Here is a 46,929-nt window from a genome sequence, read left to right as displayed (position 1 = left end):
GTGCCCGCTATTTGTCTGCTGCGCTGCGCTTATCAGGCCTACAAACTCGATACGTGTCCGCTATTTGCCTGATGCGCTGCGCTTATCAGGCCTACAAACTCGATACGTGCCCGCTATTTGCCTGATGCGCTGCGCTTATCAGGCCTACAAACTCGATACGTGCCCGCTATTTGTCTGCTGCGCTACGCTTATCAGGCCTACAGCACTCGCTGATACCTTCGTAGGTCGGATAAGGCGCTTGCGCCGCCATCCGGCAAACAGGCATAAAAAAACCCCGCCGAAGCAGGGTTTTGTCATTCTCAAATATACGATTAGTGACGCGCGCGAACAATCTGGTATTTGCGTGTCAGATATTCGACCGGGACGCTCCAGATGTGTACCAGACGCGAGAATGGGAACAACAGGAACAGCGTCATACCCAGCACCAGGTGCATACGGAAAATGAACGCAACACCATCCAGATATTGAGACGCTCCGCCCTGGAAGGTCACCACTGTCTGCGCCCAGTTCACCAGCTTCATCATCTCACTACCGTCCATATGCTGGGCGGAGAACGGAATGGTCAGCAGGCCCAGCGCACACTGGATCACCAGCAGTGAGAGGATCAGAATATCCGCTCCGGTGGTGGTGGCCCGCACGCGTGGGCTGAACAGACGACGTTTAAGCAGCAGTACGCCACCAATCAGACACATCAGGCCACTGGCACCGCCCGCAAACATTGCCATCTTTTGTTTCACTTCAAGCGGTAGCCAGGCTTCATACATCCAGTGCGGCGTCAACATGCCAAGGAAGTGCCCTGCAAAGATACCCAGGATCCCGATGTGAAACAGGTTTGACGCCAGATTCATCCCTTTGCGATCCAGCATCTGACTGGAAGCCGCACGCCATGTATATTGCCCATAGTCATAACGCAGCCAGCTGCCGATCAGAAAGACAGAACCCGCGATGTACGGATAGATGTCAAAGAAGAACGTATTCAGGAAGTGCATTATTGCTGTCCTCCGGTGGTGATATTCAGATACTGCGGCGCAACGGCCCCGGCAAAACGACGCTGGTGAGCGGAGATTTCCGACTCGCCACACCCCTGATCGGCGAAGAATTTCACCTGCTCTTCTTCCCAGACCGCATCCAGCGCTTGTGGAGTATCGTCACGGGCTTCATCCGCAATTTTTTCAGCCACTTTATCGCTGTCGATAACGGTATTCGCCAGTTTTAACAGCAGATCGAACAGCACCGCATAACGGCTTTCACGCTGTTGCAAACGAGCGCTGAGCAGCGCCAGAATCGGCGCAATATCCTGTAAGCCACCTAGCGCTTCGCTTTTCGGCAGTTGCGCAAGGTATTCCAGATACAGCGGCAGATGATCGGGAAGTTCGCGGCTGTCGAGCTGCAAACCGTGCTGCTCATACTGTGCCATCAGGTCAACCATAGCCTGACCGCGATCGCGGGATTCACCGTGAACATGTTCAAACAGCAGCAGCGATGTCGCGCGGCCACGGTCAAACAGTTCGCTGTAGGCGGCCTGCACATCCAGCATGTCCTGCGCGGTTAGATCGCGCAGGAAAACGCCCAGAGCCTGGGCATCCTCTTTATCCAGGTTCTCAGATGACGCGAGTGCATCGAAAAGTTCCTGCTGATTCTGCCACAAGGCAGCATCCGGGTACTCGAGCAGACGCGAAACAATGACGAGTTCAATCATTGGTGCGGCTCCGTTTTGCTGGTCACATCGACAGCGTCGATGCGGCGGCTGTTGAACAGATTGAATTTAGTATCAGAACCGTGGCAACCGTCGCCGAAGGTAAAGCCACAACCGCTTTTCTCCGGGAACGCGTCACGCGCCAGTTCACGATGGCTGCTCGGTACCACGAAACGATCTTCGTAGTTCGCGATTGCCAGGTAACGATACATTTCCTGTGCCTGTGCTTCGCTTAAGCCCACCTCTTCCAGTGCACGGGTATCAACTTTGCCGTCAACAGTTTCCGCACGTTTGTAGTGACGCATGGCCAGCATACGTTTCAGCGCCAACAGTACAGGTTGGGTGTCACCTGCGGTCAGCAGGTTCGCCAGGTACTGAACCGGAATACGCAGGCTGTCAACATCCGGCAGAATACCGTTGCTGCCCAGCTCGCCCGCATCAGCAGCTGACTGAATCGGTGACAATGGCGGCACGTACCAGACCATCGGCAGTGTGCGGTATTCCGGATGCAGCGGCAGCGCCAGCTTCCAGTCCATCGCCATTTTGTAAACCGGAGACTGCTGTGCGGCATCAATGACGCTCAGCGGAATACCATCTTTCAGCGCCTGTTCAATAACAGCCGGATCGTTCGGATCGAGGAACACGTCCAGTTGACGCTGGTACAGATCTTTCTCGTGCTCGGTGCTTGCTGCACTTTCGATCGCATCTGCGTCATACAGCAGTACGCCGAGGTAACGGATACGACCTACACAGGTTTCGGAGCAAACGGTCGGCTGACCGGCTTCGATACGCGGGTAGCAGAAGATGCACTTCTCAGATTTCCCGCTCTTCCAGTTGAAGTAGATCTTCTTGTACGGGCAGCCGGTGATACACATACGCCAGCCGCGGCACTTGTCCTGGTCGATCAGCACGATGCCATCTTCTTCACGCTTGTAGATAGCGCCGCTCGGACAGGTCGCCACACACGCCGGATTAAGGCAGTGCTCACACAGACGCGGCAGGTACATCATGAAGGTGTTTTCGAACTGACCGTACATCGCCTTCTGCATGTTTTCGAAGTTCTGGTCTTTGGCGCGTTTTTCAAACTCACCGCCCAGAATTTCTTCCCAGTTCGGACCGCTGGTGATTTTATCCATTCGCTGACCGGTGATCAGCGAGCGTGGACGAGCAATTGGCTGTGCTTTGCTGTCTGCCGGGGCGTTATGCAACGTCTGGTAGTCAAAATCAAACGGCTCGTAGTAATCATCCATGCCCGGCAGATGCGGGTTAGCAAAGATTTTACCCAACAGCAGCGCTTTGTTACCCATGCGCGGCTGCAGTTTGCCGTTGATTTTACGGATCCAACCGCCCTTCCATTTTTCCTGGTTTTCCCAGTCGTTCGGGAAGCCAACGCCAGGCTTACTTTCGACGTTGTTGAACCAGGCGTACTCCATACCTTCACGGCTGGTCCAGACGTTTTTACAGGTCACTGAACAGGTGTGGCAGCCGATGCACTTATCGAGATTCAGCACCATGCCGACTTGTGAACGAATTTTCATTTTACGCTCTCCTGTACCTGGTCATTGCCTTCGCCATCCAACCAGTTAATGTTCTTCATCTTACGTACAACTACGAACTCATCACGGTTTGAACCGACGGTACCGTAGTAGTTAAAGCCGTAGGCCAGCTGCGCATAGCCGCCGATCATATGGGTCGGTTTCGGCGTAATACGGGTCACCGAGTTGTGGATCCCACCACGCTGTTGGGTGATTTCTGAACCCGGCAGGTTAACGATACGTTCCTGCGCGTGGTACATCATGGTCATCCCGGCCGGTACACGCTGGCTGACAACTGCACGTGCCGTCAGCGCACCGTTGCTGTTGAAGACTTCGATCCAGTCGTTATCTTCGATTCCCAGATCCTTCGCATCGACTTCGCTCATCCACACAATCGGGCCACCGCGTGACAGCGTCAGCATCAGCAAGTTGTCGCTGTAAGTGGAGTGGATACCCCATTTCTGGTGCGGCGTCAGGAAGTTGAGCGCTTTTTCCGGGTTACCGTTTGATTTCTCGCCGATCACCGCTTTCACCGAACGGGTGTCGATTGGCGGACGGTAAACCAGCAGGCTTTCACCAAAGTCACGCATCCACTGATGATCCTGATACAACTGCTGGCGACCAGACAGCGTACGCCATGGGATCAGCTCGTGAACGTTGGTATAGCCGGCGTTATAAGACACGTGTTCATCTTCCAGTCCTGACCAGGTCGGGCTGGAGATAATTTTGCGCGGCTGCGCCTGAATATCGCGGAAGCGAATTTTTTCGTCTTCTTTATTCAGCGCCAGATGCGTATGGTCACGACCGGTAAATTCACTCAGCGCAGCCCAGGCTTTAACGGCTACCTGACCGTTAGTTTCCGGCGCCAGCGTCAGGATCATCTCGGCTGCATCAATTGCGGTATCCAGCATCGGCTGGCCTTTTGCCGGACCTTCAGCCTTGGTGTAATTGAGCTTACGCAGCAGATCCATTTCGCTCTGGGTATTCCAGGCAATCCCTTTACCGCCATTACCGATTTTTTCCATCAGCGGGCCGATGGAGGTGAAACGCTCGTAGGTTGCTGGATAATCACGCTCAACGGTCATGATATGCGGCGCGGTAACACCAGGAATCAGGTCACATTCACCTTTTTTCCAGTCCTTCACGTCTAATGGCTGCGCCAGTTCGGCAGCGGAGTCGTGCTGAATTGGCAGCGTAACGACATCGGTTTCTTTACCGAGGTGGCCCACGCAAACTTCAGAGAACTTTTTGGCGATAGCTTTATAGATTTCCCAGTCGCTCTTCGATTCCCAGGCCGGGTCAACGGCTGCAGACAGGGGATGAATAAACGGATGCATATCCGAGGTATTCATATCGTCTTTTTCATACCAGGTTGCGGTCGGCAGCACGATATCGGAATACAGACAAGTACTCGACAGGCGGAAGTCCAGCGTAACGACCAGATCCAGTTTGCCGTCCAGTCCGTTATCCTGCCATTCCACTTCTTCCGGCTTCACGCCGCTCTGCTGGCCGAGATCTTTGCCCTGAATACCATGTTCAGTACCCAGCAGATACTTCAGCATGTACTCGTGGCCTTTACCGGAAGAACCGAGCAGGTTAGAACGCCAGATAAACAGATTACGCGGATGGTTTTTACCGTTTTCCGGCTGCTCTGCCGCAAAGCGAATTGAACCTTCTTTCAGGGATTTAACGGTGTAATCCACCGGCGTCATGCCTGCTTTCTGCGCTTCTTCGGCGATACGCAGCGGGTTAGTCCCTAACTGCGGCGCAGATGGCAACCAGCCCATACGTTCAGCGCGAACGTTAAAGTCAATCAAATGACCGCTGTAGCGGGATTTGTCTGCCATCGGAGACAGCAGTTCCTGCGCAGTAACCGTCTCATAGCGCCATTGGCTGGAGTGGTTATAGAAGTAGGAGGTGCTGTTCATATGACGAGGCGGACGCTGCCAGTCAAGCGCAAACGCCAGCGGCTGCCAGCCGGTTTGCGGGCGCAGTTTTTCCTGGCCGACATAGTGGGCCCAACCGCCGCCGCTCTGGCCGATACAGCCGCAGAACACCAGCATATTGATCAGGCCACGATAGTTCATATCGAGGTGATACCAGTGGTTCAGACCCGCACCGACGATAATCATCGAACGACCGTGCGTTTTATCGGCGTTATCCGCAAATTCGCGAGCGATGCGTACGATCTGAGAACGTGATACGCCAGTGATTTTTTCTGCCCAGGCCGGTGTGTACGCTTTCACGTCATCGTAGCTGGTTGCGCAGTTTTCATCGTTCAGACCACGTTCCAGGCCGTAGTTGGCCATAGTCAGATCGTAAACGGTGGTCACCAGCGCGGTAGAGCCATCGGCGAGTTGCAGGCGTTTAACCGGCAATTTATGCAGCAGAATGTTTTCCAGTTCTACTTTGCTGAAGTGCTCGGTGCCTTCGCCGCCAAAGTACGGGAAGCCCACTTCGGCGATATCATCCTGGCTACCCAGCAGGCTGAGCTGCAGTTCGGTTTCATCACCAGACGTGCCGTCGCGCTGCTCGAGGTTCCATTTGCCTTTTTCACCCCAACGGAAGCCAATTGAACCGTTTGGCGCAACCATATCGCCGTTGCTGTTGATAGCGACGGTTTTCCATTCCGGATTATTTTCCTGGCCCAGGGAGTCAACCAGATCCGCTGCACGCAGCATACGACCAGCAGCATAGTAGCCGTCGCGCTCTTCGAGCATCACCAGCATTGGCATGTCGGTATAACGACGAACGTAGTCGGTGAAGTACTGGCTCGGGTTATCGAGGTGGAACTCGCGCAGCATGACGTGGCCCATCGCCATTGCCATTGCCGCATCGGTTCCCTGCTTCGGTGCCAGCCACAGGTCGCAGAGTTTGGCGATTTCTGCGTAGTCCGGGGTAATTGCTACCGTTTTGGTCCCTTTGTAGCGAACTTCGGTAAAGAAGTGTGCATCCGGAGTACGGGTCTGCGGGACGTTAGAGCCCCATGCAAGAATATAGCTGGAGTTATACCAGTCAGCAGATTCCGGTACGTCAGTCTGCTCGCCCCAGGTCTGTGGGGAAGCCGGCGGCAGGTCACAGTACCAGTCGTAGAAGCTCAGGCAGGTACCGCCAATCAGCGACATATAGCGTGCGCCGGAAGCATAAGAAACCATCGACATCGCTGGGATCGGAGAGAAGCCTGCAACGCGGTCAGGGCCATAGGTTTTGATGGTGTAAACGTTAGATGCAGCAATCAGTTCATTCACTTCCTGCCAGGAAGAACGAACAAACCCACCACGACCGCGCGCTTGTTTGAAGCTTTTTGCTTTGTCGGCGTCTTCGATGATGGATGCCCATGCGTCTACCGGATCGCTGTGCAGTCTTTTTGCTTCACGCCACATCTTCATCAGACGTTTGCGCATCAGCGGGTATTTCAGACGGTTAGCGCTGTAGAGATACCAGGAATAGCTTGCACCACGTGGGCAGCCGCGAGGCTCGTGGTTAGGCATATCTGGACGCGTGCGTGGGTAGTCAGTTTGCTGGGTCTCCCAGGTCACCAGACCATTTTTCACATAGATTTTCCAGCTGCATGAGCCCGTGCAGTTTACCCCGTGGGTTGAACGCACGATTTTGTCATGCTGCCAACGCTGGCGGTATCCGTCCTCCCAGTCCCTGTTGGTATTGAGAAGCTGGCCATGCCCATCGGCAAAGGTTTCGCCCTTCTGTTTGAAGTAGCGAAACCGGTCCAGGAATTTACTCATCGGTTTTCTCCTGTAGGAGCCTGACGGCTCTCTGATAAATCGACATTGCTTGATTGAGAGCGAAGGTAACGCTCTGAAAGGGCGTGAGAATTGATAACGATCAAGGCATGCAGGGATGAAAACAGAGGGTCGATTTTCACATACCCCCTTAGTAGGATATTAATAAAACAGTCAACATATTGAATTTAAATGATTTTATTAAAATCACTTATCATACAAATGTTAAATTCTATATAAGTGGGTATTAAGGGGTATCCCCCCTGCCAGGCATATTACCAGCACCGTTTTCGCAGACTTTCGTCATGAGCTCACATATAAGTATGTTGTAACTAATTTAGAACAAAAAAAAAGCGCGGTCTAACACCGCGCAATGGATAATCAACTGCTACTACTTTTTTACTTTTTAGAATGACGTCCGTACACCGCCCAAGTGATGACCACACAAGCGACATAGAAGATCAGAAATACTTTCATCGCATCGACCGGAGAACCGGTTAACGCCAGAGACGTACCAAATGCTTTCGGGATAAAGAAGCCGCCAATCGCACCAATGGCTGAGATAAAGCCCAACGCTGCCGCAGTGTCTGTTGCTGCTTCGCGCATTGCTTTCTCTTCTGAACCGCCTTCAGCTTTCACTCTGTCCATCGTCAGCTTGCGGAAGATAACGGAGATCATCTGGAAGGTTGAACCACTCCCCAGACCAGCCGTCAGGAACAATGCCAGGAACACCGCGAAGAAGGCGATAAAGTTGCCGCCAACGCCGTTTGATGGCAGCGTCAGGAACAGTAAGGCACTGAAAATTGCCATCAGCACGAAGTTCACCAGCGTTACACGGGTTCCGCCCAGACGGTCAGAGATTGCGCCGCCCGCTGAACGAGCCAGCGCGCCAATCAACGGTCCAAAGAAGGCGTAATGCAAGATCTGTACCTCAGGAAACTGCGTTTTTGACAACATGGCAAAACCGGCAGAGAAACCGATGAATGAACCGAAGGTTGCCAGATACAGCAGGCTCATAATCCACAGATGCCCACGTTTCAGCACCGGCAATTGCTCTTTCAGCGACGCTTTTGAGGTTGCCAGTTCATTCATACCAAACCATGCAGCCAGCGTTAACACCGCAAGGAACGGTACCCAAATCCATGCGGCGTTTGCCAGATACAGCTGTGTTCCATCCGGTTGTTCAACCCCGTGGCTACCAAATGCGGCAAAGATTGACAGTGAAACCACCAGCGGCGCAACCAACTGCATCACGCTGACGCCCATGTTGCCCAGGCCACCGTTCAGACCCAGCGCACCACCCTGTTTCTGTTTTGGAAAGAAGAAACTGATGTTTGCCATGCTGGACGCAAAGTTCGCACCGGCGAAACCGCACAACAGAGAGATAATAATAAAGGTACTAAACGGCGTGGAAGTATCCTGCACCGCAAAACCTAACCATACGCAAGGAATGATCAGGATACCGGTGCTAAACGCTGTCCAGCGACGTCCACCAAACAGGGGAACCATAAAGGAGTACGGAACACGCAGCAGCGCGCCGGACACAGAAGGTAATGCCGTCAGCATGAACAGCTGTTCAGTGGTGAAATCAAATCCGACTTTCGGTAAGTTCACCGCCACGGCGCTAAATAACATCCACACGCAAAACGCCAGCAGCAAGCAAGGGACGGAAATCCACAGGTTACGGCTGGCGATTCGTTGACCACGCTGCTGCCAGAAGGCGGGATCTTCCGGCCGCCATTCGGTAATTACAGCTCCAGATGCCCTTTCCGGGGCAGATGAGTGACTCATAGACACCTCTGATACTTGTTTCGATGCCTGCAACATTAGGGTTTACAGCTGGAGGTAAGTTGATATAAATCAAAGGAAAAGGTGTCATTATTCATGCCTAAAATTTATCATTACCCTAAATGAGTACATAACTTCGGTAAAAAAGATGTGGTTTTTCACGCTTCTGTCGCCCCCTACTCCCCCTCGCCCAGGATCTCTCCCTCCACTGGCAATTAAGAGGTAGCCCGTTTGAGGTATGGGTATACTCCAGTGTATCGCCGAGAATAACGCCACTGCCTGCAGCAGAATCGTCATTCAATAAGGTTTTCTGTTCGACGAAAACCCGAAGGAACAAGTCACCATGTTTAAACGTTGTCTCTCCCCGCTTACGCTGGTCAACCAGGTGGCGCTGATTGTTTTATTGTCCACAGCCATCGGCGTGGCGGGTATGGCTGTCTCCGGCTGGCTGGTTCAGGGCGTTCAGGGTAGCGCCCATGCAATCAACAAAGCGGGATCGCTGCGCATGCAGAGTTATCGCCTGCTGGCAGCCGTACCGCTGGACGCTAGCGATCAACCGCTTCTGGATGAAATGGAGAAAACGGCGTTTAGCCCGGAGTTGACGCGTGCCGCAAAGCGAGACGGACAACAGGCGCAGTTAAAAGCACTACAGGATTACTGGCACACTGAACTGGCGCCGGGGCTTGCGCATGCGCAAACGCCTGATGCGGTAGCGCAGGATGTGACACGCTTTGTAGGCGGTCTGGATAAGCTGGTTACCGCCTTTGACCATACCACTGAATTACGCATTGAACGCGTCGTCCTGCTGCATCGCCTGATGGCCATATTTATGGCATTGCTGTTGGTTTTCACCATTATCTGGCTGCGCGTGCGCCTGTTAGAGCCGTGGAAACAGCTGCTGGCGATGGCGCGAGCCGTCAGCCAACGTGATTTTACCCAACGCGCGCGTATCAGCGGGCGTAATGAGATGGCCGCTCTGGGCTCGGCACTGAATAATATGTCGGAAGAACTGGCCGAAAGTTACGCCGTGCTGGAACAGCGGGTACAGGAGAAAACGGCGGGTCTGGAGCACAAAAATCAGATCCTTTCTTTTCTGTGGCAAGCCAACCGCCGCCTGCACTCTCAGGTGCCGTTGTGCGAACGCCTCTCTCCGGTACTGAATGGTCTGCAAAATTTGACCTTGCTGCATGATATTGAACTCCGGGTTTACGACCTGGAAGATGAAGACAATCATCAGGAATTTACCTGTCAGTCCAATGCCAGCTGTGATGAGAAAGGATGCCATCTGTGTCCTCGCGGAACGCTGCCCGCGATTGACGGCGGGATTACATTGAAATGGCGGCTGACCGATGCACATACCCAGTATGGTATCCTGCTCGCTACTTTGCCGAACGGACGCCATCTCAGTCACGATCAGCAGCAGTTGGTTGATACCCTGGTTGAGCAACTGACCGCAACGCTCGCGCTCGACAGACATCAGGAGCGTCAACAGCAGTTGATCGTGATGGAAGAGCGTGCCACCATTGCACGCGAACTTCATGATTCTATTGCACAATCGCTCTCTTGTATGAAGATGCAGGTTAGCTGTTTGCAGATGCAGGGCGATGCGCTTTCAGATAACTGTCGCGAGTTGCTCAGCCAGATTCGTAACGAGCTGAATGCTTCGTGGGCACAACTGCGTGAACTGTTAACCACCTTCCGTTTACAGCTCACAGAACCTGGATTACGGCCGGCGCTGGAAGCCAGCTGTCAGGAGTACAGCGCCCGTTTTGGATTTACGGTTAAGCTGGATTATCAGCTACCGCCACGCCTGGTCCCTTCGCATCAGGCGATTCACCTGCTACAAATTGCGCGCGAAGCCCTGAGTAATGCACTTAAACACTCTCAGGCCAATGAAGTGGTCGTGACGGTGGTGCAAAATGGCAAGCAGGTCAAACTAACAGTGCAAGATAACGGCTGCGGCGTACCGGAAAACGCCGAACGCAGTAACCACTACGGCATGATTATAATGCGCGACCGTGCGCAGAGCTTGCGCGGCGATTGCCGCGTACGCCGTCGCGAGACGGGCGGTACTGAAGTTGCTGTCACTTTTATTCCCGAAACAAACTTCACAGAAGTCCAAGGAGATACCCATGAGTAATCTGGAACCGGCAACCATCCTGTTGATCGACGATCATCCGATGCTGCGAACCGGTGTAAAACAGCTTGTCAGCATGGCGCCCGATATTACCGTTGTCGGCGAAGCCAGCAATGGTGAGCAGGGTATCGAGCTGGCTGAATCCCTTGATCCCGATCTGATCCTGCTTGATCTCAACATGCCCGGCATGAACGGCCTGGAAACTCTCGATAAGCTGCGTGAAAAGTCACTGTCGGGCCGTATCGTTGTGTTTAGCGTATCCAATCATGAAGAAGACGTAGTTACCGCACTGAAACGCGGCGCTGACGGTTATCTGCTGAAAGATATGGAGCCTGAAGATTTACTCAAAGCCTTACAGCAGTCAGCGGCCGGTGAAATGGTGCTGAGTGAAGCCTTAACACCGGTTCTGGCCGCCAGCCTGCGTGCTAATCGTGCAACGTCGGACCGTGATGTCACCCAACTGACACCGCGTGAGCGCGACATTCTCAAGCTCATTGCCCAGGGGCTGCCGAACAAGATGATCGCCCGTCGTCTGGACATCACTGAAAGTACGGTAAAAGTCCATGTGAAGCATATGTTGAAGAAAATGAAGCTCAAATCACGCGTCGAAGCCGCGGTATGGGTACATCAGGAACGCATTTTCTGATAACGCGTTGATGCTTCATTGCTAACGAGGATCATTTTCCGAAACGGTAATAAACGGTTCGGTCAGTGATAGCGTGATCTCATTGGAAGAGACACGCTGACCCTGCTCATCTTCTACCACCACAGACAACCGCCAGCGGTTTGTCGCGCCTTCGCTGCTGTCCCACTTCGGCATAATAATCGTCCAACCTTGCACGCTTCGGTTATCGCTACCCGCCGTTAAACTCAACGCCTGGGTATCACCCTGCCAGGTTAAATGGCGGATCCCATGCAAACTACGCACCTGCAGCTTCAGCGCCACCGACTCACCAGACTTGAGATCCCAGGGCGGCGTGGCCAAAAATACCGACAATGTTTTACGCTGACGATATTCCAGCGTCGGCAGATTGTTACGCTGCGGATCGTCATAACGACTGCCGCGCAGCGATCGGCTATTTGCCACCTCGCTGACCATCAGTTGTTTTTTTAGCGGTACGCCAAATCGGTAATTCAGCGTTAAGCCGAGGTTATTCTGGCTGATTCCGCTTTCGCCCTGCTTATGTTGTGCCGTCACGGTAATCAACGGCACCGGCGTATAGCTCAATCCCAGATTCACCGCCACAGGATTGTGGTACCCGGTTCCGGAATGAAACAGATCCACCCGGTCGCCAAAATACTGTTCCACGCTGACGCTGGTATTGAGGTGTTGATAGAACGGCATGCGCATTTGCGCAGTCAGGTCGTAGCCGCGGGCCATCCGTTGTTCCTGGGTTGCGGAACGCTCCTGCCAGGAGGACAACGGTTGGTAATAGTTAGCGGATAAGCGCAAGTATTCGCCCCACGCCTCGGCGCCAAGGCCTCCCCGGGGCAGATTTTCATCCAACAGGTTGTCATAAAAGGTGTTGTAACCCAGAAACCAGCCGTCGCGTACCCAGCGCTGCCCAATCCCCGCATTGCTGACTAAACCTTCGTCCTGTTGCGTCAGCCCCAACTGGCTCCAGGTAAGATAACGTGGATTGTCCTGCCATGGGATAAACCAGCTTCCCCGACTTCCGGTAAAGCTGCCTTCGTTATCCACCTGCAATCCAACGCTGGCGTTTCCCCAGGGAGAGAGCCAGGATTCCAGTTGCTGATTAACCTGTTCGCTGACCGTGTCACGCACCTGACCAAATGCGAACTGCTTCGCCTGTTCACCCGTATCAAGCCCGTTATCGGTCATGCTGGCTTCACCAAACGCTTTGACCATTTCAGCAAAGTGCTTTTCGCCTGCCCGCGACTCCGGCGCCAGACCGAGATCGGGTAAACCATCACTATTGTTATCGAAAGGGTTTTCGGCCTGGTAAATAAAAGATGTCCGTGCGCTGGCAATACCGCCTGCCAGCGGCAAGAGTAGGAGAAGAGAAAATCTGCAGCAAACAAAACGGCTCAAATCGTTACTGGCTTTTATATCATTGAATTTGGGGACCACAGCGTAAATCCTACCTGTCCGACGTCCCCTTTGCAGCTTTTTCTCAAATTTTCAGGAATATCCTTAATCATTGAGTGTGATTTTTTGTGCCAGTAATGTCTTCAGTTCCGGAATACACGAGCCGCAATTACTCCCGCAACGTAACGCTTTTCCCAATGCCTGAACCGTATCACAACCGTTAGCGATAGCCTGGGTAATGGCCTTTTCTCCTACGCTGTAACAACTACAAATAGTCGCGTCCTTATCAGCCGTAATACCACCGGGTTTCCCGCCCAACAGGGCATGACGAGTCTGAGCGTTTTCCGGCGTTTGCATGAATGCGCAGAGGATCGCCGCATCATCAATCTGCGGCAGCGTTGCCGCTGACCAGAGCCCAAGCATCAGCTTTCCTTCATGCCAGGCCAACAGATTCAGTCCCTGCTCCCATTTCGCCTGCTGAAGTTGCCAGCCTTGCGTCACACAATATTGTTGCAGCCACGCAGTAATATCGCTGTCGCCCGCCAGCGTATAACGCACGGCATTGTCAGCACTTTTGCGCCACCAGTGAACGAACCCCGGTAACGTCAGCGCGGAGCGACAAAACAGCTCTCCCTGCCACCGGGGCTGCCATGCCATAATGCGCACCGCTGTCTGTTTGCTTTCCGGCTGTCCAGAGTCAGGGTCACAAATCGGCGCCACCAATGCATTTACCCGTCCTTGACGGGCAAAATGATTATTCCAATGCATTGAAGTGAAGACGTTCCCTGGCCGCTGCCCACGGTGAATGGTCACCCTACCAACCATTACGCCGCGCGGGGAGTTAACCCGGCATAGCGCACCTTCATTCAGCTTTAAGCGATAGGCATCCTCTGGTGCAATTTCTACCAGCGGTTCATTGATGTGCTGCATCAGGCGTGAAATCGTCCCCGTCCGCGTCATAGTGTGCCACTGATCGCGAATGCGACCACTGTTTAGCACCAATGGATAGAGGGCATCACAGGCAGTTTTCATCCCCTGTGGCGTAACAGATACCAGGCGTAAACGTTGGTTACCACGCCACCCCTGCCAAAAATTTAGCGTTGATGAGCCGGTACTCACTGGCCAGCGAACCGGCGTCATCTCATCCCACTGTTGATGCGTCAGCTCCGCTAACGCGCCGATATCAAATGCACGTTCCCCCCTGTTTTCATAACCGGAAAGCGCCGCATGTTCACAAAATACCTCCCATGCGCTTTGCCAGCCAAACGCATGGGCAAAACCCAACTGTTTCGCTATTTGCGCGACGATCCACCAGTCCGCCCTCGTCTCACCCGGCGCTGGTAAAAATGCGCGCTGGCGCGAGATCCGTCGTTCTGAGTTCGTCACTGTACCGTTTTTTTCGCCCCAGGCCTGAGCCGGAAACCGAATATGCGCGTAGCGGCTGGTGTCCGTGTCTGCCACGACTTCAGAGACAATCACCAGTGGACAGGCTGCCAACGCCTGACACACGGCATGGCTGTCCGGTAATGACACCGCCGGGTTTGTCCCCATGATCCATACCGCTTTAACGTCGCCTTTACCGATCGCCTCAAACAAATCCACGGCCATCAAACCAGGCGTCTGCGCCAACCTTTCAGTGCCCCAGAAGCGGGACAGGCGGGCAAGATCCTGGGGTTCAAAATTCATATGCGCCGCCAGCTGCGTCGCCAACCCGCCAACTTCCCGGCCGCCCATCGCATTGGGTTGCCCGGTCAGCGAAAATGGGCCGCACCCCTGTCGACCAAACTTACCGCTGGCCAAATGCACGTTAATAATCGCATTACACTTATCGCTACCGCTGGCAGACTGGTTAATGCCCATGGTGTATAGCGTGATGGCTGTTGGCGCGCGCATAAACCAGTCATAGAAGGTGACAATATCGGCAACATCCAGCCCGCAAAACTGCGCCACACGCGCGAGGCTCCAGTCGCGCGCAATAGCAAACGTTTCTGCAGCGTCATCAAATTCACTTTGCGCATTACCCTCAGCCACAATCCTGTTCAGTAAGCCAACAAACAGCCCAGCATCGCTACCGGGCAGCAGGGAAAGATGCAGATCGGCGATATCACAGGTTGCGGTGCAGCGAGGATCGATAACCACGACTTTCATCGACGGATTAGCATTACGCGCCTGCACCAGACGCTGATACAGCACCGGATGCGTCCATGCTGCATTCGATCCCACCAATACCACCAAATCACTGCAGTCGATGTCCTCATAACTGCAGGGCACGACATCCGCTCCTAGCGCCCGCTTGTATCCGGTCACCGCAGACGACATACAAAGCCGCGAATTGGTATCAATATTGGCCGCGCCAATGAAGCCTTTCATCAGCTTATTCGCCGCATAGTAATCCTCCGTCAGCAGTTGCCCGGAGGCATAAAAGGCTACGGCATGCGGGCCATGCTGAGCGATGATAGCGCGCAGACGTTCACCGGCGGTGTCCAGCGCCTGCGACCAACTCGCCGTTTCGCCATCCACCATCGGTTGCAACAACCTGCCGCTAAGTCCTGTGGTTTCAGCCAGCGCCGCGCCTTTGACGCATAAGCGGCCAAAGTTTGCCGGATGTTCGGGGTCACCTCTGACGGTGACGCCATTATTGTCTACCTGCGCAATCACGCCGCAGCCAACGCCACAGTACGGGCACGTTGTACGAGTCTCACTCATGATGCCTCCGCCCGCAGGATCAGCGCCTGAGTTCCCACCCACACTTTGCCCGCCTCCACTTTCACCGGCCAGGCGCGTACCGCCTGTTCTCCGCTGTCATACTGGCGGCCATCGCGCAGACGAATACGTTGTTTATACAGCGGCGAGATAACAATCGGCTCACCCTGCACATCCCCCAGAATACCGCGCGATAACACCTGCGCAGCGCTACCGGGTTCAAGGTTATCAAGGGCATAAATCGTCTGCCCAAAGCGGAATAATGCAATTTGCACATCTCCCAGACGTGCGCCAATACCCGCCTGCTCAGGGATTGCATCAAGGGCGCATATCTCCTGCCAGGGTTTTGTCGGTAATGACTCACGGCCCCTGGATGCAGGTTTAGCCAACTGCGGTTGCCCGCGTAAAGGCGCGCGGGCAACCGTCTCATCCGCCTCATCACTATTGATATATGAACGAAACAGCGCCAGACGCTGCGGGCTACTGAGCGTGGTTTGCCATTCGCACTGGTAGCTTTCCACAACCCGCGCCATCTCTTGTTCCAGTTCACTGGCAATCCCTAAACTGTCGTCGAGGATCACTTCACGCAAATACGCAATGCCCCCTTCCAGGTTATCCATCCAGGTGCTGGTACGTTGCAGACGATCCGCGGTGCGAATGTAGAACATCAGGAAACGGTCGATAGTGCGCATCAGCGCGGTATCATCTAAATCACTGGCAAACAAATCGGCATGGCGTGGTTTCATTCCTCCATTGCCGCACAGATAGAGATTCCAGCCTTTATCCGTCGCAATGACGCCCACATCCTTGCTCTGTGCCTCGGCGCACTCCCGGGTACAACCGGACACCGCCATTTTAATTTTGTGTGGTGCACGCAACCCTTTGTAGCGATTTTCAAGCATCACCGCCATTGCCGTTGAATCCTGTACGCCGTAGCGACACCAAGTCGAGCCAACGCAAGACTTCACCGTTCGCAACGACTTCCCGTACGCATGCCCTGTTTCAAACCCCGCAGCCACCAGTTCGCGCCAGATATCAGGTAACTGTTCCAGACGCGCGCCGAAAAGATCCACCCGTTGCCCGCCGGTGATTTTGCTGTACAGCTGGTAACGTTTCGCAATCTGTCCTATGGCGATCAGGCCGTCCGGTGTGACCTCTCCCGCAGGCATACGCGGGACCACAGAATAGGAACCGTCTTTTTGAATATTGGCAAAATAGCGATCGTTCGTGTCCTGCAGCGGTAAGTGCGCAGGTTTAAGCAGATACTCATTCCAGCAGGACGCCAGCACTGACCCCACCAGAGGTTTACAGATTTCGCAGCCGTGACCATGGCCGTAACGGCTAATCAACTGTTCGAAAGTATGGATATGGTTCACCCGTACAAGGTGATAAATCTCCTGGCGCGACCAGGGAAAATGTTCACAGATATCCTTTTTGACCTCAACGCCCTGGGCCGCAAGTTGGTGCTCCATCACTTGTTTCACCAGCGCGCTGCATCCGCCACAACCGGTCGCTGCTTTAGTGCACTGTTTGATGGCGCCAATGTCCGTCACACCAGCACTTACCGCCCGGCATATATCGGCCTTACTGACGTTATGACAAGAGCAGATTTGCGCTGTATCGGGCAATGCCGCAACCCCAAGCGCTTTTGGCGCACCGCCCGCCAGCGCGGGCAGGATCAGCGATTCCGGCTGACCAGGAAGCGGCATCCCATTCAACATCATTTGCAATAGCGTGGCGTAATCGCCAGCATCGCCAACCAGCACTCCGCCCAACAGCGTTTTGCCCTCTGCGCTGACGACGATCTTTTTGTAGATCTGCTCAGGACCATGCGTCCATTGATAGCTTTTCGCGCCCGGCGTACGGGCATGCGCATCGCCAAAAGAAGCAACATCAACGCCCAGCAGCTTGAGCTTGGTGCTCATATCCGCCCCGCTAAAGCTGACATCTTCTCCGGCCAGCTGTGCGGCGACTACCCGCGCCATTTGATATCCCGGCGCGACAAGGCCAAAGACTCGCCCTTCCCACAACGCACATTCGCCGATTGCAAAAATGGCGTCATCTGACGTGCGACAGTGGCTATCGATACAAATCCCACCGCGTTCGCCAATATCTAAACCGCTGCGACGCGCCAGCGCATCCTGCGGACGAATACCCGCAGAAAAAACCACCATTTCGGTTTCCAGCTTTTCGCCGTCGGCAAAGTGCAGTACCAGTCCGTCAGTGGTACTTTCAATTTCCGTGGTTGATTTTGCGGTGTGGACGCCAACGCCAAGCGCCTCTATCTTTTCTCGTAACATCGCGGCACCGGCGTTATCCAGCTGCACCGCCATCAGATTAGCGGCAAACTCAACAACATGCGTTTCCAGCCCAAGCTGACGCAGCGCGTTCGCAGCCTCCAGACCAAGCAGGCCACCGCCGATCACCACCCCGCGGCGCGCACTTTTCGCTTTCGCTGCAATGGCATCTAAATCGTCCAACGTACGATAAACAAAGCAGGCGGGTGAGTCCCCACCTTTCACAGGGGGGACAAATGGATACGATCCGGTGGCAAGTACCAGCGAATCCCAGTGGGTTTCATGTCCGTCGGCGTTGCGGATGACGTGCATCTCACGATCGATCTCGGTCACGCATTGCCCCAAACGTAGCTCTATGCCATTACGGGCAAAGAAATCATCAGCGACAAGCGAAAGTGATTGCGCGCTGCGCCCGGCGAAATACTCTGACAGATGCACCCGGTCATAGGCGGCATAACGTTCTTCGCCAAACACCACAATGTGATAATGCAAATGCAGATTACGGCTAACGCATTGCTCAAGAAAATGGTGGCCAACCATACCGTGTCCCACAACAGCCAGTGTCGGTTTTGTCATCGTCATCTGTCCTGCAGCCGATGGCTGCGTATCAAAGCGGTCGAAGAGCCAGTCGGAGTGTGCTGTCGCCCCCTGGGCCAGCAAATCGGTTAATGGCGCTGCGCTATGGCAATCGCCCATCAGCAGCACACCATGGAGTTTTCCATCACGCGTCAGCAAGCGGCGATAGTGCCCGCTGAGCGGATCGTATGTGCTCAGGGTGGCATCCGTCGCCGTCGTGTCCGTTACGCCTGCACTAAACAGATCAATTCCCGTCACCTTGAGGCGCGTTCCACTCGCCTGCCAACCAAATCCGGCACCGATAAAACCCGCTAGTCGCGCAGCCAACACCTCAGCCTGTTTCAGGCACGGCGCAACCAGTCCCCACGTCTGGCCGTTAATCTCGCAGCATTCCCCGACGGCGCTAATGCCGGGCATTGAGGTGCGAAGCTGTTCATCCACCACAATCCCCTGCTGACAAACAGCACCGCACTCCTGCGCCAGGGAGATATTGGGTTTAACCCCCGTGGCAATCACCACGCCATCCGCCGCAATACGCTGGCCATCCAGCAACGTTACGCAGTCGGCTTCGATACTGACGAGCCCAGAACTAAGCTCGCAGCGAATACCACGTCCTGTTAGTTGCGCCTGCAGCAGATCGCTGGCCTGTTGATCAAGCTGTTGTTCCATCAACCTTCCCGCGCGATGAATCAACGTGACATCGTCACCGTGAAGACGTAAGGCTGCCGCGGCCTCCACGCCGAGAACGCCACCACCCAGCACCACCTTTGGCCCAGACTGCTGGAGAATCGCCTCGACATCCTGCATCGTGCGAAAAGCATGAACATGCGGTTGTTGGACGCCTGGAATGGGCGGAATAAACGAATACGATCCGGTGGAAAATACCAGCTCATCCCAGAACAAAAGCCGTTTTGTGGTGGTCAGGCTGCGGCTGGTGGCATCAACGGCCAACACAGCTTCATCGCTCAGAACCGTCACGCCGTGATCGAGATACCACTGCGCCGGATGAAGCAAAGTTTGCGCAAAGGGCTTTTCTCCCCCCAGCACCGGTGAAAGTTGGATCCGGTTGTAGGCAAGCTGCGGCTCTTCACCAATAACGGTGACGGAAATGCCGCCGTTTTTGTACATAACAAGCGCCTCAATCAGACGAGTTGCCGCCATGCCATGACCCACAATGACCAGTCGCGTCATCTTCCCCTCCTTACGCCGCCTTCGGCTGTTTCTCATACAGAAAATGGAGAATGCGTTGTCGCAGGTGGTGGTATCGGCTGTCATCGGCAAGCTGGACCCGATTGCGTGGGCGCGGTAAATCAACCGTCAAGATCTCGCCCGCCGTCGCCGCTGGCCCGTTGGTCATCATCAGAACCCGGTCGGAAAGTAGCACCGCTTCATCAACGTCGTGAGTGATCAGCACAATGGTGGTATTCAGTGACTGCTGGATGTGCATCACCGTATCCTGCAAATGTGCCCTGGTGAGCGCATCCAGTGCGCCAAACGGTTCATCCATAAGCAGGACTTTGGGTTTCATCGCCAGTGCCCGGGCAATACCCACGCGTTGCTTCATCCCACCAGAGACTTCACCGGGGTGTTTGTGCATCGCGTGCCCCATCTGGACGCGGTGCAGGTTGTATTCGATCCACTCACGTCGCTCGGCTTTACTCATGGTGTGGCGAAATACCTGATCGACGGCCAGGGCTACGTTGTCGAAACAGGTCAGCCACGGCAGCAGCGAATGATTTTGGAAAACGACCGCCCGCTCAGGCCCCGGCCCGGCGATTTCGCGGTGATCGCAAATCAGGCCACCTTCAGTTGGTAACGTAATGCCGGCAATCAGATTCAAAAGCGTCGACTTTCCGCAACCGGAGTGACCAATCAAACTCACTGTCTCCCCTTCATGGATATCAAAAGAGACATTGTGTAGCGCGAGGAACTCACCGCTGGCGGTCGAAAAACGTTGGCTGACCGCCTGGACCTGAATAATGGGTTTCATGTTGTCTCCTTATTTTTCCTGCCAGCTATAACGACGTGCCACCAGCATTAGCCCCTGCTCAAGCAGCAGACCGACAACGCCGATGATGACGATAGCGATGAGAATGTTTTCGACGTTAAGGTTGTTCCACTCATTCCAGATCCAAAAACCAATCCCTAACCCGCCGGTGAGCATTTCTGCTGCCACAATCACCAACCAGGCGATGCCAATCGACAGGCGTACGCCAGTGAGGATCGCCGGAAGCACGGCGGGGAAAAGTATCCGCCGCATCACCGTCCACTCAGAGAGTTGCAATACGCGAGCTACGTTGAGGTAATCGTCAGGGATTCTCCGCACCCCTTCGGCGGTGTTGATCACCATCGGCCATATAGAGCAGATAAAGATGGTCCAGCTCGATGCGGGTTCCGCTTTTTGAAACAACAGCAGTCCAATCGGCAGCCAGGCCAGCGGACTGACCGGGCGCAACAGCGCAATCAGCGGCGAAAACATGTGCGAAAAGAAGGTGAAACGCCCAATCAGAAAGCCCAGCGGAATCCCCACCAGCGCCGCTAATCCGAAACCGATCGCGACCCGTTGCAACGACGCCAGCACGTTCCAGCCGATCCCCATATCATTCGGCCCGCCGTTATAGAACGGATCGGCAAACAACGTCAGGGCTGAATCCAGGGTGCTCAGCGGCGTCGGAAATCCTTTGCTGTTGATGGCGGCAAGTTGCCAGCACACCACCAGCAAGGCAATCCCCAGCAGAGCGGGTACGGCGCGTCTTAGCCATGTACTAAGCCACATTGACCATGGCATTTTGCGCTTTCTGACCTTCATCGTTGATAGCGTGATGACCTCACCGACTACCGGCTCAGGGGATTTAAGCTGCGTATTTTGTTTCATCTCAGGCTCCTGTACGGTGGAGGGTAAAACTGTTGGCATAGGCTTCTGGATTGCGGCCATCCCATACGGAACCGTCCATCAGCGTACTGGTTCGTAGCAATTTCGCAGGAGGTGTTATCCCACCAACCGCCGCTGCCGCATCGCGCCAGATGTCGGTCCGGTTGATGCGCGCGGCAATGGCTGCATAATCCGGTTGCTGCTTCAACAATCCCCAACGGCAGAACTGGGTCAGAAACCACATGCCATCGGAATGCCAGGGGAAACTCACCTCGCCGTCGCGAAAAAAGCGGATGGCATGCGGATCCTGCCAGCGACGACCGGCACCGTTGTCGTACTCGCCCAGCATTCTCGCCGTCAGATAGCTTTCTTTGGTATTGAGCCAGGCCCGGCGCGCCAGAATTTGTGCTGTTTCGCGTTTATTGGCTTCACTGGCGTCTATCCAGCGCGATGCCTCAAGCAGCGCGCTAACCAGTGCCCGGGCAGTATGTGGATATTTTTCTACCCACTCCCGGCGCGTACCGAGTACTTTTTCCGGATGGTCGGGCCAGATATCCTGGGACGTCGCCGCGGTAAAACCAATGCGGTCGTTGATCGCCCGCGCATTCCACGGCTCGCCGACGCAGAAGCCACTCATATTGCCAATGCGCATGTTCATCACCATTTGCGGAGGCGGTACCACAACGGTGCGAACATCGGTGAAAGGATTGATGTCAGCGCTGGCCAGCCAGTAATAGAGCCACATGGCATGTGTGCCTGTGGGAAAGGTGTGCGCGAAGGTATAGGTTCCGGGCGCCTGCGAGACGATCCGTTTCTTCAGCGCAGACGCATCGGTAATGCCCTGCTCCAGCAGCGTTGCGGAGAGCGTGATCGCTTGACCGTTCTGATTGAGCGTCATCAGATTGGCCATGGGCTGCGCTTTACTGGCAATACCCAGTTCCAGGCCATACAACAGGCCGTACAGAACATGAGCCGCATCCAGCTCTCCAGAGACCAGTTTGTCACGCACTGCGGCCCAACTGGCCTCTTTGGTCGGCACCAGCGTAATGCCGTATTTTTTATCAAAACCTTTCAACGTGGCGATAACCAGCGGCGCGCAGTCGGTTAGCGGAATAAAACCGACCCGAACGGTAGTCATCTCCGGCGCATCAGACCCTGCCGCCCAGACCGAAGACATCAGTCCTGGAATCAGGGAGCTGGCCCCCATCACGGCACTTGCCTGTAAAAACCGCCGCCGCGTTAACGAAACTGTTCTGTCACCCATACATGCTCCCCATAAAAAAAGGCGTCCAACAATGCCTAAGCATTGCGGGACGCCTTTATCCTCAAAACAGTCAGACCGCCGTTGGCCTGCTGCTAAATTGTCTGTATGAGTGAATGCAATTCAGATGCCAGAATTACACTGGCGGTTTTAGCGGGTTCGACGCGTACCAGACGCCGCGGTGCACCCAAATATGGCAGACACTGCCCGCCTGTTGTGCAGTCGCTATCCCTGCATCAGGGATTTAACGGTAAGCAATGCCCGGGCGATATCGACCATCCGTTGGTTTTTATCCATCGCCATTTTTCGCAATAGCTGCCACGCCTGTTCTTCGCTGACCTGCTGGTGATTCATCAGGATGCTTTTTGCTTTATCAATCACCTTGCGCTCCTCTAAGGCGTCCTGCAATGAGGCAAGTTGGGCGCTCATTTGCTCCAGCTGGCGAGCCTGCTGTCGAACAACCCGCAATAATTGTTTATCCCGGCGCAGCGAGAGGGGTTCGTCAGCACGGTCGTCAAGCCAGTTGTCGAGCGGCAAAGCGTAGGTTTCTTCCGCCAGCCGACGCGCCACGACATTCAGCAATTCGGTAATCAGCATCTCTTCGAGATGGCGTAATTGTTCAAGGCGCTGCGTTTGCAGCGTGAACCAGCGTAGCGCACTTTCGCCGTTATCGAGTTGGGGTTGTCGCGTACAGGCCTGGCGTCGCAGTTGTTCGATCGCGCCAGATGCCTCGCATTGCTGACGAAAATGCTGCACCAGTACAGGCGAAGCCAGGGAGGTAAAGGTATCAAAGCACGGCTGCTGCCCGTCTATTCTGTCCACCAGCTCCTGGCGCATTTGAGGGTTAAATTCGCCCTGGGTAAAGCCAATGGCCCCTAACGCCCGCTCTTGTCCTACCAGCTCTTTACCCTGCATAAAACTGTACAGCGCCACCAGCCCACCTGCGACATGGGGATAATCAATGCTGTCGTTAAGCTGCGGCACAATACCCAGCAGATGGCGTAACGTCCGGCTGTACTGCTCCATCGCCTGCTGTGCATCGATAGTCTGCCCGCTGACAGACTCACGCAGCGTCGTTAGCTGATCGAGGCACCAGACGGTGCCAGCAATACGGTGGCACAATGCACTGCCCGCCACCGGCATAATGTGCTGGAAAAGGATATGCAGTTGCCGACACTCTTCATCCACCAGCGCCCGACTGGCACGGACCTCCCGATCATAAAGCGTACCTTGAGAACACAACCAGATATTGGATGCACCGCGTTCGCACTGTAGCATATGCACCAGATGGCTAATGCGCATCACCAACTTACCGGACTGTGCCAGTTGGCGAAGCTGGGTGTTCTCAAGCTGGCGGGCATGGCGAAACCATTGCGTCGCGCCGGAATTTTGTGCATTTGTCATCATCTCTGCCCTCACCGATAACGGGTTATCCCTGAGGACAAGCAATATCCATGCCCCCCTGACAACAGGAGTAAAAATGCAAAAGATAGTGATCGTCGCGAACGGTGCGGCCTATGGAAGCGAATCGTTATTTAACAGCCTGCGTCTGGCCATCGCCCTGCGCGAACAGGAAGCGGATCTCGACCTGCGTCTGTTTTTAATGTCGGACGCGGTAACCGCGGGATTACGAGGTCAGAAACCTGCAGAAGGATACAATATTCAGCAAATGCTGGAGATCCTGACGGCGCAAAATGTGCCGGTCAAACTGTGCAAAACCTGCACCGATGGCCGTGGGATCACGACGCTGCCGTTAATTGACGGAGTAGCCGTCGGCACGCTGGTAGAACTGGCTCAATGGACGCTGGCTGCAGATAAAGTGCTGACCTTCTGATACACCGCTTCAGGCAAGCTCACTGAAAGTGTCGATAATTTCCGGATTTAATCGTAGATGGGCGCGGTTTCGTTGAACGTTAGCACGCCCTTTCAACCCTTTTGAGGGATTTTGTCACTTTTGTTTAATCGTTATGCCATTTTTTGATCAAAATCAGCATCCTGTTGCTCCCCCTTTGGTGTTATGCAATGAGTGAAATGTGAACAACATCACGCAGCACTTTCGACAGAAAGTACGTTGTTTTCAAGAACGGGGTGAAAAATGGCATTAGTGAAGGCGAGTTTAAAGTTATTTGGTGGCGATACGGTGGTTGTGCGCTGTTCCGAGCGCTGTCACATCCATCTGATGAGCGAGAAAAATCACGTCAAAGACACGCAGTCCGACATTTTAAGCGTGCAGGATCGTGATAACGCATGGTTAACCGTACCGTATACCGGCGTATGGAATGTGCTGATCGACAGCCATAGCCAGTCGCTCGAGCATTCAATAAGTTATATTGCAGCCTAAGCGTTAATTGCCCGAAAAGCGCCTGGCTTTCGGGCATTCAGTTCCTGGCTGGATTCAGGCAAACCCTGGACGCATAACACCTTCCGGCAGATTCTCTCCCAACAATCGTTTGACCGTGATCACCAGATCGTTAAGACAATCATCCTGCATCCCCAACTTGACCAGCTCTTGTTCCAGTGAGAACAGATACTGGGCGTTGGTGCCTAAAGGTCCGCTCGCCGTGGCGATAAGCGGCGCAATCACCTGCGCGCGCGTGTCTGACTCAAACAGCGGATGACGCGGATCCATAATAAAGACCAGTGCGTTCACCGTCCTGCCGTCATCAAGCGCCAACTGACACCAGGTCGGCAGATAACAGCCGGTGATCATTTCTCGCTTCCACAGCAGTGAAAGCTCTTGTTCCAGGGACGCGTCCGGCAAACGGTAGGCCACACCGGTGGTGCGTCCGCCTTCTTTCAGGGCCAGCATACGTCCTGGCTGACACGCCGTTCCTCGCCCCGCCGTCAGACGCAGGCAAAAGGCACGGTGCCAGCCGACTAACGTCCCGGTACAAGACTCTTCAAATTCTAAGGCCGGGTTCCACATCAATGATCCATAACCGAAGATCCACACCGGTCCATCATCTGGTCGGCAAGCGAGCGTGGCAGCCAGTGAGGCTGCACGTTGTTCCGCTGACCAGAGTAGTGATTCTTCAATAGCACCAAATGCCGTCTTACAGTCGGCATTCAATAAAAAATCACGCGTTAACACCTTACACCTCCGCCACTGCTGCTTCCCTGCGACAACTTTTTTGACGCCTTCCGGGCTTTTTTACTGCTCATTTTGAAACCAATAGCTGGACAATAGGCAATTCACCGCTCGCTTGCAAGCCAGCAACGGCGCGGCGTAGCACGATTCGCTAACCCCTGATGCTGGCTAGTTCATAAAGGCATTATAATTGATACTGTTACGTCTTTTTATGCCATTTATCATCATCACCTTTTTGATAATCATTTTTGACCGCGGCCCACGCCACCTTGTGCGCCGTCTCTTCGCGGGTGGCATCATCACGACGGTCAGATTTATCTTTATACTGTTCCCAGGCGCTGTTGAAAGCTTCTTTGTAGATGTCCTGAGCATGGGCTGGCAGAACATGCTGCACGCTGTCAGGCAGATCGCTTTTAGATTTATACGGCATTGTGAACTCCTCTTTTTAGGCTAAACCTTAAGTGTGGTTAACAATGCGGCGATACGCCAACAATAGACATTTTTAGAAACTTTCTTCATCTAACCTTCTGTAAATTAAACAGTCTATAAACAAGAAATTTGTTTTTGACCGCTTTGAGAGGAAAAATAAGCGATGTAGTAAAATTTCGTAAAATGTCACCTACAAAACCAGGTTTTCTGTTATTTTTTACATTCTTTAATACTTTTTATAATTATATACCCTAAATAATTCGAGTTGCTTAAAGGCGGCAAGGGAGTGAATCCCAGGAGCATAGATAACTATGTGACTGGGGTGAGTGAGCGTAGCCAACGCATAAGCAACTTGAAGTATGACGGGTATAAATACCTGCAGAGACGGAGAATTAATTCAATGACACAAGTACATGAGGCGGTAAAAACCCGCCACAAGGAGACCTCTCTCGTCTTCCCGATTTTGGCGCTGGTAGTACTGTTCTTCTGGGGGAGCAGTCAGTCACTACCAGTGGTCATCGGTATTAATGCGCTGGCCCTTATTGGTATATTAAGCAGCGCATTCAGCGTTGTCCGTCATGCGGATGTATTAGCACATCGACTTGGCGAACCCTACGGGTCGCTGATCCTCAGCCTGTCCGTTGTTATTCTTGAAGTCAGCTTAATCTCCGCATTAATGGCGACCGGCGATGCAGCGCCTACGCTCATGCGCGATACGCTATATTCAATCATTATGATCGTAACCGGCGGCCTGGTCGGTTTTTCATTACTGTTAGGTGGCCGTAAATTTGCCACTCAGTATATGAATCTATTTGGTATTAAGCAGTATTTAATCGCCCTGTTTCCGCTGGCCATTATTGTACTGGTGTTCCCGATGGCTTTACCGGGTGCAAATTTCACTACCGCGCAGGCGCTATTAGTGGCATTAATTTCTGCGGCGATGTACGGCGTATTTTTGCTGATACAAACTAAAACGCATCAGAGTCTGTTCATTTATGAGCATGAAGACGAGGGTGACGACGACGATCCGCATCACGGTAAACCGTCAGCCCACAGCAATATGTGGCACGCCGCCTGGCTTATCATTCATCTGATCGCTGTAATCGCCGTGACCAAGATGAACGCCAGCCCGCTGGAGACATTGCTGACTGAACTGAATGCCCCAGTGGCATTTACCGGTTTCCTGGTCGCATTGCTGATCCTCTCTCCTGAGGGTCTGGGCGCGCTGAAAGCGGTTCTGAGTAATCAGGTTCAGCGGGCGATGAATTTGTTCTTCGGTTCGGTGTTAGCCACCATTTCACTGACCGTTCCGGTCGTAACGCTGATCGCATGGGCAACCGGGAATGATTTGGTCTTTGCGCTGGGCGCGCCAGAGATGATTGTGATGGTTTCATCGCTGGTACTGTGTCATATCTCTTTCTCTACCGGACGCACCAACGTGCTTAACGGCGCGGCGCATCTGGCGCTGTTTATCGCCTATCTGATGACGATATTTGCCTGAAAAAAAGCCGGATACGACGCAATGCGTCTTATCCGGCCTGGAGTATGTTTCACTTCATTTCTTACGGTTTTGTCGGCCCGATAAGCGTTGGGCTCTCGGGCGGTCAAACCAGACTTAGTTCTCGGTATCCAGCTCGTCGAAGCTTTTTACCAGGTCATCAATCGCTTTAATCTGGGTCAGGAACTGTTCCAGTTTCGCCAGCGGCAGCGCGGATGGACCATCGCATTTCGCATTGGCTGGATCCGGATGCGCTTCAATAAACAGACCGGCCAGACCTACCGCCATACCGGCACGCGCCAGTTCGGTAACCTGCGCACGACGACCGCCGCTTGCTGCGCCAAACGGGTCACGGCATTGCAGCGCATGGGTAACGTCAAAAATCACCGGCGAGTTGCCAGAAACTTTCTTCATCACGCTGAAGCCCAGCATATCCACAACCAGGTTGTCATAACCAAAGTTCGCGCCACGGTCGCACAGAATTACTTTGTCGTTGCCGCCTTCATGGAATTTATCCACGATATTGCCCATCTGGCCCGGGCTTACGAACTGCGGTTTTTTCACGTTGATAACGGCACCGGTTTTCGCCATCGCTTCCACCAGATCGGTCTGACGAGCGAGGAATGCCGGCAGCTGAATCACATCCACCACGTCAGCAACAGGCTGAGCCTGGCTGGCTTCGTGAACGTCGGTGATCACTTTTACGCCAAAAGTCTGCTTCAGTTCCTGGAAGATTTTCATCCCTTCTTCAAGGCCCGGTCCACGGTAAGAGTGGATGGAAGAACGGTTGGCTTTATCAAAGGAGGCTTTGAACACGTAAGGGATACCCAGCTTTTGAGTAACGGTTACGTAGTGCTCACAAATGCGCATCGCCAGATCGCGGGATTCCAGCACGTTCATTCCGCCAAACAGCACGAACGGCAGGTCATTTGCCACGTTGATGTCGCCAATGCTAACCACTTTTTGTTTCATAGGATCGCCTTAAACGGTAGGTAAAGTGTCATTAATCAATGCAATACAATTTGCTTGTGCGAAATAGTATTAATCTGCGCACGAATCATTTCGCTGATCGGGTCTTCCGGACACTGTTCAACGAAATAACTTAAATCGGTCAGCGCAACATGCTCACACTCCAGTTGCGCGTAAATTAATCCACGATCGCGTATTTCATACGGATCTTCAGGATTAAACTGTAATAGTGCTTCGCTGGCACGCAGCGCCAGCTCCATTTGTCGCTCTTCCATCAGCGATGATTTCAGCGTATCGAGCAGCTTTCGAATTACTTCTGCATTATCCGCCTCATCCAGGTCTTCGTTAAACAGCTCCGCGACCGGGCTGATATTCCCCTTCAGCCACACTTCCAGCGTGTGCTCATTTAACGTTTCGCCATTGAACGGATTGATTAGCCACATTTCGCCATCGAGCGATTCAATACGCAGGATGAGTTGTGTCGGGAAAATCACCGGCACCAGCGGCAGTTCCAGTCGGTTGGCAATCCACAATAAGATCGCGCCCAGGGATACGGCACTGCCCTGACGATTTTTCAGTACCTGATCAAGCCATAGTGCATCAGAAAGACGATAGACGCCGTGGGTATCCGTAAACCCCCATTCGCCGTAAAAAAGTGCCAGCAGTTTTTCCAGTTGCTCATCCTGAGACAGGAGCTGGCTAATTTCTTCTTGCGCCAGACTGACCAGATGTTCCAGTTCGTCATAGACAGTTTGTGTTGGAAAATCCAGACGGATAGACTCCGACGCCAGGATCATCCCATCACACAATGGCGCTTTATTAAATTCGAAATCAGCTAACGACCTCATGCTTACCCCAGTAACGGTATTTTTGTGGTGGCGAGTTTAATGATGATGTACAGCACCACCAGCGCCAGCGGAAAAGCGATTAATCGCGCCTGCTGACTGCGCGCCCGACGATAATCGAGCGCAATAAAACCCAAAACGATGTAAATGATAACCCCAAACAGCTTTTCAGTCAGCCATGTCCCGTGCTCAGTGAATGGCAGGACGTGCGCTTTAACCATTAACGCTACGCCGCTGAGTAATAAAACGGTATCGACAACCGGCGGCACGATGCGCGTCCAGCGCGCGCAGGCAAGGCGCGAGTCGGTGTAACGCCACCAAAATCGCAGCGTCAGCAAACCAACCGAAAGCGCAATGCTGATGAGATGGACGTTGAGTAACACACCGAAGGTACTCATGATGGGATGCGTCCAAGCGTAATTCGCTCGTTGCCGCCATAGTCACGACAGGTTTCAACCGCCAGGTAACCTGCACGAGTAAAAGCGTCACGGACGGCCTCGCCCTGTTGCCAACCATGTTCCAACAACAGATAGCCGCCGGGCGTTAATACGCGCTGAGACTGGTCAATGATATGCACGATATCCGCCAGCCCCTGATCGCTCGCCACCAGTGCCGACAGCGGTTCAAAGCGAACGTCGCCTTGTGCCAGGTGCGGATCCTGCTCGTCGATATACGGCGGATTGCTGACAATCATGTCAAACTGCTGTCCCTGCAATGCGCTGAACCAGTTGCTTTGCAGCACGCAAACATTGTCGATGCCCAGTTGTTGCTTGTTGCGAATAGCCAGTGCCACGGCATCAGGCATGCGGTCTACAGCAGTCACTGCACAATCCGGACGCTCGGTTGCCAGCGCCAGCGCAATGGCACCCGTGCCGGTTCCTAAATCAAGAATACGACACGCTGAGGCCGGCAGGCGAGCCAGCGCCTGCTCCACCAGACACTCGGTATCCGGACGCGGAATAAGCGTGGCTGGAGACACAAATAGCGGCAGCGACCAGAACTCACGCACGCCGGTTAAGTGCGCCACCGGCTCTCCCCGCTGACGCCGCTCCAGTAACGAATCAAGCTGTTGACGCTGCGCCTCGGTTAACTCCGTTTCGCCGAAAGCCAGAATAAAGGTGCGCCCTTTGCCAGTAACAAACTCGAGTAAAATCTCGGCGTCACGGCGCGGGCTTTCGCTTGCCTGTAATTGGCTAATTGCTTCACGCAGCCAGTGCTGATAATCCATTAATCCTGCTCGGACAACGCCGCCAGTTGGTCGGCCTGGTATTCCTGGACAATCGGCTCAATGAGCATATCCAGTTTGCCTTCCATCGCTTCATCCAGACGGTAGAGCGTCAGGTTAATGCGGTGATCGGTCACACGACCCTGCGGGAAGTTATAGGTACGGTTACGATCGCTGCGATCGCCACTGCCCAACAGGTTACGACGTTCAGAGGCTTCCGCCTGTTGACGTCTTGCCACTTCGGCGGCACGAATACGCGCCCCCAGCACCGACATCGCTTTGGCTTTGTTTTTATGCTGTGAACGTTCGTCCTGGCATTCCACTACGATACCGGTCGGTAAGTGGGTAATACGGATTGCGGAGTCGGTGGTGTTAACGTGCTGACCGCCCGCGCCTGATGAACGGAAGGTGTCAATACGCAGATCGGCCGGGTTGATGTCCGGCAGTTCGGCATCCGGCAGTTCCGGCATAACCGCGACCGTACAGGCAGAGGTATGAATACGCCCCTGCGATTCCGTCGCAGGTACGCGCTGCACGCGATGGCCGCCAGACTCAAACTTCAGTCGCCCGTAAACGCCTTCGCCGCTAATCTTGGCAATGACTTCTTTAAACCCGCCATGCTCGCCTTCGCTGGCGCTCATGATCTCAACCCGCCAGCGACGCGATTCAGCGTAGCGGCTGTACATGCGGAACAGATCGCCGGCAAACAGCGCCGCTTCATCACCACCGGTTCCCGCGCGCACTTCGAGGAAGGCGTTACGTTCGTCATCGGGATCTTTAGGTAATAGCAGGACCTGCAGATGCTGTTCCAGCTGCTCACATTTCTCTTTTGCTTCGCGCAGTTCATCCTGCGCCATTTCACGCATTTCAGGATCGTCGAGCATCATCTGAGCCGTCTCGATATCTTCCTGAACCTGTTGCCAGTCCGTAAAACAGCGAGATACATCGCTTAATTGCGCATATTCGCGCGACAGCGCACGAAAGCGATCCTGGTCTGCGATAGTCCCCGCATCACCGAGCAGCGCCTGAACTTCTTCATGGCGTTCATGCAGGGCTTCCAGTTTGGCAACGATAGAAGGCTTCATAGGCGTAAATGCACCCTGTAAAAAATAAGATTGGTGTGCTGCTACTCCAGCCCGAGGCTGTCGCGCAGAATATTCAGGCGTTCACTATCCCCGTCACGGGCGGCCTGTTGAAGTGATTTGGTTGGTGCATGAATCAGGCGATTGGTCAGTTTCCAGGCCAGATCCTGCATAATGGCTTGCGCATCACCGCCCTGTTGAAGAGCAGCCAACGCTTTGGCGGTCAGTTCATCACGGATCTGTTCTGACTGACTGCGATACTCGCGGATAGTGTCGCTTGCGCCCTGGGCGCGTAGCCAGGCCATAAACTCGCTGGCTTCCTGCTCCACTATCGTTTCGGCTTCCACCGCCGCCGCTTTGCGCTGGGCCAGGTTATGCGAAATGATGCTTTGCAGGTCATCAACGCTGTACAGATAGGCGTTAGACAATTTACCCACTTCCGGCTCGACATCGCGCGGTACGGCGATATCCACCAGCAACATAGGCTGATTGCGGCGGTTTTTAAGCGCACGTTCCACCATTCCTTTGCCGATAATAGGCAGCGGACTGGCGGTAGAACTAATAATGATATCGGCATCCTGTAAACGCGCGTCGATATCACTCAGTGAAATCACCTCAGCGCCGACTTCATCCGCCAGCACCTGCGCACGCTCACGCGTACGGTTGGCGATGATCATCTTCTTCACTTTGTGCTCGCGCAGATGTCGCGCGACCAGCTCGATGGTTTCGCCCGCGCCGACCAACAGTACGGTTACCGTGGACAGCGATTCAAATATCTGCCGCGCCAGGGTACAGGCAGCAAACGCCACCGACACGGCGCTGGCACCGATGTCAGTTTCTGTACGTACACGTTTAGCGACAGAGAATGATTTCTGGAACATGCGTTCCAGCGCACTGGCGTTCAGGTGACCTTTTTGCGAATCTGCAAACGCTTTTTTCACCTGCCCCAGAATTTGCGGTTCACCGAGTACCAATGAATCCAGACCGCTGGCAACACGCATCAAATGACTGACTGCGTCGTTGTCCTGGTGCCAGTACAAGCTGTTGCGCAGATCTTCTTCATTGAGGTTATGGTATTCACACAGCCAGCGAACCAGCGCTTCTTGCAGGTTATCCTGCTCTTCAACGCTGAGATACAGCTCCGTGCGGTTACACGTCGACAGCACTACCCCGCCCTGCACCATTGGCTGCGCGAGCAGGCTGTCCAGCGCCTGATCGAGCGTATCCGGCGAAAACGTTACGCGTTCTCGCAGCGATACAGGTGCCGTTTTATGGTTAATACCAAGCGCTAAAAGGGTCATGTGTGCGGGAATAGTACCAGCGTTGATAAGGTTAGACTGGGTGCATCATACAGGATGCGTGCGGTCAATAAAAGAGACTGACCCCTTTTGGAGTAATAGCTTAGTGCACAAATTTAAGCGATTTAAGATAACTTGAACGTAGACGATGTCTGATGGCGGCGCTAGCATTAAGAGTTATAACTGCAACGTATCTCAAGGATTTGTCATCATTATGACCCTGCCTGATTTTCGCCTGATTCGCCTGCTGCCGCTGGCGGCCCTGGTTCTTACTGCCTGTACGCTCAACGCGCCTAAAGGTCCCGGTAAAAGCCCCGATTCTCCGCAGTGGCGCCAGCACCAACAGGAAGTTCGCGCCCTGAACCAGTATCAGACGCGTGGTGCGTTTGCCTATATTTCCGATCAACAGAAAGTGTATGCCCGCTTTTTCTGGCAACAAACCGGTCAGGATCGCTATCGTCTCCTGCTGACCAACCCACTGGGCAGCACGGAACTGGAACTTAATGCGCAGCCTGGCAACGTCGAACTGGTCGATAACAAAGGCAAGCATTACACCGCCGACGACGCTGAAGAGATGATTGGCAAACTGACCGGCATGCCTATCCCATTAAACAGCTTGCGCCAATGGATCCTTGGTCTGCCAGGTGACGCCACCGATTATAAGCTCGACGACCAATATCGTCTGAGTGAAGTGAACTACAGCAAAGACGGTAAAAACTGGAAAGTGGTCTATAGCGCCTACGACAGCAAAACCCAGCCTGCGATGCCAGCAAACATGGAGCTGTCTGACGGTTCCCAGCGTATTAAGCTGAAAATGGATAACTGGATTGTGAAATGATGACCCATTGGCCCTCTCCGGCAAAACTGAATTTGTTTTTATACATCACCGGACAGCGTGCGGACGGTTACCACACGCTGCAGACCTTATTTCAGTTTCTTGATTATGGCGACACGATAGATATTACACCGCGTAGCGACGGCGAAATTCACCTGTTAACCCCAGTGGAAGGCGTTGCGCATGAAGACAATCTGATCGTCCGTGCGGCACGTTCGCTGATGAAAGCGGCATCTGAAAGCAATCGCCTTCCCAAAGGGAGTGGTGCGGACATCAGTATCGACAAACGCCTGCCGATGGGCGGCGGTCTTGGCGGAGGTTCGTCTAATGCGGCAACCGTTCTGGTGGCGCTGAATCATCTCTGGCAGTGCGGACTTTCGGTTGATGAACTGGCGGCACTCGGCTTAACGCTGGGGGCGGATGTTCCCGTATTCGTGCGCGGCCATGCGGCCTTTGCCGAAGGCGTAGGAGAAATTCTGACACCGGTCGAGCCAGAGGAAAAATGGTATCTGGTTGCTCACCCGGGAGTCAGTATTCCGACGCCGGTGATTTTTAACGATCCCGACCTCCCGCGTAACACGCCAAAAAGGTCAATAAAAACGTTACTAAAATGTGAATTCGGCAATGATTGCGAGGTTATCGCAAGAAAACGTTTTCGCGAGGTTGATGCGGCGCTTTCCTGGCTGTTAGAATACGCGCCGTCGCGCCTGACTGGTACAGGGGCTTGTGTCTTTGCTGAATTTGACACTGAGTCTCGTGCTCGCCAGGTGCTTGAGCAAGCCCCGGAATGGCTCAAAGGCTTTGTGGCGAAAGGCGTCAACCTCTCCCCATTGCACAGAGCGTTACTCTAAATCCTTCGGGTTTCAGGAAAATGGCGAAACGACGAATCGCCAGGTGCATACAACTTCAGTATGTAACTGGTGTGAGGAATTGATGCCAGCGCAAATGAAACGCGAAAGATAAAGAGTAAGCCGGGCAAGCTGAGTTGCGGTGACAACGTCACCCTGTTCCAGACGTTGCATCGCGCTCTTTAATACACCGCATGGAGAGGATACTGCCTGGCCCGCACAGTTTTCGGCAGATTCTTTCCACCAATGGACGCATGCCTGAGGTTCTTCTCGTGCCTGATATGAAGCTTTTTGCTGGTAACGCCACCCCGGAACTAGCACAACGTATTGCCAACCGCCTGTACACTTCACTCGGCGACGCCGCTGTAGGTCGCTTTAGCGACGGCGAAGTCAGCGTACAAATTAATGAAAATGTACGCGGTGGTGATATTTTCATCATCCAGTCCACTTGTGCCCCTACTAACGACAACCTGATGGAATTGGTCGTTATGGTTGATGCGCTGCGCCGTGCTTCCGCAGGCCGTATCACCGCCGTTATTCCTTACTTCGGCTATGCACGTCAGGATCGTCGCGTACGTTCCGCTCGTGTACCGATTACCGCTAAAGTCGTCGCTGATTTCCTGTCCAGCGTTGGCGTTGACCGCGTCCTCACCGTTGACCTGCATGCTGAACAGATCCAGGGCTTCTTTGACGTACCGGTTGATAACGTATTCGGTAGCCCGATCCTGTTAGAAGACATGCTGCAGCTGAACCTGGACAACCCGATTGTGGTTTCTCCGGATATCGGTGGCGTCGTGCGTGCCCGCGCTATCGCTAAACTGCTGAACGATACCGACATGGCTATCATCGACAAACGTCGCCCGCGTGCGAACGTTTCTCAGGTGATGCACATTATTGGTGACGTTGCAGGTCGTGACTGTGTTCTGGTTGATGACATGATCGATACCGGCGGTACGCTGTGCAAAGCAGCAGAAGCACTGAAAGAACGTGGTGCTAAACGCGTATTTGCTTACGCTACTCACCCGATCTTCTCAGGTAATGCGGCAAACAACCTGCGCAACTCAGTGATTGATGAAGTCGTTGTCTGTGACACTATTCCACTGACTGACGAAATCAAAGCACTGCCAAACGTGCGTACATTGACCCTGTCGGGTATGCTGGCCGAAGCGATTCGTCGTATCAGCAACGAAGAATCCATCTCTGCCATGTTCGAGCATTAATCGAGCCCGGCTCAAAAACCCGCTGCGGCGGGTTTTTTTATCTGTAATACTTATTTGTATGACTTATGCCTCCTTCACCTGCCATTTAGTTGACAGATGATGCGCTCATGGATGAAACATTATTGTGAACAGATTATTTTCCTCACATGTGATGCCTTTCCGCGCCCTCATCGACGCTTGTTGGAAAGAAAAATATACCGCTTCTCGCTTTACCCGCGATCTGATCGCCGGGATTACCGTTGGGATCATTGCCATTCCGCTGGCGATGGCCCTGGCAATAGGCAGTGGCGTTGCGCCACAGTACGGCCTGTATACCTCAGCCGTCGCTGGGATTGTTATCGCCCTTACCGGCGGTTCACGCTTTAGCGTATCTGGCCCGACCGCCGCCTTCGTGGTCATTCTGTATCCGGTGTCGCAACAGTTTGGGCTGGCAGGCCTGCTGGTTGCCACGCTGATGTCCGGGATATTCCTGATCCTTTTCGGCCTCGCTCGTTTTGGCCGCCTGATCGAATATATCCCCGTGTCGGTAACGTTAGGTTTTACATCGGGTATTGGTATCACCATCGGTACCATGCAGATTAAAGATTTTCTTGGCCTGCAGATGGCCCATGTCCCGGAGCACTACCTGCAAAAGGTCGGCGCGCTGTTTATGGCCTTGCCAACCATTAACTTCGGTGATGCCGCCATTGGCGTAGTGACGCTAGGGATCTTGATTTTCTGGCCGCGCCTGGGGATCCGACTGCCGGGCCACCTTCCCGCGCTGCTGGCTGGCTGTGCGGTAATGGGTATCGTGAACCTGACCGGCGGCCATGTCGCCACCATTGGTTCGCAGTTCCACTACATTCTGGCTGACGGCTCACAGGGTAACGGTATCCCACAACTGCTGCCGCAGTTGGTCCTGCCGTGGAATATGCCGGAATCAAACTTTACCCTGAGCTGGAGCTCGTTACAGGCGCTGTTACCGGCAGCCTTCTCGATGGCGATGCTGGGGGCAATTGAATCTCTGCTGTGCGCCGTCGTACTCGATGGGATGACCGGCACCAAGCATAAAGCTAACAGCGAGTTGATTGGCCAGGGGCTGGGTAACATCGTGGCACCGTTCTTTGGCGGTATCACCGCCACAGCAGCAATTGCCCGCTCTGCGGCAAACGTCCGCGCTGGGGCGACCTCGCCAATCTCTGCGGTTATCCACGCGATTCTGGTGATCCTCGCCCTGCTGGTACTTGCACCGCTGCTTTCCTGGTTACCGCTTTCCGCCATGGCCGCCCTACTGCTGATGGTGGCATGGAACATGAGTGAAGCGCATAAAGTGGTGGATTTGCTGCGTCATGCGCCGAAAGACGACATCATTGTCATGCTGATGTGTATGTCGCTGACGGTGCTGTTCGACATGGTTATTGCCATCAGCGTCGGTATCGTTCTCGCTTCTCTGCTGTTTATGCGTCGTATTGCGCGCATGACGCGTCTGGCGCCGGTCAACGTAGACGCACCGGACGATGTGCTGGTGCTGCGCGTAATTGGTCCGCTGTTCTTTGCCGCGGCGGAAGGATTATTTACCGATCTCGAGTCGCGTATTGAAGGTAAACGCATCGTAGTCCTGAAGTGGGACGCGGTCCCGGTACTGGATGCCGGTGGTCTGGACGCTTTCCAGCGCTTTGTAAAACGTCTGCCGGAAGGTTGTGAATTACGCATCAGTAATCTGGAATTCCAGCCGCTACGTACCATGGCGCGCGCGGGTATTCAGCCGATTGCCGGGCGTCTGACGTTCTTCCCGAATAAAGATGCTGCGCTAGCAGATATCCGCTGACGTGTAGCCCGGCCAGGCGAAACGCCGCCGGGCTACAAATGACAGACAAAAAAATGGCTCCCGTACGTGGGAGCCATTTTTATAACAAGCTTATAGCTTACGCTTTCAGCAGCTGCTCAGCCGTTGCCTTCACGCTTGCCAGCAGGACTTTGACATCCTCTAGGCACACGGTCGGATTGAGCAGCGTTAGCTTCAGGCAGGTGACACCATCGGCTTCGGTCACGCCGACGTTGGCGCTACCAGAAGCCAGCAGAACGTCGCCAATACGCTGGTTCAGCAGCGCGACAAATGCCACGTCGTCACTTTGCGGGCGGAAGCGGAACAGCACGCTTGCCAGCTGTGGTTCCATCACCAGTTCAAGATGCGGCTGGGTTTTGACAAACTCAGCAACATCACGCGCCAGCGTCACACCGTTATCAATGATCTCGGCATACTGCTTTTTGCCCAGCGCTTCGAGGCCCATCCACAGCTTCAGCGCATCGAAACGACGCGTGGTCTGCAGCGACTTCGATACCAGGTTTGGTACGCCAGCCTCTTCATCGAAATCAGAGTTCAGGTACGCCGCCTGGTAACGCATCAGCTCGTAGTGGCGCGCATCTTTTAACAGGAACGCACCGCAACTGATGGTCTGGAAGAACTGCTTGTGGAAATCCAGCGTCACGGAATCTGCCAGTTCAAGGCCGTTCAGGAAGTCACGGTACTTATCAGAAAGCAGTAACGCCCCGCCCCATGCTGCATCCACGTGCATCCAGATCTGATGTTCTGCAGCCAGCGCTGCAATATCCGCTAACGGATCGATTGCGCCCGCATCGGTAGTACCGGCAGTGGCGACGATTGCCATCACCTGCTCACCGTTGGCTTTCGCCTGGGCCAGCTTGTCTTTCAGGTCAGCCAGATCCATGCGTGAAAACGCATCGGTCTTCACCTGGGTGACGGAACGGTAGCCCAGCCCCATCAGCGCCATGTTCTTCTGCACAGAGAAGTGCGCGCTTTCAGAGCAGAACACTTTGATTTTACTCAGATCACCGGTCAGACCATCCTGCTGAATGGAGTGCCCCTGGCGAGCGAAGAAAGCATCACGCGCCAGCATCAGGCCCATCAGGTTACTCTGTGTACCGCCGCTGGTGAATACGCCCGCATCGCCTGCCGGGTATCCAATCTGCTCACGCAACCACTCGATCAGCTTGATCTCGATGATGGTGGCCGACGGGCTCTGGTCCCAGGAGTCCATACTCTGGTTGGTGGCGTTGATCAGCACTTCCGCCGCCTGGCTTATTACCAGGCTCGGGCAGTGCAGATGTGCCACGCACTGCGCGTGGTGAACCAACAAGCTGTCTTTGAGAAAGTATTCAACCGCACGCTCAATAGCGGCCTGGTTGCCCAGGCCCTGAGACGTAAAATTCAGGTTGATACGTTCACGCAGTTGCTCAACGGTTTTACCCTGATACATCTCAGGCTGCTTCAACCATTCAACGACCGCTTGCGTACTCTGCTCGATAGCGTCCTGATAAGCTGCAATGCTTTGCGCCGAGCCGGACAGAATCGGGTTTACGTCTGACATTCGATCCAACTCCGTTTAAACCGGCTTCACGCCAGCGCCCAGCAGGGCGTTTTCGAATTTATCGAGGAAGATTTCCAGCTCAGCGTTGGTGATCAGCAGAGACGGCAGCAGGCGCAGCACGCAACCGTTGCGGCCACCGCGCTCCAGAATCAGCCCGTTTTCGAAGCATTTTTTCTGCAACAGTGCTGACAGCTCGCCATCGGCCGGGTAGCAACCCATGTGATCCTGCGCTTCGTTCGGCTTCACGATCTCCAGGCCGATCATCAGACCCAGACCGCGCACCTGGCCGATCACCGGGTAGCGTTTCTGCAGGTCAGCCAGTTTGCCTTTCAGCCACTCGCCCTGGGCAGCAACTTTATCGGCAATGTTGTCGTCTTTGAGGATCTTCAGCGTTGTCAGACCGGTCGCCATCGCCAGCTGGTTGCCGCGGAAGGTGCCAGTGTGGTGGCCCGGAGCCCACGCATCGAACTTCTTCTTAATACCCAGCACCGCCAACGGCAGACCGCCGCCAACCGCTTTGGACATCACGATGATATCTGGCTCAATACCGGCATGTTCGAAGGCGAACAGTTTACCGGTACGTGCAAAACCCGCCTGAACTTCATCGATGATCAGCAGAATGCCGTGTTCCTGCGTCACTTCACGAATGCGCTGCAGCCACTCGACCGGAGCCGGATTCACGCCACCTTCTCCCTGCACCGCTTCGAGGATCACGGCAGCCGGTTTACGCACGCCGCTTTCAACGTCGTTGATCAGGTTTTCGAAGTAGTAGGTTAATGCTTTGACGCCAGCGTCGCCGCCGATACCCAGCGGGCAACGGTACTGATGCGGATACGGCATAAACTGCACTTCCGCCATCATGTTGCTGACCGCTTCTTTCGGCGACAGGTTGCCGGTCACGGACAGCGCGCCGTGGGTCATCCCGTGGTAGCCGCCGGAGAAACTGATGATGCTGGAACGGCCGGTGACTTTCTTCGCCAGCTTCAGCGCGGCTTCAACGGCATCGGCACCGGACGGCCCGGTAAACTGCAGGCAATATTCTTTGCCCTGACCCGGTAATAAAGAAAGTAAATATGATGAGAATTCATCTTTTAACGGCGTGGTAAGGTCAAGCGTATGTAACGGTAAGCCGCTTGTGATGACACTTTGAATGCTCTGCAGCACTTCAGGATGGTTATGACCAAGCGCCAGGGTTCCGGCACCTGCCAGGCAATCAAGATATTGATTATTTTCTACATCAGTAATCCAGACGCCCTGCGCTTTAGCGATCGCTAATGGCAGTTTACGTGGATAGCTGCGGACATTAGATTCAAACTCAGCCTGTCTTGCTAAAAAGGTATCATTGCTCTGCGGTAATGAATTAGCACTTAAAGTATCAATACGGACTTTATCCGTCATCATATCACTCCTACAACCAGGTGTAGATTAACGCCTGATTGAATAAATGGTTATAAGGATTACCTGTAAAAAAGCGCGGCTAATATATGTTGTTTTAGCTTAGGACTCAATCATTTATTTTTTGGCATCAAAAGCAGCAACTTTTTCCTTAAAAATCAAAGCGAAACAACTATCTGCAATTACTAAATCCTAAAGAAATATAGCTATTTAATTAACAATGTTGTAGCTAATTGCAACGCAGACAATCTAATAAAAACCATGAGATTTTCGTGTTTTTATTATTTTTTTACACGTTTTTACCATTAATGATGCTCGCGATATCTTGTGATGACATGATTTTTCACTTATTTGTCGATAAATCGAATAAAAAAGTCGATCCCTAAATATAAATCACTTAGTATGGCGCGCTTATTTACAGGCTATGTAGATAAAATTAATGCGCAGCACCCGATAACGCGTACAGGCGACACGCGTTATCGACAACAGGTATTCCCTGGGTTGTCAGCAGAAATGTTCGCGGGCGGACATTTCGTAAGGCGAACTTCGTTCCCTTATGCCGAGAATGAAAATTTTCTAGCCATACTTTTATGGCGCCCTGATATGAGATTGTTATGACTCGCATTTATCCACCATCCGTCGTTGCCAAATTTGGCGGCACCAGCGTCGCTGATTTTGATGCGATGAATCGAAGCGCCAGCATTGTCCTTGCTGATCAAGATGTCCGTTTAGTCGTTTTGTCTGCTTCAGCAGGCGTGACAAACTTACTGGTTGAGCTTTCTGAAGGTCTGGAAACACATCAACAATTAGATAAGATTGAGACTTTACGCGCCATTCAATACAACATTATTTCCCGCCTGAAGCAGCCGTCCGTTATCAGCACGGAAATCGATAATCTTCTCAACAACATACGTCGTCTTGCACAAACGGCGATGGTTTCGCCGTCTGATGCGTTAAGCGATGAATTAGTCAGCCATGGCGAGCTGATGTCCTCGCTACTTTTTACTGAAGTCTTACGTGAACGGCATGCCGAGGCTGGGTGGTTTGACGCCCGTAGTGTGATGCGTACTAACTCGAACTTCGGCTGTGCCGAACCCGAGCTTGGCACACTGCACCACCAGGTGGAGACTCACCTGCGTCCTCGTCTTGAGCAAGCGATTATGGTGACTCAGGGATTTATCGGGCGTGATGCCGCAGGACACACCACAACGCTTGGACGCGGCGGTAGTGATTACACGGCAACACTTCTCGGTGAGGCACTTCACGCCGCACGCGTTGACATCTGGACCGACGTCGCAGGGATCTACACCACCGACCCACGCATTGCGCCGCGGGCCAAACGAATCGACCATATCTCATTTTCCGAGGCCAGCGATATGGCCGCCTACGGTGCGAAGGTCCTCCACCCGGCGACACTGCTCCCGGCAATGCGTAAAAGCATTCCGGTCTTTGTTGGCTCAAGTAAGGATACTGCCGCCGGAGGTACGCTGGTGCACAACACCACCGATAATCCACCTCGCTATCGTGCGCTCGCAGTTCGTCGTAAACAGACGCTGTTGCGGTTACACAGTCTGGAGAAGCAACCTTCCTGTTCTTTCCTGGCGCAGTCCTTCGCCATTTTAGCTCGCCATGCGGTCGCGGTGGATTTGGTTACAACCTCAGAGAATAGTATTGCGCTGGCGCTGGACGCCACTCATGCAACCTCAGGTGAAGACCATGTGCTGACCACCGCATTGTTTACCGCCTTGTCCTCCCACTGTCGTGTGGAAGTGGAAACCGGACTGGCGTTGGTCACTTTGGTGGGGAATCAACTCACACAGGCTGCGGGAGTTTGCAAAGACGTTTTTGCCTGGCTTGAAGAGCATACGGTACGAATGATTTGCCATGGGGCGTCAAACGACAACCTGAGCATCCTGTTACCGGCTGACAATGCAGACAGCGCGATCAAAGCGTTACATTATCGGTTATTCGAATAACGTTTCTTTGTAGTATGCCACCAAAGGTAGAAGTCGTTTAATCCAGTACTGACGAACAAGCAGAGCCCTGGTTTTTAAACCAGGACTTTGTGTTCAAACAACCGCACTCCGAGTTGGGAGAGCTATTTAGTTATGCCGATGATTGGTATCACCGCGACGGCAGCGTTTGTCATAATGGCGCACCCACCAGTAACGATCGCTGATTTGTTCGTGCCCCCCCACTCTGGCACCCGCCAACCAAAGGACACCACCAACAAAAATACTGAGCACGGCACCATGTGCGAAAAACTGTGGCAGATTAAATTGCGGCAGTTGGTTTAAAATAGAGTAACCAACACCACCCACCATCACCACCAACCCTAAAGCCATGAGCACGTTACCGAGTAACGAAGCGTTTTTGCGTTTCATGTGTCACCTCCGGAACTTTGGGTTGTTACAGGGAATACCCCTAATCCTTATGTGTAAAGTATAGACAACACTGCCGTTCGCAAGTGCGGGAGCGATCACAATTACAAACACTCACGCAACAAAACTTTACAAATAAGCCACTGAACACACTCATTTTCTAATAGTCCATTTCTGCAATTATTCAGCTTTTTGCGATAAGCACGCAGTTTTTTGTCAACAGCAGCGTCAGACAGTAAACTACACGTCGTTTATCGAAACACTCAGGACAAAACACGTGGCGATTAAATTGATTGTTGGCCTGGCGAACCCCGGCGCAGAGTATGCGGCAACGCGACACAATGCAGGCGCATGGTATGTCGATCTGCTGGCAGAAAGATTACGCGCTCCCCTGCGCGATGAGCCGAAATTCTTCGGCTACACCTCCAGAGTTACGCTTGAAGGTGAAGACGTCCGTCTGCTGGTGCCAACCACATTTATGAATCTGAGCGGCAAGGCTGTCGGTGCGATGGCCAGTTTTTATCGTATTAACCCCGATGAAATTTTGGTCGCACACGATGAGTTAGACCTGCCCCCTGGCGTGGCCAAATTTAAGCTTGGCGGCGGTCATGGCGGACATAATGGCCTGAAAGACATCATCAGCAAGTTAGGTAATAACCCCAACTTTCATCGTTTACGCGTTGGAATTGGCCATCCGGGCGATAAAAACAAAGTTGTCGGATTTGTTTTAGGCAAACCGCCTGTTTCAGAACAGAAGTTAATTGATGAAGCAATTGACGAAGCGGCACGTTGTACCGAGATTTTGTTCAAAGACGGCCTGACCAAAGCGACGAGCCGGTTACACACCTTTAAAGCGCAATAAGCAGCGATGTGCGGCATTTTTCTCGCGTGCTGTGTATAATAGGCAAAGTTATTTACATTTCTACAATCTGTTTTCCATAACAGGTTGAATATCAAAAGATTAAGGTGATTTAAACATGGGATTCAAATGCGGTATCGTCGGTTTGCCAAACGTAGGCAAATCCACCCTGTTCAACGCGCTCACAAAAGCGGGTATTGAAGCGGCAAACTTCCCGTTCTGTACTATCGAGCCGAACACCGGTGTTGTCCCGATGCCCGATCCGCGTCTGGATCAGCTGGCCGAAATCGTCAAACCGCAGCGTATCCTGCCAACAACGATGGAATTCGTCGACATCGCCGGCCTGGTAAAAGGTGCGTCCAAAGGTGAAGGTCTGGGTAACCAATTCCTGACCAACATCCGTGAAACCGAAGCTATCGGCCACGTGGTGCGTTGCTTTGAAAACGACAACATCATCCACGTTAATAACAAAGTGGATCCGGCTGACGACATTGAAGTTATCAATACCGAGCTGGCGTTGTCCGACCTCGATACCTGTGAGCGCGCTATCCATCGCGTGCAGAAGAAGGCCAAAGGCGGCGACAAAGACGCTAAAGCAGAGCTGGCTGCGCTGGAAAAATGCCTGCCACAGCTGGAAAACGCTGGCATGCTGCGCGCGCTGAAAACGCTGACTGACGAAGACAAAGCGGCCATCAAATACCTGAGCTTCCTGACGCTGAAGCCAACAATGTACATCGCCAACGTCAACGAAGACGGTTTTGAAAACAACCCATACCTAGATAAAGTGCGCGAAATCGCGGCTGCCGAAGGTTCTGTTGTGGTTGCCGTTTGCGCTGCCGTTGAAGCTGACATCGCTGAACTCGATGATGCTGACCGTGAAGAATTCATGGCTGAAATGGGTCTGGAAGAGCCGGGCCTGAACCGCGTTATCCGTGCTGGCTACGAATTGCTGAACCTGCAGACCTACTTCACTGCTGGCGTGAAAGAAGTCCGTGCCTGGACCATTCCTGTCGGTGCCACGGCTCCGCAGGCAGCCGGTAAAATCCATACCGACTTCGAGAAAGGCTTTATCCGCGCACAAACCATCGCGTTTGAAGATTTCATCACCTATAAAGGTGAGCAAGGTGCGAAAGAAGCTGGGAAAATGCGTGCCGAAGGTAAGGACTATATCGTCAAAGATGGCGATATCATGAACTTCCTGTTCAACGTCTAAATAAAATTTGTTGTCTCATGAGGTTTCGCTGAACCTCATGAGAATCAAAAAAAGCCATAGAATCCACGCAATTGCGTGGATTTTTTATTTCATAATGTCTCAACTCATCTCGCAACAACGCTGTCAAAAATGAGTACATGGATGAGTACAACATTCTTCCATCCTCATTTTAAGTGAGTACAATAACGGTATAATAAATAAACAAGGCCCCGTTATGCTCACCGATACACAATGCCGCACTGCCAAGCCGAAAGAAAAACTCTATCGACTTAATGATTTCAACGGTCTCTACCTGGAAGTTAAACCCAATGGCAGAAAGGCCTGGCGCTATCGGTTTAAACTCAACGGCAAATCCAGCATGTTCGCGTTGGGTGAGTACCCAACGGTCAAACTTGCCGAAGCTCGCGAAAAATGTGAGCAAGCGCGTAAACAAGTCGCGGATGGAGTTAGCCCGACACAGGCTCGCCAATTAGATAAGATCCGCAAGGTCAACGACGCATCCAACACCTTTGAGCTGATCGCTAAAGAGTGGTTGCAGATGAAAGACTGGGCCGAAATCACCAAAACGCGGCGACTGGATATGCTTGAACGTGTGGTTTTTCCCGCCATCGGTAAGCTCCCTGTCAGAGAGATCACTCCACACCATATACTTAAAATTCTTCAGGAAACCGCTAAACGAGGAGCACCAACAGTTGCCGCTGAAGCCCGTCGCACCATTTCATCAGTTTTTGAGTTGGCAGTCGCGACGCTTAGAGCTGATAGCGATCCCGTATGGCCTGTGCGCAAGGCCCTTCCGGCTAATAAGACACAGCACAAACAGGCACTAAATCCTCAGCAAATCGGAAAGTTACTAAGCTGTTTTGACAATAGTCGTGGCTCGTATCAGGTTAACTATTGCATGTGGCTTATGTGGTGGACATTGGCGCGTCCTGCAGAAGCCACCGAAGCAGAATGGACAGAATTCGATCTTAATAACGCCCTATGGACCATTCCGGCAGCGCGAATGAAAGCCCGCAGAGAACATGTTATTCCCCTCCCCTTCCAAGCTGTCAAAATGCTCAGAACACTACAGGGGTTAACCGGGCATCGGCAGCACCTTTTCCCGGGCAGAGATAATCCGCTAGGGCCAATGACATCGCACTCGCTGCGCCAGCTACTTAAAAGCCTCGGATGGAGTGGTATTTATAGTCCCCATGCTACCCGAACTACAGGAAGTACGCGTTTAAACGAAATGGGCTATCGACCTGATGCTATTGAGGCCCAACTTGCACACGCTGATACCAACAATGTTCGTCGCACATACAACCATGCAACTTATCTTGATGAGCGAAAGGTTATGATGCAGGAATGGGCAGATATGTTGGACAAATGGGTAGCAGAATTCGAGTAGAACTTACTGCACTTAGTGAACCACGAGGATAGAACTCATTCTTCAGGGTCCACTTTGTGCCAAAAGCAGACACTCTTCAAGACATGCTTCGCCCAAGAGTGACAAATTCTTATATAACCTTTTTTACCCAATCAGCGCTTGCCGTTGGTCAACGGCTAAGCGTCAACAACCGTTCAGAAACCTCTGAATGTTTCTATGATAGTCGCATGTTGACGAAGTGGTAGAATTCCTCAATGATGCTTATTAATCAATGTGAATCGCCACGGGTTTAACAGACACCTCAGAGTCATTTAAGATGGCTTAAAGAGAGGTGCCCATGAGCGGTAAGCGT

At 53.3% G+C, this 46,929-nt stretch carries 36 protein-coding genes; 13 read left to right on the top strand and 23 right to left on the bottom strand.

Translation table 11 applies throughout. The features are described 5' to 3' along the window. Positions 1 to 311 precede the first annotated feature (311 nt). From narI to OGY37_RS17480, 5 genes are all read right to left on the bottom strand, one after another. Positions 312 to 989 (bottom strand): respiratory nitrate reductase subunit gamma, encoded by a 678-nt coding sequence (narI, locus tag OGY37_RS17500; RefSeq protein WP_003833386.1) that lies wholly within the window; start codon positions 987 to 989, stop codon positions 312 to 314. Further along, positions 989 to 1,699, bottom strand: a complete 711-nt coding sequence (gene narJ, locus OGY37_RS17495) for a nitrate reductase molybdenum cofactor assembly chaperone (RefSeq protein ID WP_286621368.1) — start codon at positions 1,697 to 1,699, stop codon at positions 989 to 991. The genes narI and narJ overlap by 1 nt, the downstream gene beginning before the upstream one ends. Then, positions 1,696 to 3,234, bottom strand: a complete 1,539-nt coding sequence (gene narH, locus OGY37_RS17490) for a nitrate reductase subunit beta (protein ID WP_003833388.1) — start codon at positions 3,232 to 3,234, stop codon at positions 1,696 to 1,698. Before narH ends, narJ begins: the two co-directional genes overlap by 4 nt. Continuing rightward, positions 3,231 to 6,974: a nitrate reductase subunit alpha gene (locus tag OGY37_RS17485; RefSeq protein ID WP_286621366.1), complete on the bottom strand. Its 3,744-nt coding sequence runs from the start codon at positions 6,972 to 6,974 to the stop codon at positions 3,231 to 3,233. Before OGY37_RS17485 ends, narH begins: the two co-directional genes overlap by 4 nt. A 396-nt stretch (positions 6,975 to 7,370) precedes the next feature. After that, the gene (locus OGY37_RS17480) at positions 7,371 to 8,762 is read right to left on the bottom strand and encodes a NarK family nitrate/nitrite MFS transporter (protein ID WP_003833390.1); all 1,392 of its coding nucleotides are present in this window, start codon (positions 8,760 to 8,762) and stop codon (positions 7,371 to 7,373) included. 340 nt (positions 8,763 to 9,102) lie between these two features. Here OGY37_RS17480 and narX point away from each other — a divergent pair, with 340 nt between their 5' ends. Together narX and narL are read left to right on the top strand one after the other, a co-directional pair. Beyond that, a complete protein-coding gene (gene narX / locus OGY37_RS17475) occupies positions 9,103 to 10,899 on the top strand; it encodes a nitrate/nitrite two-component system sensor histidine kinase NarX (protein ID WP_003833391.1) in 1,797 nt (598 codons plus the stop codon). Continuing rightward, positions 10,892 to 11,542 carry a two-component system response regulator NarL gene (gene narL / locus OGY37_RS17470; RefSeq protein WP_003833392.1) on the top strand — a complete coding sequence of 217 codons (651 nt, stop codon included), beginning with the start codon at positions 10,892 to 10,894 and terminating at the stop codon, positions 11,540 to 11,542. The genes narX and narL overlap by 8 nt, the downstream gene beginning before the upstream one ends. 21 nt (positions 11,543 to 11,563) lie before the next feature. Here the strand turns inward: narL and OGY37_RS17465 are convergent, their stop codons facing one another. From OGY37_RS17465 to nasR, 7 genes are all read right to left on the bottom strand, one after another. Next, positions 11,564 to 12,949, bottom strand: coding sequence for a YchO/YchP family invasin (locus OGY37_RS17465; RefSeq protein ID WP_050542097.1), 1,386 nt, complete (start codon positions 12,947 to 12,949; stop codon positions 11,564 to 11,566). A gap of 102 nt (positions 12,950 to 13,051) precedes the next feature. Beyond that, positions 13,052 to 15,652 (bottom strand): nitrate reductase, encoded by a 2,601-nt coding sequence (locus OGY37_RS17460; protein WP_286621364.1) that lies wholly within the window; start codon positions 15,650 to 15,652, stop codon positions 13,052 to 13,054. Then, positions 15,649 to 19,713, bottom strand: a complete 4,065-nt coding sequence (gene nirB, locus OGY37_RS17455) for a nitrite reductase large subunit NirB (protein WP_286621361.1) — start codon at positions 19,711 to 19,713, stop codon at positions 15,649 to 15,651. The genes OGY37_RS17460 and nirB overlap by 4 nt, the downstream gene beginning before the upstream one ends. A 10-nt stretch (positions 19,714 to 19,723) precedes the next feature. Next, positions 19,724 to 20,512, bottom strand: a complete 789-nt coding sequence (locus OGY37_RS17450) for an ABC transporter ATP-binding protein (RefSeq protein ID WP_286621359.1) — start codon at positions 20,510 to 20,512, stop codon at positions 19,724 to 19,726. A gap of 9 nt (positions 20,513 to 20,521) precedes the next feature. Then, positions 20,522 to 21,397, bottom strand: a complete 876-nt coding sequence (ntrB, locus tag OGY37_RS17445; RefSeq protein WP_008784966.1) for a nitrate ABC transporter permease — start codon at positions 21,395 to 21,397, stop codon at positions 20,522 to 20,524. A 1-nt stretch (position 21,398) separates the two neighbouring features. Continuing rightward, positions 21,399 to 22,658 carry a CmpA/NrtA family ABC transporter substrate-binding protein gene (locus tag OGY37_RS17440; RefSeq protein WP_003833398.1) on the bottom strand — a complete coding sequence of 420 codons (1,260 nt, stop codon included), beginning with the start codon at positions 22,656 to 22,658 and terminating at the stop codon, positions 21,399 to 21,401. 222 nt (positions 22,659 to 22,880) lie between these two features. Then, a complete protein-coding gene (gene nasR / locus OGY37_RS17435; protein WP_286621357.1) occupies positions 22,881 to 24,062 on the bottom strand; it encodes a nitrate regulatory protein NasR in 1,182 nt (393 codons plus the stop codon). A 73-nt stretch (positions 24,063 to 24,135) separates the two neighbouring features. Here nasR and OGY37_RS17430 point away from each other — a divergent pair, with 73 nt between their 5' ends. Next, on the top strand, positions 24,136 to 24,489 hold the full coding sequence (locus OGY37_RS17430) for a DsrE/DsrF/TusD sulfur relay family protein (protein ID WP_003833402.1): 354 nt from the start codon (positions 24,136 to 24,138) through the stop codon (positions 24,487 to 24,489). Positions 24,490 to 24,750: 261 nt separating this feature from the next. Continuing rightward, the gene (locus OGY37_RS17425; RefSeq protein WP_003833405.1) at positions 24,751 to 24,996 is read left to right on the top strand and encodes a DUF1883 domain-containing protein; all 246 of its coding nucleotides are present in this window, start codon (positions 24,751 to 24,753) and stop codon (positions 24,994 to 24,996) included. 54 nt (positions 24,997 to 25,050) lie between these two features. Here the strand turns inward: OGY37_RS17425 and OGY37_RS17420 are convergent, their stop codons facing one another. Next, positions 25,051 to 25,746, bottom strand: coding sequence for a gamma-glutamylcyclotransferase (locus tag OGY37_RS17420; protein ID WP_003833406.1), 696 nt, complete (start codon positions 25,744 to 25,746; stop codon positions 25,051 to 25,053). A gap of 196 nt (positions 25,747 to 25,942) precedes the next feature. Then, positions 25,943 to 26,173 (bottom strand): putative cation transport regulator ChaB, encoded by a 231-nt coding sequence (chaB, locus tag OGY37_RS17415; protein ID WP_043016118.1) that lies wholly within the window; start codon positions 26,171 to 26,173, stop codon positions 25,943 to 25,945. A gap of 399 nt (positions 26,174 to 26,572) precedes the next feature. Here chaB and chaA point away from each other — a divergent pair, with 399 nt between their 5' ends. Continuing rightward, positions 26,573 to 27,673 carry a sodium-potassium/proton antiporter ChaA gene (gene chaA, locus OGY37_RS17410; protein ID WP_003020769.1) on the top strand — a complete coding sequence of 367 codons (1,101 nt, stop codon included), beginning with the start codon at positions 26,573 to 26,575 and terminating at the stop codon, positions 27,671 to 27,673. 114 nt (positions 27,674 to 27,787) lie between these two features. On the opposite strand, the gene kdsA is transcribed toward chaA, so the two are convergent. The 6 genes from kdsA to hemA are packed head-to-tail and all read right to left on the bottom strand — an operon-like array spanning position 27,788 to position 33,092. Next, positions 27,788 to 28,642 (bottom strand): 3-deoxy-8-phosphooctulonate synthase, encoded by an 855-nt coding sequence (kdsA, locus tag OGY37_RS17405; RefSeq protein ID WP_003020772.1) that lies wholly within the window; start codon positions 28,640 to 28,642, stop codon positions 27,788 to 27,790. 35 nt (positions 28,643 to 28,677) lie between these two features. Next, entirely contained in the window at positions 28,678 to 29,487 is an 810-nt protein-coding gene (gene sirB1, locus OGY37_RS17400) for an invasion regulator SirB1 (protein WP_286621355.1), read from the bottom strand. 2 nt (positions 29,488 to 29,489) lie between these two features. Continuing rightward, complete coding sequence (gene sirB2, locus OGY37_RS17395; RefSeq protein ID WP_003833414.1) at positions 29,490 to 29,882, bottom strand: invasion regulator SirB2; 393 nt, start codon at positions 29,880 to 29,882, stop codon at positions 29,490 to 29,492. Then, complete coding sequence (gene prmC / locus OGY37_RS17390; protein WP_286621353.1) at positions 29,879 to 30,712, bottom strand: peptide chain release factor N(5)-glutamine methyltransferase; 834 nt, start codon at positions 30,710 to 30,712, stop codon at positions 29,879 to 29,881. The genes sirB2 and prmC overlap by 4 nt, the downstream gene beginning before the upstream one ends. Further along, entirely contained in the window at positions 30,712 to 31,794 is a 1,083-nt protein-coding gene (gene prfA, locus OGY37_RS17385; RefSeq protein ID WP_003020786.1) for a peptide chain release factor 1, read from the bottom strand. Before prfA ends, prmC begins: the two co-directional genes overlap by 1 nt. A 41-nt stretch (positions 31,795 to 31,835) precedes the next feature. Continuing rightward, positions 31,836 to 33,092, bottom strand: coding sequence for a glutamyl-tRNA reductase (gene hemA / locus OGY37_RS17380; protein WP_003833420.1), 1,257 nt, complete (start codon positions 33,090 to 33,092; stop codon positions 31,836 to 31,838). A gap of 211 nt (positions 33,093 to 33,303) precedes the next feature. Here hemA and lolB point away from each other — a divergent pair, with 211 nt between their 5' ends. The 4 genes from lolB to dauA all read left to right on the top strand — a co-directional run bounded on the left by lolB (position 33,304) and on the right by dauA (position 37,799). Continuing rightward, on the top strand, positions 33,304 to 33,927 hold the full coding sequence (gene lolB / locus OGY37_RS17375; RefSeq protein ID WP_003833422.1) for a lipoprotein insertase outer membrane protein LolB: 624 nt from the start codon (positions 33,304 to 33,306) through the stop codon (positions 33,925 to 33,927). Continuing rightward, a complete protein-coding gene (gene ispE / locus OGY37_RS17370; protein WP_003833423.1) occupies positions 33,924 to 34,775 on the top strand; it encodes a 4-(cytidine 5'-diphospho)-2-C-methyl-D-erythritol kinase in 852 nt (283 codons plus the stop codon). The genes lolB and ispE overlap by 4 nt, the downstream gene beginning before the upstream one ends. 269 nt (positions 34,776 to 35,044) lie before the next feature. Continuing rightward, on the top strand, positions 35,045 to 35,992 hold the full coding sequence (prs, locus tag OGY37_RS17365; protein ID WP_001518537.1) for a ribose-phosphate diphosphokinase: 948 nt from the start codon (positions 35,045 to 35,047) through the stop codon (positions 35,990 to 35,992). Positions 35,993 to 36,116: 124 nt separating this feature from the next. Further along, on the top strand, positions 36,117 to 37,799 hold the full coding sequence (gene dauA, locus OGY37_RS17360) for a C4-dicarboxylic acid transporter DauA (protein WP_286621351.1): 1,683 nt from the start codon (positions 36,117 to 36,119) through the stop codon (positions 37,797 to 37,799). Between the two features lie 97 nt (positions 37,800 to 37,896). On the opposite strand, the gene OGY37_RS17355 is transcribed toward dauA, so the two are convergent. Together OGY37_RS17355 and OGY37_RS17350 are read right to left on the bottom strand one after the other, a co-directional pair. Next, on the bottom strand, positions 37,897 to 39,360 hold the full coding sequence (locus OGY37_RS17355) for a pyridoxal phosphate-dependent decarboxylase family protein (protein WP_410743382.1): 1,464 nt from the start codon (positions 39,358 to 39,360) through the stop codon (positions 37,897 to 37,899). Between the two features lie 15 nt (positions 39,361 to 39,375). Then, positions 39,376 to 40,761 (bottom strand): diaminobutyrate--2-oxoglutarate transaminase, encoded by a 1,386-nt coding sequence (locus OGY37_RS17350; RefSeq protein ID WP_286621347.1) that lies wholly within the window; start codon positions 40,759 to 40,761, stop codon positions 39,376 to 39,378. Between the two features lie 608 nt (positions 40,762 to 41,369). Between OGY37_RS17350 and lysC the strand changes: the two genes are divergently transcribed. Then, a complete protein-coding gene (gene lysC / locus OGY37_RS17345; RefSeq protein WP_126957261.1) occupies positions 41,370 to 42,731 on the top strand; it encodes a lysine-sensitive aspartokinase 3 in 1,362 nt (453 codons plus the stop codon). Positions 42,732 to 42,857: 126 nt separating this feature from the next. Here lysC and ychH read toward each other — a convergent pair whose 3' ends face one another. Continuing rightward, positions 42,858 to 43,139 (bottom strand): stress-induced protein YchH, encoded by a 282-nt coding sequence (gene ychH / locus OGY37_RS17340; protein ID WP_003833480.1) that lies wholly within the window; start codon positions 43,137 to 43,139, stop codon positions 42,858 to 42,860. Between the two features lie 274 nt (positions 43,140 to 43,413). Here ychH and pth point away from each other — a divergent pair, with 274 nt between their 5' ends. The 3 genes from pth to OGY37_RS17325 all read left to right on the top strand — a co-directional run bounded on the left by pth (position 43,414) and on the right by OGY37_RS17325 (position 46,598). Beyond that, entirely contained in the window at positions 43,414 to 43,998 is a 585-nt protein-coding gene (gene pth, locus OGY37_RS17335) for an aminoacyl-tRNA hydrolase (RefSeq protein ID WP_003020814.1), read from the top strand. 115 nt (positions 43,999 to 44,113) lie between these two features. Then, positions 44,114 to 45,208, top strand: a complete 1,095-nt coding sequence (gene ychF / locus OGY37_RS17330; RefSeq protein WP_003020818.1) for a redox-regulated ATPase YchF — start codon at positions 44,114 to 44,116, stop codon at positions 45,206 to 45,208. 214 nt (positions 45,209 to 45,422) lie between these two features. Then, positions 45,423 to 46,598, top strand: a complete 1,176-nt coding sequence (locus OGY37_RS17325; protein ID WP_087856107.1) for a tyrosine-type recombinase/integrase — start codon at positions 45,423 to 45,425, stop codon at positions 46,596 to 46,598. The last annotated feature ends 331 nt before the right edge of the window (positions 46,599 to 46,929 follow it).

Source organism: Citrobacter sp. Cpo030 (assembly GCF_030333005.1).
Taxonomy (GTDB): domain Bacteria; phylum Pseudomonadota; class Gammaproteobacteria; order Enterobacterales; family Enterobacteriaceae; genus Citrobacter; species Citrobacter portucalensis.
This window is presented reverse-complemented; position numbering and strand designations above follow the sequence as displayed.

Excerpts from the sequence above, each read along its gene's own strand:
- OGY37_RS17480 (WP_003833390.1), bottom strand. The coding sequence starts at position 8,762 with ATGAGTCACTCATCTGCCCCGGAAAGGGCATCTGGAGCTGTAATTACC.
- narJ (WP_286621368.1), bottom strand. The coding sequence starts at position 1,699 with ATGATTGAACTCGTCATTGTTTCGCGTCTGCTCGAGTACCCGGATGCT.
- nirB (WP_286621361.1), bottom strand. The coding sequence starts at position 19,713 with ATGACGCGACTGGTCATTGTGGGTCATGGCATGGCGGCAACTCGTCTG.
- OGY37_RS17460 (WP_286621364.1), bottom strand. The coding sequence starts at position 15,652 with ATGAGTGAGACTCGTACAACGTGCCCGTACTGTGGCGTTGGCTGCGGC.
- sirB2 (WP_003833414.1), bottom strand. The coding sequence starts at position 29,882 with ATGAGTACCTTCGGTGTGTTACTCAACGTCCATCTCATCAGCATTGCG.
- prfA (WP_003020786.1), bottom strand. The coding sequence starts at position 31,794 with ATGAAGCCTTCTATCGTTGCCAAACTGGAAGCCCTGCATGAACGCCAT.
- nasR (WP_286621357.1), bottom strand. The coding sequence starts at position 24,062 with ATGATGACAAATGCACAAAATTCCGGCGCGACGCAATGGTTTCGCCAT.
- ispE (WP_003833423.1), top strand. The coding sequence starts at position 33,924 with ATGATGACCCATTGGCCCTCTCCGGCAAAACTGAATTTGTTTTTATAC.
- hemA (WP_003833420.1), bottom strand. The coding sequence starts at position 33,092 with ATGACCCTTTTAGCGCTTGGTATTAACCATAAAACGGCACCTGTATCG.
- OGY37_RS17450 (WP_286621359.1), bottom strand. The coding sequence starts at position 20,512 with ATGAAACCCATTATTCAGGTCCAGGCGGTCAGCCAACGTTTTTCGACC.
- OGY37_RS17325 (WP_087856107.1), top strand. The coding sequence starts at position 45,423 with ATGCTCACCGATACACAATGCCGCACTGCCAAGCCGAAAGAAAAACTC.
- narI (WP_003833386.1), bottom strand. The coding sequence starts at position 989 with ATGCACTTCCTGAATACGTTCTTCTTTGACATCTATCCGTACATCGCG.
- lolB (WP_003833422.1), top strand. The coding sequence starts at position 33,304 with ATGACCCTGCCTGATTTTCGCCTGATTCGCCTGCTGCCGCTGGCGGCC.
- ntrB (WP_008784966.1), bottom strand. The coding sequence starts at position 21,397 with ATGAAACAAAATACGCAGCTTAAATCCCCTGAGCCGGTAGTCGGTGAG.
- ychF (WP_003020818.1), top strand. The coding sequence starts at position 44,114 with ATGGGATTCAAATGCGGTATCGTCGGTTTGCCAAACGTAGGCAAATCC.
- OGY37_RS17485 (WP_286621366.1), bottom strand. The coding sequence starts at position 6,974 with ATGAGTAAATTCCTGGACCGGTTTCGCTACTTCAAACAGAAGGGCGAA.
- OGY37_RS17430 (WP_003833402.1), top strand. The coding sequence starts at position 24,136 with ATGCAAAAGATAGTGATCGTCGCGAACGGTGCGGCCTATGGAAGCGAA.
- OGY37_RS17355 (WP_410743382.1), bottom strand. The coding sequence starts at position 39,360 with ATGTCAGACGTAAACCCGATTCTGTCCGGCTCGGCGCAAAGCATTGCA.
- OGY37_RS17425 (WP_003833405.1), top strand. The coding sequence starts at position 24,751 with ATGGCATTAGTGAAGGCGAGTTTAAAGTTATTTGGTGGCGATACGGTG.
- narH (WP_003833388.1), bottom strand. The coding sequence starts at position 3,234 with ATGAAAATTCGTTCACAAGTCGGCATGGTGCTGAATCTCGATAAGTGC.
- ychH (WP_003833480.1), bottom strand. The coding sequence starts at position 43,139 with ATGAAACGCAAAAACGCTTCGTTACTCGGTAACGTGCTCATGGCTTTA.
- kdsA (WP_003020772.1), bottom strand. The coding sequence starts at position 28,642 with ATGAAACAAAAAGTGGTTAGCATTGGCGACATCAACGTGGCAAATGAC.
- narL (WP_003833392.1), top strand. The coding sequence starts at position 10,892 with ATGAGTAATCTGGAACCGGCAACCATCCTGTTGATCGACGATCATCCG.
- sirB1 (WP_286621355.1), bottom strand. The coding sequence starts at position 29,487 with ATGAGGTCGTTAGCTGATTTCGAATTTAATAAAGCGCCATTGTGTGAT.
- lysC (WP_126957261.1), top strand. The coding sequence starts at position 41,370 with ATGACTCGCATTTATCCACCATCCGTCGTTGCCAAATTTGGCGGCACC.
- OGY37_RS17350 (WP_286621347.1), bottom strand. The coding sequence starts at position 40,761 with ATGATGACGGATAAAGTCCGTATTGATACTTTAAGTGCTAATTCATTA.
- OGY37_RS17440 (WP_003833398.1), bottom strand. The coding sequence starts at position 22,658 with ATGGGTGACAGAACAGTTTCGTTAACGCGGCGGCGGTTTTTACAGGCA.
- narX (WP_003833391.1), top strand. The coding sequence starts at position 9,103 with ATGTTTAAACGTTGTCTCTCCCCGCTTACGCTGGTCAACCAGGTGGCG.
- chaA (WP_003020769.1), top strand. The coding sequence starts at position 26,573 with ATGACACAAGTACATGAGGCGGTAAAAACCCGCCACAAGGAGACCTCT.
- chaB (WP_043016118.1), bottom strand. The coding sequence starts at position 26,173 with ATGCCGTATAAATCTAAAAGCGATCTGCCTGACAGCGTGCAGCATGTT.
- prmC (WP_286621353.1), bottom strand. The coding sequence starts at position 30,712 with ATGGATTATCAGCACTGGCTGCGTGAAGCAATTAGCCAATTACAGGCA.